This window comes from Nocardioides sp. PD653-B2 (assembly GCF_002117935.1).
Taxonomy (GTDB): domain Bacteria; phylum Actinomycetota; class Actinomycetes; order Propionibacteriales; family Nocardioidaceae; genus Nocardioides.
In genome coordinates this window covers 1-45041 of record NZ_BDJE01000053.1, presented here as the reverse complement: position 1 = coordinate 45041, position 45041 = coordinate 1, and the positions used below count along the sequence as shown (strand labels likewise).

Annotated in this window: 41 protein-coding genes; 20 read left to right on the top strand and 21 right to left on the bottom strand. The window is 72.2% G+C overall.

Annotated elements, in window-relative coordinates:
- The first annotated feature begins 232 nt into the window (after positions 1-232).
- The 4 genes from PD653B2_RS21640 (at position 233) to PD653B2_RS21625 (ending at position 5531) form a co-directional block, all read left to right on the top strand.
- The gene (locus tag PD653B2_RS21640) at positions 233-1339 is read left to right on the top strand and encodes an ATP-dependent DNA ligase (protein ID WP_085874493.1); all 1107 of its coding nucleotides are present in this window, start codon (positions 233-235) and stop codon (positions 1337-1339) included.
- Positions 1332-1901 carry a hypothetical protein gene (locus PD653B2_RS21635; protein ID WP_085874492.1) on the top strand — a complete coding sequence of 190 codons (570 nt, stop codon included), beginning with the start codon at positions 1332-1334 and terminating at the stop codon, positions 1899-1901. The genes PD653B2_RS21640 and PD653B2_RS21635 overlap by 8 nt, the downstream gene beginning before the upstream one ends.
- A gap of 67 nt (positions 1902-1968) precedes the next feature.
- Positions 1969-2835, top strand: coding sequence for a hypothetical protein (locus PD653B2_RS21630; protein WP_085874491.1), 867 nt, complete (start codon positions 1969-1971; stop codon positions 2833-2835).
- Complete coding sequence (locus PD653B2_RS21625) at positions 2832-5531, top strand: stealth conserved region 3 domain-containing protein (protein WP_085874490.1); 2700 nt, start codon at positions 2832-2834, stop codon at positions 5529-5531. Before PD653B2_RS21630 ends, PD653B2_RS21625 begins: the two co-directional genes overlap by 4 nt.
- Before the next feature lie 6 nt (positions 5532-5537).
- Here the strand turns inward: PD653B2_RS21625 and PD653B2_RS21620 are convergent, their stop codons facing one another.
- The 8 genes from PD653B2_RS21620 to glmS form a co-directional block, all read right to left on the bottom strand.
- Positions 5538-6425: a sulfotransferase gene (locus PD653B2_RS21620; protein WP_085874489.1), complete on the bottom strand. Its 888-nt coding sequence runs from the start codon at positions 6423-6425 to the stop codon at positions 5538-5540.
- Positions 6425-7537: a sulfotransferase family protein gene (locus PD653B2_RS21615; protein WP_085874488.1), complete on the bottom strand. Its 1113-nt coding sequence runs from the start codon at positions 7535-7537 to the stop codon at positions 6425-6427. The genes PD653B2_RS21620 and PD653B2_RS21615 overlap by 1 nt, the downstream gene beginning before the upstream one ends.
- Positions 7538-7612: 75 nt before the next feature.
- Positions 7613-8533: a tRNA (adenosine(37)-N6)-threonylcarbamoyltransferase complex ATPase subunit type 1 TsaE gene (gene tsaE, locus PD653B2_RS21610; RefSeq protein WP_085874487.1), complete on the bottom strand. Its 921-nt coding sequence runs from the start codon at positions 8531-8533 to the stop codon at positions 7613-7615.
- Positions 8530-9600 (bottom strand): alpha/beta fold hydrolase, encoded by a 1071-nt coding sequence (locus PD653B2_RS21605; RefSeq protein WP_085874486.1) that lies wholly within the window; start codon positions 9598-9600, stop codon positions 8530-8532. Before PD653B2_RS21605 ends, tsaE begins: the two co-directional genes overlap by 4 nt.
- Positions 9597-10721 carry an alanine racemase gene (gene alr / locus PD653B2_RS21600; RefSeq protein ID WP_085874485.1) on the bottom strand — a complete coding sequence of 375 codons (1125 nt, stop codon included), beginning with the start codon at positions 10719-10721 and terminating at the stop codon, positions 9597-9599. Before alr ends, PD653B2_RS21605 begins: the two co-directional genes overlap by 4 nt.
- A gap of 16 nt (positions 10722-10737) precedes the next feature.
- On the bottom strand, positions 10738-12138 hold the full coding sequence (locus tag PD653B2_RS21595) for an NAD(P)H-hydrate dehydratase (protein WP_085874484.1): 1401 nt from the start codon (positions 12136-12138) through the stop codon (positions 10738-10740).
- A gap of 29 nt (positions 12139-12167) precedes the next feature.
- Complete coding sequence (locus PD653B2_RS21590) at positions 12168-12518, bottom strand: holo-ACP synthase (protein WP_085874483.1); 351 nt, start codon at positions 12516-12518, stop codon at positions 12168-12170.
- A gap of 19 nt (positions 12519-12537) precedes the next feature.
- Positions 12538-14382, bottom strand: a complete 1845-nt coding sequence (glmS, locus tag PD653B2_RS21585; RefSeq protein WP_085874482.1) for a glutamine--fructose-6-phosphate transaminase (isomerizing) — start codon at positions 14380-14382, stop codon at positions 12538-12540.
- A 76-nt stretch (positions 14383-14458) separates the two neighbouring features.
- On the opposite strand from glmS, the gene coaA reads away from it, so the two are divergent.
- On the top strand, positions 14459-15448 hold the full coding sequence (gene coaA, locus PD653B2_RS21580; protein ID WP_085874481.1) for a type I pantothenate kinase: 990 nt from the start codon (positions 14459-14461) through the stop codon (positions 15446-15448).
- Here the strand turns inward: coaA and PD653B2_RS21575 are convergent.
- Genes PD653B2_RS21575 through rplM form a run of 4 tightly spaced genes read right to left on the bottom strand, consistent with a single transcriptional unit; the run spans position 15445 to position 18261 of the window.
- Complete coding sequence (locus PD653B2_RS21575) at positions 15445-15870, bottom strand: hypothetical protein (protein ID WP_085874480.1); 426 nt, start codon at positions 15868-15870, stop codon at positions 15445-15447. The genes coaA and PD653B2_RS21575 overlap by 4 nt on opposite strands.
- A 50-nt stretch (positions 15871-15920) precedes the next feature.
- Complete coding sequence (gene glmM, locus PD653B2_RS21570; protein WP_085874479.1) at positions 15921-17267, bottom strand: phosphoglucosamine mutase; 1347 nt, start codon at positions 17265-17267, stop codon at positions 15921-15923.
- Between the two features lie 10 nt (positions 17268-17277).
- Positions 17278-17775 (bottom strand): 30S ribosomal protein S9, encoded by a 498-nt coding sequence (gene rpsI, locus PD653B2_RS21565; RefSeq protein ID WP_085874478.1) that lies wholly within the window; start codon positions 17773-17775, stop codon positions 17278-17280.
- Between the two features lie 42 nt (positions 17776-17817).
- Positions 17818-18261, bottom strand: a complete 444-nt coding sequence (gene rplM, locus PD653B2_RS21560; protein ID WP_085874477.1) for a 50S ribosomal protein L13 — start codon at positions 18259-18261, stop codon at positions 17818-17820.
- A gap of 329 nt (positions 18262-18590) precedes the next feature.
- Between rplM and PD653B2_RS21555 the strand changes: the two genes are divergently transcribed.
- Both PD653B2_RS21555 and PD653B2_RS21550 read left to right on the top strand, forming a co-directional pair.
- On the top strand, positions 18591-19880 hold the full coding sequence (locus PD653B2_RS21555) for a citrate synthase (protein WP_085874476.1): 1290 nt from the start codon (positions 18591-18593) through the stop codon (positions 19878-19880).
- 97 nt (positions 19881-19977) lie between these two features.
- Positions 19978-20607: an HAD-IA family hydrolase gene (locus PD653B2_RS21550; RefSeq protein ID WP_085874475.1), complete on the top strand. Its 630-nt coding sequence runs from the start codon at positions 19978-19980 to the stop codon at positions 20605-20607.
- Here the strand turns inward: PD653B2_RS21550 and PD653B2_RS21545 are convergent, their stop codons facing one another.
- Both PD653B2_RS21545 and PD653B2_RS21540 read right to left on the bottom strand, forming a co-directional pair.
- Positions 20608-23124, bottom strand: coding sequence for a choice-of-anchor A family protein (locus PD653B2_RS21545; protein ID WP_085874474.1), 2517 nt, complete (start codon positions 23122-23124; stop codon positions 20608-20610).
- Between the two features lie 102 nt (positions 23125-23226).
- Positions 23227-24798 carry a long-chain-fatty-acid--CoA ligase gene (locus tag PD653B2_RS21540; protein ID WP_089504038.1) on the bottom strand — a complete coding sequence of 524 codons (1572 nt, stop codon included), beginning with the start codon at positions 24796-24798 and terminating at the stop codon, positions 23227-23229.
- 116 nt (positions 24799-24914) lie between these two features.
- Between PD653B2_RS21540 and PD653B2_RS21535 the strand changes: the two genes are divergently transcribed.
- Positions 24915-26174, top strand: a complete 1260-nt coding sequence (locus tag PD653B2_RS21535) for a S1C family serine protease (RefSeq protein ID WP_085874473.1) — start codon at positions 24915-24917, stop codon at positions 26172-26174.
- A 272-nt stretch (positions 26175-26446) separates the two neighbouring features.
- Here PD653B2_RS21535 and PD653B2_RS21530 read toward each other — a convergent pair whose 3' ends face one another.
- The gene (locus tag PD653B2_RS21530; protein ID WP_085874472.1) at positions 26447-28141 is read right to left on the bottom strand and encodes an ABC-F family ATP-binding cassette domain-containing protein; all 1695 of its coding nucleotides are present in this window, start codon (positions 28139-28141) and stop codon (positions 26447-26449) included.
- A 70-nt stretch (positions 28142-28211) separates the two neighbouring features.
- Positions 28212-28715 carry a hypothetical protein gene (locus tag PD653B2_RS21525; protein WP_085874471.1) on the bottom strand — a complete coding sequence of 168 codons (504 nt, stop codon included), beginning with the start codon at positions 28713-28715 and terminating at the stop codon, positions 28212-28214.
- Between the two features lie 123 nt (positions 28716-28838).
- On the opposite strand from PD653B2_RS21525, the gene PD653B2_RS21520 reads away from it, so the two are divergent.
- Entirely contained in the window at positions 28839-29837 is a 999-nt protein-coding gene (locus PD653B2_RS21520) for a phosphatase PAP2 family protein (protein WP_085874470.1), read from the top strand.
- Here PD653B2_RS21520 and mgrA read toward each other — a convergent pair.
- Complete coding sequence (gene mgrA, locus PD653B2_RS21515; protein ID WP_085874469.1) at positions 29806-30849, bottom strand: L-glyceraldehyde 3-phosphate reductase; 1044 nt, start codon at positions 30847-30849, stop codon at positions 29806-29808. The genes PD653B2_RS21520 and mgrA overlap by 32 nt on opposite strands.
- A 40-nt stretch (positions 30850-30889) precedes the next feature.
- A complete protein-coding gene (locus PD653B2_RS21510) occupies positions 30890-31486 on the bottom strand; it encodes a TetR/AcrR family transcriptional regulator (RefSeq protein ID WP_242665390.1) in 597 nt (198 codons plus the stop codon).
- Positions 31487-31544: 58 nt separating this feature from the next.
- Here PD653B2_RS21510 and PD653B2_RS21505 point away from each other — a divergent pair, with 58 nt between their 5' ends.
- Genes PD653B2_RS21505 through PD653B2_RS21470 form a run of 8 tightly spaced genes read left to right on the top strand, consistent with a single transcriptional unit; the run spans position 31545 to position 39747 of the window.
- Positions 31545-32297: an SDR family oxidoreductase gene (locus PD653B2_RS21505; protein ID WP_242665389.1), complete on the top strand. Its 753-nt coding sequence runs from the start codon at positions 31545-31547 to the stop codon at positions 32295-32297.
- Positions 32297-33106 carry an SDR family oxidoreductase gene (locus PD653B2_RS21500; RefSeq protein ID WP_085874467.1) on the top strand — a complete coding sequence of 270 codons (810 nt, stop codon included), beginning with the start codon at positions 32297-32299 and terminating at the stop codon, positions 33104-33106. The genes PD653B2_RS21505 and PD653B2_RS21500 overlap by 1 nt, the downstream gene beginning before the upstream one ends.
- Positions 33106-34146 (top strand): phosphotransferase family protein, encoded by a 1041-nt coding sequence (locus tag PD653B2_RS21495; RefSeq protein WP_085874466.1) that lies wholly within the window; start codon positions 33106-33108, stop codon positions 34144-34146. The genes PD653B2_RS21500 and PD653B2_RS21495 overlap by 1 nt, the downstream gene beginning before the upstream one ends.
- A gap of 15 nt (positions 34147-34161) precedes the next feature.
- Positions 34162-35403 (top strand): acyl-CoA dehydrogenase family protein, encoded by a 1242-nt coding sequence (locus tag PD653B2_RS21490; protein ID WP_085874465.1) that lies wholly within the window; start codon positions 34162-34164, stop codon positions 35401-35403.
- Positions 35396-36601 carry an acyl-CoA dehydrogenase family protein gene (locus PD653B2_RS21485; RefSeq protein WP_085874464.1) on the top strand — a complete coding sequence of 402 codons (1206 nt, stop codon included), beginning with the start codon at positions 35396-35398 and terminating at the stop codon, positions 36599-36601. The genes PD653B2_RS21490 and PD653B2_RS21485 overlap by 8 nt, the downstream gene beginning before the upstream one ends.
- Positions 36598-37626, top strand: coding sequence for an acyl-CoA dehydrogenase family protein (locus tag PD653B2_RS21480; protein WP_085874463.1), 1029 nt, complete (start codon positions 36598-36600; stop codon positions 37624-37626). Before PD653B2_RS21485 ends, PD653B2_RS21480 begins: the two co-directional genes overlap by 4 nt.
- A gap of 12 nt (positions 37627-37638) precedes the next feature.
- Positions 37639-38790 carry an acyl-CoA dehydrogenase family protein gene (locus PD653B2_RS21475; protein ID WP_085874462.1) on the top strand — a complete coding sequence of 384 codons (1152 nt, stop codon included), beginning with the start codon at positions 37639-37641 and terminating at the stop codon, positions 38788-38790.
- Between the two features lie 18 nt (positions 38791-38808).
- Positions 38809-39747 carry an alpha/beta hydrolase gene (locus PD653B2_RS21470; RefSeq protein ID WP_085874461.1) on the top strand — a complete coding sequence of 313 codons (939 nt, stop codon included), beginning with the start codon at positions 38809-38811 and terminating at the stop codon, positions 39745-39747.
- Positions 39748-39778: 31 nt separating this feature from the next.
- Here PD653B2_RS21470 and PD653B2_RS21465 read toward each other — a convergent pair whose 3' ends face one another.
- On the bottom strand, positions 39779-40378 hold the full coding sequence (locus PD653B2_RS21465; RefSeq protein WP_085874460.1) for a class I SAM-dependent methyltransferase: 600 nt from the start codon (positions 40376-40378) through the stop codon (positions 39779-39781).
- The gene (gene truA, locus PD653B2_RS21460; RefSeq protein ID WP_085874459.1) at positions 40371-41204 is read right to left on the bottom strand and encodes a tRNA pseudouridine(38-40) synthase TruA; all 834 of its coding nucleotides are present in this window, start codon (positions 41202-41204) and stop codon (positions 40371-40373) included. Before truA ends, PD653B2_RS21465 begins: the two co-directional genes overlap by 8 nt.
- 41 nt (positions 41205-41245) lie before the next feature.
- On the opposite strand from truA, the gene PD653B2_RS21455 reads away from it, so the two are divergent.
- Both PD653B2_RS21455 and PD653B2_RS21450 read left to right on the top strand, forming a co-directional pair.
- Positions 41246-42916, top strand: a complete 1671-nt coding sequence (locus PD653B2_RS21455; RefSeq protein ID WP_242665388.1) for an FAD-dependent oxidoreductase — start codon at positions 41246-41248, stop codon at positions 42914-42916.
- A complete protein-coding gene (locus tag PD653B2_RS21450) occupies positions 42913-43698 on the top strand; it encodes an alpha/beta fold hydrolase (RefSeq protein ID WP_165763576.1) in 786 nt (261 codons plus the stop codon). Before PD653B2_RS21455 ends, PD653B2_RS21450 begins: the two co-directional genes overlap by 4 nt.
- On the opposite strand, the gene PD653B2_RS21445 is transcribed toward PD653B2_RS21450, so the two are convergent.
- Positions 43695-44588 (bottom strand): PfkB family carbohydrate kinase, encoded by an 894-nt coding sequence (locus PD653B2_RS21445; protein ID WP_085874457.1) that lies wholly within the window; start codon positions 44586-44588, stop codon positions 43695-43697. The two genes, PD653B2_RS21450 and PD653B2_RS21445, sit on opposite strands and share 4 nt — an antisense overlap.
- A 22-nt stretch (positions 44589-44610) precedes the next feature.
- Between PD653B2_RS21445 and PD653B2_RS21440 the strand changes: the two genes are divergently transcribed.
- Entirely contained in the window at positions 44611-44970 is a 360-nt protein-coding gene (locus PD653B2_RS21440) for a GntR family transcriptional regulator (RefSeq protein ID WP_085874456.1), read from the top strand.
- Positions 44971-45041: the final 71 nt, after the last annotated feature.

The following is a 45041-nucleotide window of genomic DNA, read 5'->3' as shown; positions in this document are numbered from 1 at the left end:
CCGGGGATAGGCGGACAACGATAGGGCCCGCCCGGCGCGGCGGCACCCACCAGCCCGGCAGACCAACCGGGGACAGGCGGACAACGACAGGGCCCGCCCGGCGCGGCGGCACCCACCAGCCCGGCAGACCAACCGGGGACAGGCGGACAACGACAGGGCCCGCCCGGCGAGACGGCACCCACCAGCCCGGCAGACCAACCGGGGACAGATCCCGAAGACTAATGTCATGAGCATGCAGCTGCCGGTCATGCCTCCTATCCGGCCCATGCTCGCGAAGTCGGTGACCGGCATCCCCGACCCGGCGAAGCACGGCGGGCTGAGCTTCGAGCCCAAGTGGGACGGCTTCCGCTGCCTGGTCTTCCGCGACGGTGACGAGATCGAGCTGACCAGCCGCAACACCAAGCCGCTGACCCGCTACTTCCCCGAGGTGGTGGCCGCGATCCGCGAGCAGCTCCCCGAGCGGTGCGTGCTCGACGGCGAGCTGTTCGTGAGCATCGGCGAGAAGCTCGAGTTCGAGGTGCTCCAGGAGCGGATCCACCCGGCCGGCTCCCGCGTCGACATGCTCAGCGAGAAGACGCCCGCGTCGTACGTCGCGTTCGACCTGCTCGCCCTGGGCGACGAGTCGTACCTCGACCGTCCGTTCGCCGAGCGGCGCGCCGCGCTGGAGAAGGCGCTCGGCGAGCTGAGCGGCCCGTGCTACCTGACCCGCACCACCACCGACCCGGCGCAGGCCGAGGAGTGGTTCACGCAGTTCGAGGGCGCCGGGCTCGACGGCGTGGTGGCGAAGCCGCTGCGCGCGACCTACCAGGAGAACGCCCGCACGATGCTCAAGATCAAGCACGAGCGGACCGCCGACGTCGTGGTCGCGGGCTACCGCGAGCACAAGACCAGCACCCCCGAGCGACCGTTGCTCGGCAGCCTGCTGCTCGGCCTCTACGCGGACGGCGAGCTCCAGCACGTCGGGGTGAGCGCGAGCTTCACCGAGGCCCGCCGAGCCGAGCTGATCGAGGAGCTCCAGCCGCTGGTCGTCGACATCGCCGACCACCCGTGGGGTCGCTGGCAGGAGTTCCTGACCGCCAACCCCGACCGCGTGCCGGGCACGCAGAGCCGCTGGAGCGCCGGCAAGGACCTGTCGTTCACCCCGCTGCGACCGGAGCGGGTGCTCGAGGTGAAGTACGACCACATGGAGGGCCGGCGCTTCCGCCACACCGCCCAGTTCAAGCGCTGGCGGCCCGATCGCTCCCCCGAGTCGTGCGGCTACGAGCAACTGGAGGAACCGGTCTCCTACGACCTCGCTAGGATCCTCGGCGTCGACCAGGAAGGCACCACTGATGTCTGAGAACAGCTCAGAGAACAGCACCACGGACTACGACGTCGTACTCCTCGTCGAACAAGCGCTCACCCCGGTGGACGCCGCCCAGGTGCACTCGCTGCACGAGGGGCTCGACGTGCCGGTGACCTACCACGTCCTGCTGCCGCTGGAGGACGCCGCCGCCCGGATCGAGTCCGCGATGGGCTCGCTGACCGCCGGCGACATGATGTCGTCGCCGACGACCCCGATGAGCGAGGTCGACCTCGAGGCCGTCCGCAAGGACTGCGAGGAGCGCTCGAGCTCCGAGCTCGCCGCCACCCTCGACGCGCTGCGGCGCAGCGGCGCGACCGCGGTGGGCGAGGTCGTCACCGACCCGCCGATCGACGCGCTGGCCGCCAAGGTCGCCGCGGTCGACGGCCGCGAGGCCATCATCCTGACCCGCCCGCACGTGGTGTCGGAGTTCTTCCACCTCGACTGGACCTCCAAGGCGCGACGCCGGCTCGGCGTGCCGATCCTGCACCTGCTCGAGCACGAGAGCTTCGACGAGCAGGCCGAGGGATACGGGGACGAGGGCATCACCGGTCTCTGACCCGGGTACCCGGCTGCGAGACCCGCCGTGGCTACCATCATGCGGTCGTCCGCGAAAGGTTCATCCGGTGAAGATCACCCAACGTCTCGAGGGGCGCGCACGCACCGTCGCCCGCGCTGCCCGTGACCTCGGACGCGGCCCTGCGAACGGGCCGAGGGCGGCCTACGCGCGGGTCCTCGACGGCGAGCGACTGTGGCTCGCCCTCGACGCCGGAGTCGGCGAGCCCGCCCTGCGGCGCGCCGACACCGGGGAGATCCTGCAGCCGGTCGACGACCTGCCGCCGGGCCAGGCCGACCACGAGCCCGGCTTCCGCTCGGTGCGCTGGCTGCTGACGACGGTCGTCCCCGAGACGGACGGTGCCGAGCTCGAGGTCGTCGTCCTCCCCAGCGGCGGCGGGTCCCCCCAGCGGCTGCTCGGGCCCGGAGGACACCCGGAGAGCCCGGCACGCACGGACACGACCCCGGACGGCCGCTGGCGGTTCGTCCTCGACGCCGATCCCGGGCTGGTCCTGCGGGTACGCCGTCTCGCCGTCCCGCCTGCGGCCCGACTGCTGAGCGTCTCGGCCGCCCACGGCGCCGTCACCCTCGAGTGCGAGGTGCCCGGGCACGAGCGGCCCGACCTGCTGTTCGTGGACAACGACGGACAGGTCGCCGCACGCCTGGAGACGACGCCCACCAAGCGTGGTTTCGTGCGGACCCTCGGCGACGCCGACCTCCCGGCGTCCGGTGGCTACCGGGTCGCGCTCGGCACCCCCGACGACTTCGTCCCGGTCTTCCGGTGGCACACCGACCTCCACCTCCCCGACCCGACCAACGTCCTGCTCCCGATGTTCACCGACGAGGACGGCGACCGGGTCACCGCGCGGCTGCGGTTCGCCCCGGGTGGGGCCCTCCGGCTCCAGCGCGTCGACCTCGAGGCGGCGGACGACGCATGAGGATCGCGTTCCTCGTCTTCGGCATCGACGGGTTGGGCGGCACCGAGCGCTCGGTCGTCACCCAGGCCAACGCCCTCGTCGACGCGGGCCACCAGGTCACTGTGGTGAGCGCCGTACGACGCTCGCCCGTGCCGCACTACGCGATCGACCCGGGCGTCGAGGTCGAGTACCTCGTCGACCTCTCCGACCCGGAGGCACCGCGGGCCCCCGGCATCGTCGACGACGATCTCGCGTCCCGGCTGGCCACCAGCCCGTCGATCCTGGTCCCGGACCGGTGGGACCCCCAGTTCACCGCCCTGACCGATGCCGGCTTCCAGAGCCGGCTGCCGTCGCTGGACGTCGACGTGGTCGTCTCCGTGACCCCCGGGCTCCTCGCGACCGCGATCCAGCTGCTGCCCGAACGGCCCGTGGTCGTGCACCAGGAGCACCGGGCGTCGTCCGACCGCACGTCCGGCCTCGAGCCGCTCCTCAGCTTCGGCCCCCGGGCCGACGTGGTGGCGCTGCTGACGCCGAGCATGGCCGACTGGCTCACCACGGCCCTCGGCCGGCGGGCACCCACGACCGTCGTCGTCCCCAACCCGCTGCCGTACGGCTACAAGCCACGGTCGACCCTGGAGACGAAGGTGATCGTCAGTGCCGGACGGCTGGTGTCCGAGAAGGGCTTCGGCAAGCTGATCCACGCCTTCGGCGAGATCGCCGACGAGATCCCCGACTGGCGGCTGCGGATCCTCGGCACCGGCCCGACCCGGCTCGATCTGATCCGCCGGATCCGCAAGCAGGGCCTCTACGACCGGGTCGAGCTGCCCGGGCAGAGCAAGGACATGCCCAGCGAGTGGGCGCGCGCGAGCGTCTCCGCGCTCAGCTCGAGGAGCGAGGGCCTGCCACTCGTGGTCCAGGAGGCGATGGCCGCCGGGGTGCCCGTCGCGGCGTTCGACACGCCGTCCGGCGCCCGCGAGCTCATCCACCACGAGGTCGACGGGCTCCTCGTCGGACCGGACTCGATCTCCGGCATGGCCAGCGCGCTGCTCCGCCTCGCGACCGACGACGAGCTGCGCCACCGCCTCGGTGACCGCGCGCTCGAGGCGTCGCAGGCGTTCGCCCCCGACGTGATCGCCGAGCGCTGGGTCGCGATCTTCCAGGCCGCCATCGACCGGCGGGCGAGCGGCCCGGGCAGCAGGCTCCTGCAGCGGGCGGTCGAGCTGACCGCCGGCGAGGACCCCCCGGTGCTGGAGGTCGAGCCCCGCGCCGACCTGACCCCCGCGGCCGTCCGGGCCCTCGCCCTGCGCTGGGCGACCGCCTGCGCCGACCGGGTGAGCGACCGGTGGTTCGTCCAGCCCGCCCACGAGGCGGCGTCGCCGATGGTCATCGTGCCGATGCCCGCCCGCGCACGGTTCCTCGAGGAGCTCGGCGCCGCGGACGCACCCCCCGAGCTGAGCCTGGTCGACACCACCGGCCACGGATGGCCGGAGCGCCGCGGTGCCATCACCGACCTCGCACCGGTCCTGGCCGGCGAGCGCGGCTCCCGGGTCAGCCTCGAGCCCTGGCCCACCTGGCAGGGACTGCCCACCCTGCTCTCGCAGGGCTGCCGCGTCGACGTGGAGTTCTGGGAGCAGGGCCCGCACGGCGAGCTCGTCGCCCACGGCCTCAACCGCTACACGAACACCGTGCCCCCCGAGACCGCCACCGTCCCCTACGAGATCGAGGGCGTGCCGGTCCGGACGCTCCCGCTGATGGCCGAGCCGACCGTGCTCGACTGCGCCTTCCCGGTCGACGTCGTCTACACCTGGGTCGACGGCGGCGACGCGGCCTGGAACGCCGCTCGCGAGCAGCGCCTCGCGACCCTCAGCGGCACCGCCACGACCCGCGAGTCCAGCGGTCAGGCCCGCTTCATCAACCGCGACGAGCTGCGCTACTCGCTGCGCAGCATCAACCTGTTCGCGCCCTGGGTGCGCAGGATCCACGTGGTCACGGCCGGCCAGGTCCCGGGCTGGCTGGTCGACCACCCGCAGGTCAACGTCGTCGACCACGCCGCGATCCTGCCGCCCGACGCGCTCCCGACGTTCAACTCGCACGCCATCGAGAGCAGCCTCCACAAGATCCCGGGCCTCGCCGAGCACTTCGTCTACCTCAACGACGACTTCCTCCTGGGGCGGCCGCTGACCCCGCAGATGTTCTTCACGGCGGCCGGCCAGACGAAGGTCTTCTTCTCCACCCACAGCCTCGGCCTCGACGACCTGCCCGGCGCCGCGCCCTGGCTCAAGGCCGCGTGGAACAACCGGGCCCTGCTGCGCGAGGCGTTCGGCGCGGTCTCCACCAACAGCCTCGCCCACGCGCCGTACGCCCACCGGCGCTCGGTGCTCGAGGAGATCGAGCGGCGCTTCCCCGAAGCCGTCGCCCGCACAGCCCGGTCTCCGTTCCGCCACGACACCGACATCTCGCTGCTGTCGTCCCTCGCCCAGCACTACGGCCTGATGACCGGCACCGCGGTCGTCGGTGCGGCCGAGACCGCGTACGTCGACATCAGCGCCAGCGACCTGCCGCGCCGCCTGCGCCGGCTGATGTGGCGCGAGCAGGACGTCATCTGCCTCGGCGACCACCACGACCACTCGCTGAAGCCCGAGCTGCTGCAGCAGATCCTCAGCGAGTTCTTCGAGGGCTACGTGCCGGTCGCGGCGCCGTGGGAGCGGACCGACTGAGCCCGCTCAGAGGACGAAGCGGCTGCTCGGCCAGATCGCGGTGAGGTCGGTCTCCGGGAACCGCTCGGCCACGGCGAGGTAGGTCTCCCGGAAGTGGGTGGCCACCGTGCGGACGACGTCGTCGGGCAGGGTCTCGACCGCCTTGGCGGCCGACACGTTCGCGACCTTGCCGAAGTCCGGCTCCTGGTAGTCGATGCCGACCACGCGGCAGACCCGGCGCACCTGCTCGTCGTCGAAGAGCTCCTCGTAGAACCCGAAGTGGAGGTTCTCCCGGTCGAAGACCGCGTCGAGGTTGCGCAGCGTCACCTCGTAGCGCGACCACTGCTCGTAGAGAGGGTCGGCGTACAGGCGCCCGACCATCTCGTTCGCCGGCTCGGGGAAGCGGCGCGGGCGCCGGCCCTCCTGCATCCGGATCTGCGACCAGATCCGGTCGACCGGGTCGCGCATGAGGAACATCGCGACGGTCCGGACCCGGCGCGCGGCGAACGAGTCACGGATCTCGGTGAGACGCTCGACCGGGAGCATGGCGTACTCCGGGGTCACGTCGGCGGTGAGCCGGATCCGCGCCTTGCTGCGGAGCAGCCCGGCGAAGTAGTCGTAGTAGAACCTCGAGTCCGCGATCATGCTCGCCCGGTGGAGGTGGACCGGGTCCGCCGGCGTGCCGTTGCGGAGCGCGTCGAGCTCGGCCTGCGCCATGTCCACGTTGCGCTGGCGCCACCTCTCCGCAGGCAGGTCGACACTGTCGAAGACGTGGTACTCCTTGCGGTAGCCGCGCGCACACTGCGGCGACCGCGCCAGGTAGTGGTGCAGCCAGGTGGTGCCGGCCTTCTGGGCACCCACCCCGAGCAGGAACGTCTTGTTGAACGGCTTCGCGCCGGTCGTCGGCTCCGGCATCAGCGCTTCCAGGGGAGCCTGGACCTGGTGGGAGCGGTGTCGGCGCCGCCTGCCTGGCTCAGCTGCTGCTCCAGCTTGGCGACCTGGCGCTTGCGGCGGTTGAGCCGGTCCTTGAGGTCGGCGGTCGCCTCGGCGTGGGCGGCCTTGAGCTTGGCCTGCACGGCCCGGCGCTCCTGCGCGACGCTCACGTTGGTGTGGTCGAGCGCGATCGCCTCGGCGTACTGGTGCAGCACGACGTAGCGCTCGTGCATCTCGGCCAGCGTCGCGATCGCGCCCTCGTCGTACGGCGAGTCGACCAGCACGTCGCAGGCGTCCCACGAGGCGATGGCCTGCTCCTGCAGCTCCGGGATCGTGTCGACCTCGTCCCAGGTGATCTGGGCGCGGTTGAGCTTGACGTCGATGAAGTCGTCGACCGGGTGGTGGTCGGTCGACGTGAGGTCGGCGTTGTAGGTGATCCCGGTCTGCGCGGCCGCCTGGATCATCGCGCCGCGCCAGTCGGCGAGGAGGTCGGCGTAGCGGACGAACGCGCGGGGTCGCGGACGGGTCGCGACCTCGGTCTCGTACGCCGCGTTGACCCAGCCGGCCAGGTTGGCGGTCTGGCGGGTCCGGCGGAACTCGTCGGTCTGGTTGGTCAGGTAGTGGGTCTCGCGGGACTGCACGACCTGGGCCGGGTGGCGGAGCATCGTCAGGTAGGACAGGTCGATGTCGAGCTCGTCGGCGACGTCGCTCCACAGCTCGTTGACCCAGAAGGTGCGCGGGTCCTTGATGGCGAGCTGCCCGCCGGGTCCGACCTCGGCGACCTGCTCGGACAGCCAGGTGGTCAGCTCCTCGCGGACCTCGGGCGCCGCGGCGGCCTCACGGATCTGCTCGGCGGCCCTCGGGCGGGCGTCGTTGGTGCGCGCCGGGATGGAGTTGAGCAGGCGCTTGTGGAACTCGACGACCCACTGCGGCTCGTAGAAGCCGCGCGGGTTGCTCTCGTCGGCCGGCATCTCGGGCTGCGGGACGTGCAGGCCGAGGCGCTTGAGGGTGCCGGCGACCGTGCTGGTGCCGCTGCGACCGGAGCCGGTGGCGATGATGAGGCGGACGCGGGCGTCTGGAGCGGACTCGGGCACGGGGATTCCTCAGGACTTCGGCGGCGAACAACGCCTTTACAGTAACGGTCGCGAGCGTCCGGTCGGCATCGACCGTCAGCCGAGCCCACGGAAGGACAGCGCGTGCCAGCGCGGGCCCACGGGGGTCAGCTCGACCCGGCGTGGGTCCAGCTCGTCGTGCGGCTCGTCGCCGCGCACGATGAGAACCTCGAGCCGGGACTCGGAGAGCCCCTCGGCCAGGCCCTCCCCCCACTCCACGACCGTGACCGCGTCGTCGAGGGAGGTGTCGAGGTCGAGGTCGTCGAGCTCGTCGAGACCGCCGAGCCGGTAGGCGTCGACGTGCACGAGGTCGGGGCCGCCGACCAGGGAGGGGTGCACCCGAGCGATCACGAAGGTGGGCGAGGTGATGTCGCCGCGCACCCCGAGCCCGGCGCCGAGACCCTGGGTGAACGTCGTCTTGCCGGCGCCCAGCTCGCCGCTCAGGACGATCAGGTCGCCGGCCGTCAGCTGGCCGGCCAGCGAGCGGCCGAGCCCGCGCATCGACTCGGCGTCGGGCGCCTGGAAGACGACCGTGCGCAGCGGACGTCTCAGCTCGACGCTCGGCGGGTAGCGCCGGATCTCGCGGAAGCCCTGCCGGTCCCAGAACCGGACGGTCTGCGGGAGCTCCTCGCGGGCGACGACGGTGAGGTCCTCGGCGCCGCCGGCCTCGGCCAGCTCGGCCGCCGCGTCGACCAGCGCCTTGGCCACGCCGTGGCCCTGGGCCGCCGGGGTCACCCCGAAGCGGCGCAGGTACGTCGTGCTGCCGAACGGGTCGAGGATCAGCGCACCGACCGGCGCCCCGTCGAGGCGGGCCAGCAGGCCGCGACCGCCCTCGAGCTTGCGGGCGATCGTCTCCTCGGTCTCGGAGAGCGCGTCGGCCGGGGGGTCGAGCGGTGGACGCGCCTCGAACGCCGCCCGGACGACCGCGAGCACGTCGGCCGCGGACTCCGGGCCCACGGCGTGGATCTCGACGCTCATCGCGGTCCGGCCCCCAGGCCGGCGGCCTCGAGGAGCCGGTCGAGCTCGCCGTTCACCTCGTCGTACCGCTCCAGGATCACCATGTGACCGGCCCCGTGGCACTCGAGCAGCGTCGAGCCGCCGATCCGCGCGTGCAGCTTGCGGCTGTGGCCGATCGACGTCAGCTTGTCGACGGTGCCGCAGATGACCGCGGTCGGGACCTTCGAGAGCACGCCCACCGCGTCGAACTTGTCGAGGCTGCGGAAGCCGGGGAAGAACTCGGCGACGACCTCGAAGGGCGTCGCGGCCAGCATGCTGTCGACGAAGTCGACGTAGCTGGCGGGGACCGAGTCGCCGAACGCGAGCTGGTCGGTGGCGACCAGGGCGACGTCCTTGCCGATCCGGCGCAGTCCGTCGACGGCGCGGTGGCCGCGCGCCAGCATCGCGACGCCGCGGTGGATGGTCCGGCCGCCGGCCCAGGACGGCACCATCGGGAGCAGGATCCGGCTGGGGTCGAGCCCGCCGGCCGTCGTCGAGATGAGCGCTGCCCCGGCGATCCGGTCGCCGAAGAGCTCGGGGTGCTGCTCGGCGAGCGCGACGATCGTCATCCCGCCCATGGAGTGGCCGACCAGGACGACCGGGCCCTCCGGGGCGACCTCGTCCATCACGGTGAGCAGGTCCGTGCCGAGCTGCTCGATGGTGGCGTGCTCCATCGGCGAGCGGCCCGACCGGCCGTGGGAGCGCTGGTCGTAGAACACCGTGCGCACCCGGCCGCGGTAGTGCTCGCGCTGGAAGTGCCAGCAGTCCAGCTCGAGGGCGTAGCCGTGGCAGAAGATCATCGTCAGCGCGGGCTTGCCCCGACGAGGCCGCCGGGGCTGGTCGACCTCGTCGATCTCGACGTGGAGGGGCACGCCGTCGTCGGCGACCACCGTGATCGGGTCGGACCGCAGGGACCGGAAGGCCGGCGCGTCGCCCGGACCGCGGCGCGTGATGGCCCGGCGCTGGCGGGCGACGCCGACGGTCGCGCCGGCGGCCGCGAGACCGACCGCACCGGCCGCGACACCGATGAGGTTGCGTCGAACGCTCATGCGTCGACCCCGTCGTCGACGTAGCGCCGGGTCAACCGCCCGCCGATCCGGGTGACGATCTCGTAGGAGATGGTGCCGCTCGCCTCGGCCCAGTCCTGGGCGGTGGGCTCCCCGCGGGTGCCGGGGCCGAACAGCACCACGTCGGCACCGGGCTCGGGCAGGTCGCCGCCGAGGTCGACGACGAACTGGTCCATGCAGACCCGGCCGCGGATCGCGCGCTGCTTGCCGTCGACGAGCACGTGACCGGCGTTGCTGGCCGCACGAAGCACGCCGTCGCCGTACCCGACCGGCACCAGCCCGAGCGTGGTGTCGGTGTCGGCCACCCAGGTGTGGCCGTAGGAGACGCCGGCGCCCGCGGCGACGGGCTTGGCCGACACGAGGGGGGTGCGGACCGTCATCGCCGGGACCAGCCCCAGGTCGGGGGTGTGGCCGGGCGCCGGGTCGAGGCCGTAGGACGCCAGCCCGAACCGCACCAGGTCGAAACGGCTGCTCGGTCGCAGGATGCCGGCCGCGGAGTTGGCCAGGTGGCGCACGTCGGGCCGCAGCCCCGCTGTCTCCGCCACCTCCAGGGCCTCGCGGAAGACCCGTTCCTGGGTGTCGTTGGCGGGGTGCTCGGGCTCGTCGCTGGCGGCGAGGTGCGACCAGAGGCCGGTGACCCGCCAGCTCCCGTCGCGCTCGCCCTCGAGCGCCCGGGTGACGAGGCCGGGCCAGTCGGCGATCGTCGCGCCGCCGCGGCTGAGCCCGGTGTCGACCTTGAGCTGGACGCGCGCAGCACGGCCGGTCGCCGCGATGGCGTCGAGGTCCGCGACCGAGTAGGCGGTGACCTCGACGTCCGCGTCGATGGCGGCGGCCCAGTCGTCGCCCGGGACGGTGAGCCAGCACAGCAGGGGCCCGACGTCGCCGTGCCGTCGCAGGGTGAGTGCCTCGTCGATCGTGGCGACGCCGACCCACTCCGAGCCGGCCTCGCGCGCGGCGCGGGCGACCTCGACCAGGCCGTGGCCGTAGCCGTCGGCCTTCACGACCGTCATCGACGGCACGCCCGTGAGGTCGCGCAGGGTGCGGACGTTGTGCCGGACCGCATCGAGATCGACGACGATCTCCGGGTGCGGGCGGTGACTCATGCCCCCGATTGTCCCATCACCGGACCGGGAGTCCCCGGACGGCTGCCGGAATGGACCGCGCGACGTCGCCGGCGACGATCGGACCGCCACCCGACGCGACGGTCGCGGCGGCCCCGTGCAGCCAGGAGCCGACCGAGGCGGCGTCGTACGGCGTGAGGCCGGAGGCGAGCAGCGCGCCGATCAGCCCGCCGAGCACGTCGCCCGCGCCGGCGGTGGCCAGCCAGGAGGTGCCGGTGGTGGTGGCCCGCACCCGGCCGTCGGGCGTGGCGACCAGGGTGTGGCGGCCCTTGAGCAGCACGACACAGTCGTACGTCGCGGCCGCCCGGCGGGCGTGCTCCAGCGGCTTCGCCTCGACCGTCGCCCGCTCGACCCCGAGCATGCTCGCGAGCTCGCCGGCGTGCGGGGTGAGGACGGCCGGGACCGGCAGCGGCCCGGTCAGGTGGGCGAGCGCGTCGGCGTCGACGACCACGGGCACCCCGTCGGCGAGTGCGGCCGCCAGCTCGTCGCCGGCGCTCTCGCCGCCGCCGGAGCCGACCACCCAGGCCTGCACCCGGCCCTCCCCGACGACCTCGGGGTGGGCCTCGCGGACCCGGTCGGCGACGGCCGCGTCCCCGACGTACCGCACCATCCCGCAGAGCCCCGTGGCCGCGCCGGCGACGCTGAGCAAGCCGGCACCGGGGTACTGCGCACTGCCTGCGCGCACGCCGACCACACCGCGGGTGTACTTCTGCGCGTCGGGGGCGGGGCTCGGCAGCAGCGCCGCGACGTCGTCGGGCTGGAGCGCCTCGACCGCCGGGGGCGGGAGCTCGAGGCCGATGTCGACGAGGTGGACCGCGCCGCACACCTGCGCTGCGGGGTCCACCAGGTGCGCGATCTTGTGGGTGCCGAACGTGACCGTGAGGGCCGCCGTGACGTGCGGCCCGTCGAGCTCGCCGGTGTCGACGTCGACGCCGCTCGGGGTGTCGACCGCGACCACCGGCACGCCGGAGACCGCCTCGAGCGCCGCCACGGCCTCGGGCCGCAACCCCCCGCGCCCGCCGATCCCGACGATCCCGTCGACCACCAGCTCGGGTCGTCCGCCTGAGGGGAAGGTATTGACAGCCGAGAGGCGGACGACCCGTCCTCCGGCAGCCGCGAGCGCGGCGGTCCCGGCCTGGTGCGCGCGGTCGGAGAGCAGCCACGCCTCGACCTGGACGCCCCGGCGCGCGAGCAGGGCTCCGGCGTACAGCGCGTCTCCCCCGTTGTCGCCCGACCCGACCAGCAGCAGCACGCGGCGCCCGTACGCCGACCCGAGCAGGTCGATCACGGCGTAGGCCAGCCCGGCCGCGGCCCGCTGCATCAGCGCGCCTTCCGGCAGCCGTGCCATGAGCTCGGCCTCGGCCGCCCGCACCTGCTCGACCGTGTGCGCGCTCCTCATGGGCCTCACGCTAGCGGGACGTCGGCGTCTCAGGACTCCAGGACCACGACCGCCGACGCGATGCCGGCGTCGTGCGAGAGCGAGACGTGCACCGACGCGACGCCGAGGTCGGTCGCCCGGGCGAGCACGGACCCGCGCATCTCCAGCACCGGACGACCCGACTCCTCGGAGACGACCTCGGCGTCGTGCCAGTGCATGCCCTCCGGGGCGCCGAGCGCCTTGGCGAGCGCCTCCTTGGCGGCGAACCGCGCGGCCAGCGACGCCAGCGGGCGGGTTGCTTCAGCGGGGGTGAAGAGCCGTGCGGACAGGCCGGGCGTGCGCGTGAGGGACAGCCCGAAGCGCGCGATGTCCACGACATCGATGCCGACGCCGATGATCACGGCGTCCCCGATGGGGTGATCATTCGACCGTGACCGACTTGGCGAGGTTGCGCGGCTGGTCCACGTCGTGGCCCATCACGGTCGCGAGCTCGCACGCGAAGAGCTGCAGGGGGACGACGGCGACGAGCGGCTGCAGCAGCACCGGCACCTTCGGCAGCCGGATCACCACGTCGGCGTACGGCGTGATCGCGTCGTCGCCCTCCTCGACCAGGCAGATGGTCCGCGCACCGCGCGCCCGGACCTCCTGGATGCCGCTGACCATCTTGTCGCGCAGTTGGTCGCGGCCCTGGGGCGGGACGACGCAGAAGACCGGGAGGCCGCCCTCGACCAGCGCGATCGGGCCGTGCTTGAGCTCGCCCGCGGCGAAGCCCTCGGCGTGGATGTAGGCGAGCTCCTTGAGCTTGAGCGCACCCTCCAGGGCGACCGGGTAGCCGGCGTGCCGGCCGAGGAACAGGACCGACCGGGTGTCGACGTGCTCGCGGGCCAGCTCGTAGACCGCCTGGTCGGCGGCGAGCACCTGCTCGATGTGGCGGGGCATCTCCTCGAGCTGGCCCATCACCTGGTCGATCTCGTCGCCGTACCGCGTGCCCTTGACCTGCGCCAGGTAGAGCGCCAGGAGGTAGCAGGCGACGAGCTGGGTCAGGAAGCCCTTCGTCGACGCGACGCCGATCTCGGGACCGGCGTGGGTGTAGATCACCGCGTCGGACTCGCGCGGGATCGTCGAGCCGTTGGTGTTGCAGATCGCGAGCACCTTCGACCGCTGGGTCCGCGCGTGCCGGATGGCCTGCAGGGTGTCGGCGGTCTCGCCCGACTGGCTGATCGCGACGACCAGCGTGGAGTAGTCGAGGATCGGGTCGCGGTAGCGGAACTCGGAGGCCAGCTCGACCTCGACCGGCACCCGCGTCCAGTGCTCGAGGGCGTACTTGGCCACCATGCCGGCGTAGAACGACGTGCCGCACGCGATGATGATGATCTTGTCGACGTCGCGCAGCTCCTGGTCGGAGAGGCGCATCTCGTCGAGGTGCAGGTGCCCGTCGGGCGTGCGCCGGCCCAGCAGCGAGTCGGCGACCGCGCGCGGCTGCTCGTAGATCTCCTTGCGCATGAACCAGTCGTGGCCGTCCTTCTCGGCGGCGGACAGGTCCCAGTCGACGTGGTAGCGGCGGCCCACGGCCGGCGTCCCGTCGAAACCGACGACCGACACACCGTCGCGGGTGATCGTCACGACCTGGTCCTGGCCGAGCTCGAGTGCCTCGCGGGTGTGCTCGATGAACGCCGACACGTCGGAGCCGAGGAAGTTCTCACCCTCGCCGATGCCGACGACCAGCGGCGAGTTCCGCCGGGCCGCGACGACCCGCGACGGGTCCTGGGCGTCGACCGCGACCAGGGTGAACGCACCCTCGAGACGACCTACGACGGCGAGCATCGCCTGCGTCAGGTCCGCCCCCGAGTCGACCTCGAGCTCCAGCAGGTGCGCGGCGACCTCGGTGTCGGTCTCGGAGAGCAGGTGGTGCCCGGCCGTCTCGAGCTCGGACCGCAGCTCGGCGAAGTTCTCGATGATCCCGTTGTGCACGAGCGCCACGCGGCGACCGGCGCCCGCGTGCGGGTGCGCGTTCGGGTCGTTGGGGGCGCCGTGCGTCGCCCACCGGGTGTGTCCGATCCCGGTCGTCGCCGGGGGAAGCGGCCGGTCCGCGATCGCCTTCTCGAGGTTGGCCAGCTTGCCGGCCCGCTTCTCGGTGGCGAGCGCGCCGTCGGCGACCAGCGCGACGCCGGCCGAGTCGTAACCGCGGTACTCGAGGCGCCGCAGCCCCTCGATCACCACGTCCTGGGCTTGCTTCTCCCCGACGTACCCGACGATGCCGCACATGGGCGCCACTGTATCTGCGCACGTCGGACGGACACCGCGCACAGTCCCCCGCGCACCGGCTGCAACAATTCGGCGCATGTCTTCCCACGGCGGGGTGAACGGCGCCAGCGACCACGGTGCCGACGGCCGAGAGTCCTCGCCGTACCTCGAGCTCGACCGTTCCGCCTGGGCGGCGCTGGCCCACGAGGTCGAGAACCCCCTCACCGCCGAGGAGATCCGGCGGCTGCGCGGCCTGGGCGACCAGCTCGACCTCGACGAGGTCCAGGAGGTCTACCTCCCGCTCTCCCGGCTGCTCAGCCTGTACGTCGAGTCCGCGGGCCGGCTCTACCGCCAGCAGGAGGAGTTCCTCCACCAGGACCAGCCGCCCCGCACCCCGTTCGTGATCGGTCTCGCCGGCTCGGTCGCGGTCGGCAAGTCGACGACGGCCCGCGTGCTCCAGCAGATGCTGGCCCACTGGCCCGAGCACCCCAACGTCGCCCTGGTCACCACCGACGGGTTCCTCTACCCCAACGCCGAGCTCGAGCGGCGCGGGCTGCTGCAGCGCAAGGGCTTCCCGGAGTCCTACGACCGGCGCGCGCTGCTCCGCTTCGCCGTCGACATCAAGTCCGGCAAGGACGAGGTCGAGGCGCCGATCTACTCCCACCTCACCTACGACGTGGTCCCCGGCGAGAAGGTCGTCATCAAGCGGCCCGACATCGTGATCATCGAGGGCCTCAACGTGCTCCAGCCGGCGCGGGTGCGCGACGACGGCCGCACCGGCCTGACCCTGAGCGACTTCTTCGACTTCAGCGTCTACGTCGACGCCGGCACCGCCCACATCCGCGACTGGTACGTCTCACGCTTCCTCCGCCTGCGGGAGACGGCGTTCCGCGACCCCGACTCCTACTTCTCGAAGTACGGCCGGATGACCCACGACGAGGCCGTCGCCGAGGCGCAGCGCATCTGGGACACCATCAACGGGCCCAACCTCGCGCAGAACGTGCTCCCGACCCGGTCCCGGGCCACGCTGGTGCTGCGCAAGGACCGCGACCACTCGGTGCGGTACGTGCGGCTGCGGAAGCTCTAGGCAGCGACGGCCTTCGGCTTCCGGTTCGCCGGGTCGAGCAGCAGCCCGAGCCCGATCCCCAGCATCCAGACGTCCTTGGCGACGCCGATGCCCTGCTGGCTGGGCCAGATGCTGCCCGGCTCGCGGAGCGCGGGGGTCCGCGCGTACATCGCCATCAGCCCGCCGGAGAACGCCGTCAGCGCGACGCCGGCCTTGCGGTTCGAGACGAACGGCGCGAGCAGCACCGCGCCGATCGCGACCTCGCTCGCCGACAGGACCTTCAGGAACGTCGGGGCGTCGACGGACTGGAGCGGCGGGATCGCGCCCGCGGCCATGCCGTGGACGCCGGCGGCCTGCTCGGGACCGCCCTTCCACTTGCCGAGACCCGAGTGGAGGACGAACGCGCCCGTGGCGACGCGCGTGGGCAGGTTCCGAAGCTTCATGCCTCGAGAGTACGCCGAACCGGACCGTGGTCCGGATCGGGGTGGCCGGGTCAGAGGGCGAGCTGTCGCTTCACGACGTCGGCCAGGCGGCCGGCGACCGCGTGCGCCTGCTCCTGGGTGGCCGCCTCGACCATGACCCGCACCAGCGCCTCGGTGCCGGACGGGCGGAGCAGGATCCGGCCAGTGTCACCGAGCGCGGCCTCCTCCTCGGCCACCGCGGCCGCGAGCACCGGGTCCTCGTCGGCGCGGGCCTTGTCGACGTCGGGGACGTTGACCAGGACCTGCGGCAGCCGGGTCACCACGGACGCGAGCGACTGGAGGCTCCGGCCGGTCACGGCCATCCGTTCCAGCACGTGCAGCGCGGTGAGGATGCCGTCGCCGGTGGTGGCGTACTCGCTCATGATGACGTGGCCCGACTGCTCGCCGCCGAGGGAGTAGCCGGAGACCTTCATCGCCTCGAGCACGTAGCGGTCGCCGACCTTCGTCTGGCGCACCCCGAGCCCGGCCGCCTTCATCGCGTGCACGAAGCCGAGGTTGCTCATCACGGTCGCGACCACCGTGTCCTTGACCAGGTGGCCGGACTCGGACATCGCGATCGCGAGGATCGCGAGGAGCTGGTCGCCGTCGACGTCGTTGCCCTCGTGGTCGACGGCCAGGCAGCGGTCGGCGTCGCCGTCGAGAGCGAAACCGGCGTCGGCGCCGTGCTCGAGGACGGCGGCCCGCAGCGGTTCGAGGTGCGTGGAGCCGTAGCCGTCGTTGATGTTGAGCCCGTCGGGCTCGGCCCCGATGGCGATGACCTCGGCACCGGCGGCGCGCAGCGCCATCGGTCCGGCGGCGTACGCCGCACCGTGGGCGCAGTCGAGGACGACCTTGATGCCGGTCAGCGGCTTCGCGACGGTGCCGACCAGGTGGGCGACGTACTCCTCGACCGGGGTGGCGTACGGCGTCACGGTGCCGATCTCACCTCCGAGCGGGCGGTCCCACTCCTCGTCGAGGTGCTGCTCGATGACCTTCTCGACCGCGTCGTCGAGCTTGAGCCCGCCGCGGGCCAGGAACTTGATGCCGTTGTCGGGCATCGGGTTGTGCGAGGCGCTGATGACGACGCCGAGGTCCGCGCCGAGGGCCTGGGTCATGTAGGCGACGCCGGGCGTGGGCAACACCCGCAGGCGGAGCACGTCGACGCCGGCCGACGCGAGCCCCGCCACCACGGCGTGCTCGAGGAACTGTCCAGAGATGCGCGTGTCCCGACCGACGACGGCGAGCGGGCGGTGGCCCGCGAACTCGCCCCGGTCGGCCAGGACCCGGGCGGCAGCGACGGAGAGGTCCAGGGCCAGCTCCGCGGTCAGATGACCGTTGGCCAGGCCCCGGACCCCGTCCGTGCCGAAGATGCGCGTCATGCGCGGTACGTCAGCGCTTGCTGAACTGAGGCGCCTTACGGGCCTTCTTGAGACCGGCCTTCTTGCGCTCGATGACGCGGGCGTCACGCGTGAGCAGCCCGGCCTTCTTGAGCGAGGGGCGGTTGGCCTCTTCGTCGATCGCGTTCAGGCAGCGGGCCACGCCGAGGCGCAGGGCGCCGGCCTGACCGGTGATGCCACCGCCGTGGATGCGGGCGATCACGTCGAAGCGGCCCTCCAGCTGGAGGTTCGCGAACGGCTCGTTCACGACCTGCTGGTGCAGCTTGTTCGGGAAGTAGGAGTCCAGCTCGCGACCGTTCACGGTCCACTTGCCGGTGCCGGGGACGATGCGCACGCGGGCCACGGCCTCCTTGCGCCGGCCGGTGGCCGCCGCGGGTGCGATCGTCGCGGGGCGCTCGGGGGCGTCCGCGGAGGGCGCGCTCTCGGAGCTGTAGGCAACGCCCTGCTCGTCAGTCTCGTAGGTCTCTTCGACCTCGGTGGTGTCAGCCACGATGTTCCTCACTCAGAAGTTTCTCGGTCGCGATCAGATGGATTACTGGGAGATCTGCTTGATCTCGAACGGCGTGGCCTGCTGGGCCTGGTGCGGGTGGTTCGGCCCGGAGTAGACCTTCAGCTTCTTCAGCATCTGACGGCCGAGGCGGTTCTTGGGGAGCATGCCCCAGACGGCCTTCTCGATCGCCTTGCGGGCGTCCTTCTCGAGAAGCTCGCCGATGGGCGTGGCCGAGAGGCCGCCCGGGTAACCCGAGTGGCGGTAGGCCATCTTCGTGGTCTTCTTGGTGCCCGAGAGGGACACCTTCTCCGCGTTGACGATGATGACGAAGTCACCGGTGTCGACGTGGGGGGCGAAGATCGCCTTGTGCTTGCCGCGCAGGAGGTTGGCGGTCTGGACGGCGAGCCGGCCGAGCACGATGTCGGTGGCGTCGATGACGAGCCACTCACGCGTGATGTCGCCGGGCTTGGGGCTGTACGTGCGCACGGTTGTACTACCTGTCCTCGTTCGTCGTGCCCGGGCGGACGTTTCCGACCGGGTGGTGGAGCCGCGCCTTCTGACGAACACTGCCCGGTTCGCCCTGTGGTGCGAGGGGTCCGGGTCTGCATCCGCTCCCCGTGGCACGTGGAACGAACGCGGCAGGAGGCGCGACTGACAAGAGTACGGGGCGCCTCGCACACAGGTCAAAAGCCGGGGCTGCACCCCGCCGACGCTCGTCGGCCGCCTCGACCCGAGCCACCTTCTCGCGGGCTCGGGGTGGACGGTCCTCGGACACCGAGTTCGCATGGCTTCACACCGCCGACTAAGTTGAGCGGGTGACTGATTCTCTCACCGTCCGTGACAACCGCACCGGACAGGAGTACGACGTCCCGATCCTCGACGGCGCCATCAAGGCCGCGGATCTGGGCAAGATCAAGGCCGGAGAGGACGCGCCGGGCCTGGCCGTCTACGACCCGGGCTTCGTGAACACGGCGTCCTGCCGCAGCTCCGTCACCTTCATCGACGGCGACAAGGGCATCCTCGAGTACCGCGGCTACCCGATCGAGCAGCTGGCCGAGAAGTCCAGCTTCCTCGAGGTGGCCTACCTGCTCATCAACGGCGCGCTGCCGACCAAGGACGAGTACGAGGCGTGGGTCCACGAGATCACGTACCACACGTTCGTCCACGAGAACGTCAAGTCGTTCATGCAGGGCTTCCGCTACGACGCGCACCCGATGGGGATGCTGATGGCGTCGGTGGGAGCCCTCTCGACGTTCTACCCCGACGCCCGCAACATCAGCGACGCCGACAACCGGCACATGCAGATCGTGCGGATGATCGCGAAGATGCCGACCCTGGGCGCCTGGGCGTTCCGCCACGCGCAGGGCAAGCCGTACGTCTACCCGGACAACGACCTCGGCTACACCGCGAACTTCCTCTCGATGCTCTTCAAGATGAGCGAGTCGAAGTTCGAGGCCGACGAGCGTCTGGTCAAGGCCCTCGACGTGCTGTTCATCCTGCACGCCGACCACGAGCAGAACTGCTCGACCAACGCGGTCCGCTCCGTCGGCTCCTCGCAGGTCGACCCGTACTCCGCGGTCGCGGCCGGCGTCGGCGCCCTCTACGGCCCGCTGCACGGCGGTGCCAACGAGGCGGTGCTGCGGATGCTGCGGCGCATCGGCACCAAGGAGAACATCCCCGCCTTCATCGAGGGCGTGAAGAACGGCAACGAGAAGCTGATGGGCTTCGGCCACCGGGTCTACAAGAACTTCGACCCGCGCGCGACGATCATCAAGAAGGCCTGCGACGACGTCTTCGAGGTCACCGGGGTCAACCCGCTCCTCGAGATCGCCAAGGAGCTGGAGAAGATCGCGCTCGAGGACGAGTACTTCATCAAGCGCAAGCTCTACCCGAACGTCGACTTCTACTCCGGCCTGATCTACGAGGCCTTCCAGTTCCCGCCGGAGATGTTCACGGTCCTCTTCGCGATCGGCCGCACCCCGGGCTGGCTGGCCCAGTGGTCGGAGCTGGTGCAGGACAAGGAGCAGAAGATCGCTCGCCCGAAGCAGATCTACACGGGTGCACGCACGCTGGACTTCGTGCCCGCTTCCGAGCGCTGGGCGTGAGCGGAGCTCACCCCCAACGCTCGGAAGGCCACGGGCCGGGTCGAGTAGCAGCGCGACCGAGGAACGAGGTCGCGACCTGCGTATCGAGACCGAGCACATGCCGCTGAACAGCTCGACGAGGCCCGCCGGTGTCGTCTTCGACCTCGGCAACGTCCTCATCGACTGGGATCCCTCCGCCGCGATCGCGGCGGGTGTGGGCCCGGTCGAGGCGCGCCGCTTCCTGAACGCCGACGACTTCGACTTCATGGCGTGGAACCACGGCCCGGACTCGGGTGGGTCGTGGGACGACGCCGAGGCCGCCGTACGGCGCTCGCACCCGCACTGGGTCGAGCACGCACTGGCGTACCGGGCCAACTTCGCGGCGTCGCTGCTCGGTGAGGTCCCCGGCGTGGTCGACGTCGTGCGCGACCTGCACGAGCACGACGTGCCGCTCGTGGGGCTGACCAACTGGTCCGACGAGCTCTACCCGCACGCTCCGCGGCGCTTCCCGTTCCTCGAGCTCCTCGACGACGTCGTCGTCTCCGGCACGGTCGGCGCCGCGAAGCCCGACCGTCGCGCCTATGAGATCGCCGCCGAGCGGATCGGCCTCCCGCTCGGCCGGCTGGCGTTCGTGGACGACAAGCAGCTCAACGTCGATGCCGCGGCCGCACTCGGGATGGCCGCGATCCTCTTCACCGACGCGGCCGCGCTGCGCACCGAGCTGCGCAGCCGCGGCCTCCCGGTCTGATCAGCGAACGACCCTCACCGTCCGGGTCGTCGTCCTGCCGCGGGTCGGGTCGACCTCGACGGTGACCCGGTCGAGCGAGCCGAGCCGGCGCTTGCCGGCCGCGGTGAGCCGGAGGGTCGCGGTCGTCGACCGGCCCGGCCGGAGGGTGACCGACCCCTGGGCCAGGACGGTGCCGTTCGACCGCGCGGTCAGCGCGCCCGTGCCGGGCATCGACGAGGCGACCCGCACCGAGAACGCCGAGGCCGTGGCGCGGCCGCTGCCGACCAGACCGGTCGTCGACGAGCCCGGCTGGACCGAGATCGACGCCGACGCGGAGTTGTTGGTCGAGTTGGCGTCGGTCGAGGTGGACGTGACGGTCGCGGTGTTGACCACCGTCACCGGGTCCTCGGTGCCCATCCGCTCGGTCGTGGTGCGGTCGTGCAGGCAGACGAGGTCGATGGTCGCGCTCTTCGCGGACCCGGTCTGGTTGAAGAGGCGGAAGGCCCGCTCCTTCATCCGCGGGTCGTTGCCCCAGTGCTGCACACCGGGCGGCAGGAGGAACGTCGCCGTGACGCCCTTGGCGTCGTCGGGGCAGATGACCTTGAACTCGTTGCCCTCGGCGGCCGTGTCGCCCGGCACGCTGACCGTGGTGACCACGTGGGTGAACCGGAGCTCGTGCGTGTGGCCGTACACGGAGCTGGTCGTCGTGTGCAGGCACCGAGCGCTCACGGTGGCCGTCACCGGCGAGGTCGCGTCGAAGGTGAACGTCCAGGTGCGGTGGTCGTCGTCGGTCTCGGAGCCGACCAGGACGGCACTCGCGGACGAGAGGTCGTAGCCGGGTGCGATCGGCACCGCACCGCTGGGGCAGGTGAGGGTGGTGCTGGTGCGCCCGACCGGGAGCGCGACCGTCGCGGTCAGCGCAGCGGTGTCCGCGAGCAGGTCGTGGCGGTGGCTGTCGCCGTAACCGGTCTGCCGGTCGGCGGCCTCGGTCCTGCCCGGGAGGCAGGCGATGAACGCCTTCGCCTGCACCCGACCGGTGGCGTCGTTGCGGATGACGCCCTTCCAGGTGCCGAGCCCCAGTCCGTCGATGCGCGAGCTGAGGATCTTCACGTCGGAGAAGGTGCCGGTGCCCTGGTCGACGTGGTCGACCCGGAAGTCACCGTCGCTGAGGATGTCGCCGCTGTTGCAGCTCAGGCTGACACTCCTCTGCTGCCCTGGCTCCAGGTCGACCTGCGCCTCCGGGTGGTACGGCGTCATCCAGTGGTAGGCCTGCGGCTGCGAGGACGGACCGGCGCCCGCGATCGGGGTGGCGAGCACCGTGATGGTCACCGAGGTCGACGCCCCGGCGGCCAGCGAGCCGACGTTGCAGGTGACCACGCCGGCGAGCTGGGTGCAGGGCGAGGTCGCGGAGACGAAGGTGACGCCGGCGGGCAGCTCGTCGCGGATCGCCACGCCGGTGGCCGTGCTGGCGCCGACGTTCGTGGCGGTCAGCGTGTAGGCGACCGTGTCGCCCCCGTGCGGGCTGGCGGCGGACGCCGACTTGGTGATCGTCACGTCGGAGTCGCCCGGCGGGGTCGGCGTCCCGGGCACGCAGGCCTGGCTCGGGAACAGGTTGAAGTGCGTCTCCAGGTTGGAGCTGAAGGACTTCGCGATCACCTGGCCGATGTTGTGGCCGCCACCGACGACGTTGACCGCGGCGTCGGGGGCGAGGATGTGCCCGGCCCATGCCGAGCCGTAGTTGAGGGTGAGCGTGGTGGCGTCGGGGAAGTTCCACACGATGCCGTTGTAGACGCCCTTGATGTTGCCGTCGTTGACCTGGCTCCAGCTCGAGCCGCTGCCGATCCAGGCCTGCCCGGCGATGGTCGGGGTCGTGCCGGGGACGTTGATGATCGTGGTGGCACCGGCCGGCACGTCGTACCCGACGTGCTTGCCCGCGGCCAGGTCGGCCAGCTGCGCGGTCGTCAGGTCGAAGACGTTCAGCGAGCTGCTCGAGCCGGTGAAGATCAGCGCGGCGTTGCCCCCGGTGACGCCGGCGGTCACGGTGCCGGTCGCGGCGGCGGCACCCCACTGGTCGGAGAGCGCGCGCAGCTGGGTGAAGGCGGTGGCGAAGTCGATCGGGTTGCTCGCCAGGTAGTGGCCGCCACCGTTGAAGTTCACGCCGCTCTGCGGCGTGAGGTAGGCACTGCCGCGCTGCAGGTTGAAGTACTGCCCGTGGCTGCCCGCGACCACGAGGGCCGCATCGTCGGCGTCGAAGCCGGACGGCAGGTAGGGACCGACGGTCATCGCCGTCGGCAGGTTGCCGCCGTACGCGATGGCGCCCTCGGACTCGGCGCCCCGGTTGCCGTTGCCCTCGACGAACTCGGTCCACCCGGTGGCCGCGCCGAGCGCGTTGGCGGTCGGGACGCAGGTGGACGTGGTCGCGTCGGCGCGCCCGTCGAGCGGCGCGACGAGAGCGGTCACTCCGGTCGCAGCGGCGATCGCGATGGCGACGGAGATGCGGATGGCGCGCGGCGCGCGCAGGAACCCAGACGTGCTCATGGTGTCTACCCCCCAGTAGGTCACACCGACGGTGCCACGAAAACTGGGCAGCGGGTGTCCGAACCACGAAACCGGGACGCGGCGGACTGGACCGGGCCTGCGTCACACCACCGAGCGGTCGCGGCCCTCCCAGTACGGCGCCCGCAGCTCGCGCTTGAGGATCTTGCCGGTGGGGTTGCGGGGCAGCGCGTCGACGATGTCGACCGACCGCGGGCACTTGAAGTGCGCGAGGTGCTCGCGGCAGTGGGCGATCAGCTCGACCTCGGTGGCCTCGGTGTCCGGCTTCAGGGAGACGACGGCCTTCACGGACTCGCCCCACCGGTCGTCCGGGACGCCGATGATCGCGACCTCCATGACCGCGGGGTGCTCGGCCAGGACCCGCTCGATCTCGGGCGAGTAGATGTTCTCCCCGCCGCTGATGATCATGTCCTTGAGCCGGTCCTCGACGTAGACGAAGCCGGCGGCGTCCTGCCGGCCCATGTCGCCGGTGCGGAACCAGCGGTCCGCGGTGATCACGGCCGCGGTCTCCTCCGGCTTGCCGAGGAACCCCTTCATCAGCTGCGGCGTGCGCAGCCAGATCTCGCCGTGCTCTCCCGCCGGCACGTCCTCGAGCGTGCCCGGGTCGACGACCCGGACCTCCATCTCGTCGATCGGCTGCCCGGCGGAGACCAGCCGCTCGGGGTGGTCGGGGTCGCGGTGTGCCTCGGGCAGCAGGTGGGTGGCCACACCGGCGACCTCGGTGAGCCCGTAGACCTGGATGAAGTCGGTGTCGGGCCAGGCCGCCATCGCCGCGCGCAGCAGCGGCAGGGGCATCGGGGACGCGCCGTACGTGTAGGTCTTGAGCGCCCCGAAGAGCTTCACGGCGTCCGGCCCGGACTGCAGCACCTGTGCGAGCACGGCCGGCACGAGGAAGGTCCGGGTGGCACCGCCCAGGATCGCGCCGGCGAGCGAGGCGCCGTCGGGCTCGCGGGTCATGATGCTCGGGTAGCCGTCGTGGATCCCGAAGAGGACGTACGACGAGCCGCCGACGTGGAAGAGCGGCATCGACACCATGCTCTTGTCGCCGGGCTCGAACGCCCAGCCGCCGTGGGCGTTCAGGGTGTGCTTGACCATGTTGGTGTGGGTCAGCATCACGCCCTTGGGCCGGCCCGTGGTGCCGGACGAGTACATCACCAGGCAGACGTCGTCGGGGTCGACGTCGGCCGGTCGCGAGGTCGGCGTGGCGGCCGCCAGCCAGGCCTCGTACTCGTCGCCGCCGGCACCGTCGGGCGTCACCTCGATCACCCGCTCGACCTGGGTGAGGCGGTCGCGGATCGTGTCGATCAGGGGCATCAGCTCGCTCCCGACGACCAGGACGCGGACCCCGGAGTCGTTGACGGCGTAGTCGACCTCGTCACCGGCCGAGCGCCAGTTGATGATCGCGTTCGCGGCGCCGAGGGAGCCCGCCGCGAGCGAGATCTCGACGCAGGCGGGGTGGTTCTTGTCGAGGAAGGAGACGACGTCGCCGCGCCCGATCCCCAGCTCCTGCAGGCCGCCCGCGGCCCGGCGTACCCGCTCGTCCCACTGCGCCCACGTCCAGGTGCGCCCGAGGTAGGTCATCGCCTCCGCGTCGGGAGTGGTCGCGGCCCAGTGGGCGATCCGGTCGTCGACGAAGCGGGGCTCGGGAACGGTCATGTCCAGCAGTGTGACCGAGGGCACCCGGCCTGTCAGGTGGTGCGGACCCGTACTTCTTCGTCGCCCCCCAGCGACGTCTCAGGGTCGTCACAGGCAGCCCGGCCATCGTGGAGGACATGACCGACCAGCCCACGACGCCCCCTCCCGGCCCGCAGAACCCGTACTTCTCGTACCCCGCCCCCCAGGGGCCTCCGCCGGAGGGGCCGCCGGCCGCGGGCACGACCATGACGGCGCCGCTGCCCGTCCAGCGTCGTCCCCGCCGTGCCGGTCTCGCCGCCGCGGTCCTCGCGACCGCGGTGGTGGTGGGAGGAGCCGCGGGTGTCGGCGGCGCAGCCGCCTGGAGCGCGTTCGACGACAGCTCAGCGTCGAACGCCGGCAGCCCCGGCACCCGCGCGACCTCCCAGGTCGTGGACACCCCCGACTCCCCGGCCCCCGACGGCTCGGTCGAGGCGGTCGCCGCGAAGGTGCTGCCCTCGGTCGTGAAGATCAACGTCGCCGGCGCCCAGGGTGCGGGCTCCGGCTCGGGCATCATCCTCAGCTCGGACGGCGAGATCCTCACCAACAACCACGTCGCCGAGATCGCGGGCGACGGCGGCACGATGAGCGTCTCGTTCAACGACGGCTCGACGGCCAAGGCCGAGATCCTCGGCACCGACCCGCTGACCGACACCGCGGTGATCAAGGCCCAGGGCGTCTCCGGGCTCACGCCCGCCACGATCGGCAAGTCGTCCGACCTCGAGGTCGGCGAGAGCGTCGTCGCGATCGGCTCGCCGTTCGGCCTCGACTCCACGGTCACCAGCGGCATCGTGAGCGCGCTGAACCGGCCGGTCGACGTCGGCTCCGACGGCGCGGGCAACAGCACGACGTACCCCGCGATCCAGACCGACGCCGCGATCAACCCCGGCAACAGCGGCGGTGCGCTCGTCGACCTCGACGGCAACGTCGTCGGCATCAACTCCTCGATCCGCACGGCCAGCAGCTCGGAGACGGAGGCAGGCTCGATCGGGCTCGGCTTCGCCATCCCGATGGACGAGGTGATGCCGATCGTCGACCAGATGAGCAAGGGCGAGACCCCGACCCACGCGCGGCTCGGCATCTCCGTCTCCCCCGTCGCCGACCAGTCCGGAGCCCTGGTCTCCCAGGGCGCCGAGGTCCAGGAGGTGAGCGACGGCTCCACCGCCGCCAACGCCGGGCTGGCCAAGGGCGACATCATCACGAAGGTCGACGACCAGCTGATCACGGACGCCGACTCGCTGGTCGCCACGATCCGGTCCTACCGCCCGGGCGACGAGGTCACCGTCACCTACACCCACGACGGCGACACGAAGACCGCCACCCTCGAGCTCGACTCCGACGCCGACACGTCCAACTCCTGACGCGTCGCCCGAGAGCCTCTCTCCTCCGAGAGGGATCCGGGGCCCCACCGGCAGCAGGTCCGTCTCCCGTCCGCCGGTGGGGCCCCTTCTCATCGACTGCCGAGTCGGCGCCAGTTTCCCACCAGTCCCTGCCGAGTCGGCGCCAGTTTCCGCGAGGCCGGGAAACTGGCGCCGACTCGGCCACTTCACCAGGGACATTGGCGCCGACTCGCGCTAGGACAGCCGCTTCTGAAAGTCGTCGCGGGCGTCGAGCGCCTCGATGACCAGGCCGCTCATCGGGTCCGCTGCACCCGGCCCTCGTCCCACACCGGGCCGTCGGACTCGTAGACCTCACCGTCGGCGCCGTACACGAGGAACCGGTCGAAGCCGCGGGCGAACCAGCGGTCGTGGGTCACGGCGAGGACGGTGCCGTCGAACGCCTCGAGATCCTCCTCCAGCGCCTCCGCGGACTGGACGTCGAGGTTGTCGGTCGGCTCGTCGAGGAGCAGCAGCGTCGCTCCCGACAGCTCGAGCAGCAGGATCTGGAAGCGGGCCTGCTGGCCACCGGAGAGCGACTCGAACTTCTGCTCGCCGGCGTGCGCCAGCTCGTAGCGGTCCAGCACGCGGGCCGCCTGCTCGCGGCCCATGCCGGAGCGGCCGTGGGGCGAGCCGTCACCGCGGTGCAGGATCTCGAGCAGGGTGCGGCCGAGCAGCTCGGGGTGCTCGTGGGTCTGCACGAACCAGCCCGGGCGCACGCGCGCGCCGAGCTTGGCCTTGCCCTGGTGGAGCACGGGCTTGATCGGCGCGTCACCGACCGGGCGGTGCTCGACGTCCGGGTCGCTGCCCCCGGCGGCCAGGAGCCGCAGGAAGTGGGACTTGCCGGACCCGTTGGAGCCGAGCACGGCGACCCGCTCGCCGTACCAGACCTCGAGGTCGAAGGGCTTCATCAGCCCGGTCAGCTCGAGGTCCTCGCAGACGACCGCGCGCTTGCCGGTGCGACCACCCTTGAGCCGCATCGAGACCTGCTGCTCGCGGGGTTGCTGGATCGGCGGGCCGGCCTCCTCGAACTTGCGCAGCCGGGTCTGGGCGGCGCGGTACTGCGACGCCATGCCGTCGTTGTACTCCGCCTTGATCTTGTAGTGCAGGACGAGCTGCTTGAGCTTGGCGTGCTCCTCGTCCCACCGTCGGCGCAGCTCCTCGAAGCGCGCGAACCGGTCGAGCCGGGCCTGGTGGTACGACGCGAAGCCGCCGGCGTGCGTCCACACGGTGTTGCCGGCAGCGCCCAGCTCGACGGTCACGACTCGGGTGGCCGTGTTGTCGAGCAGCTCGCGGTCGTGGCTGATCATCAGGATCGTCTTGTCCGACTCGCGCACCCGCTCCTCGAGCCAGATCTTGCCGGGGACGTCGAGGAAGTTGTCGGGCTCGTCGAGCAGCAGCACCTCGTCGGGGCCGCGGAGCAGGAACTCGAGCACCAGCCGTTTCTGCTCCCCTCCCGACAGCGTCTTCAGCGACCGGTACTTCGCCCGGTCGTAGGACAGGGCGAGGGCGGCGATCGTGCAGACGTCCCAGGTGACCTCGACGTCGTACCCACCGGCGTCGGCGAACTCCGACAGCGCGTGGGCGTAGGCCATCTGCGTCTTCTCGTCGTCGGTCTCCATCAGCGCCAGCTCGTAGCGGTCGACCTCGGCGGCTGCCTGCCGGATCCGGGGCGGGGAGACGCTGAGCAGCAGGTCGGCGACGGTCGGGTCCTCGCCGAGACCGGCGCCGACCATCTGGCGCATCACGCCGAGGCCGCCCGAGCGGGTCACCGCGCCGGCGTGCGGCGTCAGGTCGCCGGTGATGATCCGCAGCAGGGTCGTCTTGCCGGCGCCGTTCGCGCCGACCAGCGCGACCTTGGCGCCCTCGCCCACCCGGAACGACACGTCGTCCAGCAGCACCCGCCCGTCCGGCAGCTCGTACCGCACCCCTGCCACATCCACGTGTCCCACGTCGGAGCATTCTCCGCCATCACGACCAGGCATGACACCGGGTCTTGCCGCACGGGCCCCGACACGACGGCTAGTCCCAGACGACCGACTCCACGATCGGCCCGACCAGGGCGACCGCCTCGTCGTACGAGTCGGCGCGCGTCTGCACCAGCATCAGCGCGCTGGCACCGTCGCCGGCGACCGGGACCAGCACCTTGTGCACCCAGGGCTTCCGCGTCCGGTCCGGGCAGTCGAAGACCGGGCCGTCGGTGAAGTCGCTGTCGTCCAGCCGCTCACACACGATGTCGTAGGAGTCGGCCAGGGCCGCGCTGGTGGTGATCGCCTGCTGCTCGGCGCCGTCCTCGTGCTCGGCGATGCTGACGACCAGCTGGTCATCGTCGGTCGCACCACGGGCCACGAGCACGATCGGCGGCTCGGCCAGGTCGGGCGCCGAGGTCCAGCCCCGCGGCAGGTCGAGCCCGAGCACGCCGCCGCTGGCCTGCACGTCACGGTCGGCAGGCTCGGCCGACCCGCTGGGGGTCGTGCAACCGGTGAGGACGGCCAGCGTCCCGAGGAAGAGTGTCCAGTGCCTCATGCCTCCAGTGAAGTCCGATCCGCCGCCCGCCGCTGAGGTCGTCCACAGGGCACCGGCGCGATCGCGGGTGGCGCGCCGCCGGCCGCGCGACCGGACTCCTGAGAGGCCTCCTAAACTCTGCCCATGACGCGGGGAGCCGAGGAGGACGAGCACGAGCTCGTCAGCAGCAGTCTCCGGCCGCTCCCCTACCCCCGCACCCGCCACCGGGTCCGCATCGTCGCGATGGTGACGTACGCCGTCCTGCTGGTGCTGTGGTCGGAGACGCTCGGCATCCCCAACGACACCGTCCAGGTGTTCGTCTGGCTCTGGTTCGGCACCATCGCGTGGAACATCGAGGCGCGGCCGCGCTACCACCTGAACTTCGTCAAGGACTGGTGGATCCCGGTCGCCGGCCTGGTCATCTACTTCTACACGCGGGGGCTCACCGACGAGCTCGGCCTGCCCGTGCACGTCTTCATGCCCATCCACGTCGACGAGTGGATCGGCTTCGGCCAGACCCCGACCGAGCGCCTCCAGCACGCCCTGTGCGGCAACCCGTGCGTCAAGGAGAGCGAGCCGCGCTGGTACGACGTGCTCTTCACCACGACGTACGCCACGCACTTCGTCACCGGCCTGACGATCGCGGCGGTGCTGTGGGTGCGCAACCGGGCCGAGTGGATCAAGTGGATGCGCCGCTACGTGATCATCAACTTCGGCGCGCTCGTCATCTACATCGCCTACCCGATGGCGCCGCCGTGGATGGCCTCCGAGGAGGGCTGGCTGCACGCCGACGTCGTCCGGATCACCGGCCGCGGCTGGCACGACATCGGACTCGGCCGCTTCGACCTGGTGCTCCAGGGCGTCGGCAACCCGGTGGCCGCGATGCCGTCGCTGCACGCCGGGATCACGTTCCTCATCGCGATCTACGGCATCCAGCGGCTACGGACACCGTGGCGCTGGCTGCTCGCCCTCTACCCGCTGATGATGTCCACGGCGCTCGTCTACTACGCCGAGCACTACGTGGTCGACGTGCTGGCGGGCGCCCTGCTCGCGGTGGCCGTGCTGGTCGGCTGCCAGCTCTGGGAGAACAGCCGCGACCGGGCGCCGCGGGTCACTCCTCGGTCGACTTCGCCCAGAGGTTGATGCCGGCATCGACGGCGTCCTCGTCGATCGCCTGGAGCTCCTCGGCCGTGAGGTCGGGGAACGCGAGCGCGTCGAGGTTCGTGTCGAGCTGCTCGACGCTCGACGCACCGATGACCGCCGAGGTCACCCGCGGGTCGCGCACCGCCCACTGCAGCGCCAGCTGGGCGAGCTTCTGCCCGCGCGCCTGCGCGATCTCGTTGAGCCGCCGGACGTGGCCGAGGGTCTTGTCGTCGAGGTGGTCCCCGCCGATGCTGGAGCCCTCGCGCGCCGCCCGCGAGTCGTCCGGGACGCCGTCGAGGTAGCGGTCGGTCAGCAGCCCCTGCGCCAGCGGCGAGAAGACGATGCAGCCCATCCCCTGCTGCTCGAGCTCGTCGAGGAGGTCCTCCTCGATCCAGCGGTTGAGCATCGAGTACGACGGCTGGTGGATCAGCAGCGGCGTGCCCAGGTCGCGGGCGATGGACGCCGCCTCGTTCGTCTTCGCCGCGGAGTACGACGAGATGCCGGCGTACAGCGCCTTGCCCTGCCGCACCGCGTGGTCGAGCGCCATCATCGTCTCCTCGACCGGCGTGTCGGGGTCGAAGCGGTGGCTGTAGAAGATGTCGACGTACTCGAGGCCCAGCCGGCCCAGTGACTGGTCGAGCGAGGAGAGCAGGTACTTCCGCGACCCGCCGCCCTGCCCGTACGGCCCTGGCCACATGTCGTAGCCCGCCTTCGTCGAGATCACCAGCTCGTCGCGGTACGGCGCGAAGTCGTCCTTCAGGTAGCGCCCGAAGTTCTCCTCCGCCCGCCCGTACGGCGGACCGTAGTTGTTGGCGAGGTCGACGTGGGTCACCCCGCGGTCGAACGCCCGGCGCAGGATCGCGCGCTGGTTGTCCTCCGACCGGTCGTCCCCGAAGTTCTGCCACAGCCCCAGGGAGATCACCGGCAGCTGCAGCCCGCTGCGCCCGCTGTGGCGATAGCGCATCCCGGTGGCGTCGGTGTCGTATCGGTCCTCGGCGGCTTCGTAGGTCATGGCACCAGGCTGCCATGAGCGCACATCGGCGATCAGTCGATCAACCGCGGGCGTCCGCGCCGACCATCCGCAGCGCGAGCAGCCGGTAGTGCGCGGCGACCTGGTCGGGCGTCCAGCGCCCCTCGTCGCGGAACCACCGGGCGACGTCGACGCCGAGCGACAGGACGGCGAGGGCGGTCATGTGCGGGTCCGGGGTGTGGAAGACGCCGGTCGCGACGCCCCGGTCGATGACGTCGCGGACGACGACGTCGATGTCGTTGCGGATCGCCACGATCTCGGCGAGGTGGTCCTCCCGGAGCGCGGCGAGCTCGTAGTTGATGACGCGCGCCCCGGTGTGCGCCACCGCGTGGTCGCGCACGAAGTCCTCGACCAGCGTGCCCAGCTGCTCGACCGGGGCGTCCGACGAAGCCACCGACGTGCGCACCATCGCCAGCACCCGCTCGTGCCCGAGCCGGGCCAGCTCGAAGAGCAGCTCCTCCTTGGAGCGGTGGTGCACGTAGAGCGCGGCGGGGCTCATGCCGGCGGCGGTCGAGATGTCCCGGGTGGTGGTGCCGTGGAAGCCCTTGACCGCGAACGCGTCGACCGCGGCCCGGGCGAGCCGGGTCCGGGCATCGACCACGGGGCTGGACGGGCTCATGCCGAGCATGGTAAGCAAGCGCTTAGTCACTCGGCAAGAGCACCCAGAGGAGAGCAGTGTGAACGGACTCGCCGGCAAGGTCGCGATCGTGACCGGAGCCAGCCGAGGGATCGGCCTCGGGATCGCCCAGCGACTGGTGGAGGAGGGCGCGAAGGTCTGCATCACCGCCCGCAAGCCGGAGGCTCTCGACGAGGCGGTGGCCGCGCTCGGCGGGCCCGAGCACGCGATCGCGGTGGCCGGCAAGGCCGACGACCCCGAGCACCGCGAGGACGCCGTACGCCGCACCATCGAGGCGTTCGGCAGCCTGGACCTGCTGGTCAACAACGCCGGCATCAACCCGGTCTTCGGCCCCCTCGTCGAGCTCGACCTCGCCGCGGCCCGCAAGGTCGTCGAGGTCAACGCGCTGGGCGCGCTCGCGTGGGTGCAGGTCGCCCACCGGGCCTGGATGGGCGAGCACGGCGGCGCGGTCGTCAACATCTCGTCGGTCTCGGGCGTGAAGCCCGCGCCGATGATCGCGATGTACGGCGCGTCGAAGGCGATGATGATCAGCCTGACCGAGTCACTGGCCGTCGAGCTCGGCCCGACGATCCGCGTCAACGCGGTGGCCCCCGCGGTCGTGAAGACCGCGTTCGCCGGCCCCCTCTACGAGGGCCGTGAGGACGAGGTGGCCGCGCACTACCCGCTCCAGCGCCTCGGCGTCCCGGAGGACGTGGCCGGCGCGGTCGCCTTCCTCCTGTCCGACGACGCCGCCTGGCTCACCGGGCAGACCGTCGTCCTCGACGGCGGTGTCACGCTGACCGGCGGCGTCTGATGGGCACCTTCCAGGACCAGGGCGTCGTCGTGACCGGCGCCGGCCGCGGCATCGGCCGCGCGCTCGCGACCCGGGCCGCCGCCGAAGGCGCCCGCGTGGTCGTCAACGACCTCGACCCCGTCACCGCCCAGGCCGTCGCCGACGAGCTCGGCGGCACGGCGGTGCCGGGTGACGTCTCGTCCACGGACGGCGTGCGCGCCGTGATCGACTCGGCGACCGAGGCACTCGGCCGGATCGACGTCTTCTTCGCCAACGCCGGCATCGACGGCGCCGGCAAGGACGCCTCCGGCGGCGACAGCCTCCAGGCCCCCGATGACGTCTGGGACCGGATCATCGACGTCAACGTGATGGCCCACGTCCGCGCCGCCCGCGAGCTGGTGCCGCGCTGGCTCGAGGACGGCCAGGGCGGCCGCTTCGTCGTGACCGCCTCGGCGGCCGGGCTGCTGACGATGATCGGCAGCGCGCCGTACTCCGTCACCAAGCACGCCGCCGTCGGCTTCGCCGAGTGGCTGTCGGTCACCTACGGCGCGCGCGGCGTCGACGTGCACGCGATCTGCCCGCAGGGCGTCCAGACCCAGATGCTCGAGGACGCAGGACCCCTGCAGGCGCTGCTCTCCCGCGACAGCGCGCTCCCGCCGGAGGCCGTGGCCGACGCCGCCGTCACCGCGATCGCCGAGGGCCGCTTCCTGGTCCTCCCCCACCCGGAGGTCGCGGGCTACTACGCCGCCCGCGCCGCGGACACCGACCGGTGGCTGGCGGGGATGCGCCGGCTGCAGCAGAAGGTCGACGAGGCAGGAGCAGCACTCTGATGGCCGATCTCCAGACCCACGACGTCCCCGGCCTCGACCTCGACGCCTTCCGACGGTGGTACGACGGGCAGCGGCCCGGCGAGCTCGGCGGCGAGCTGCGCGCCCGGGTGATCGCGGGCGGCAAGTCCAACCTGACCTACGAGGTCACCGACGGCGCCGGCTGGTGGATCGTGCGCCGCCCGCCGCTCGGCCACGTGCAGGCGACCGCCCACGACATGGGCCGCGAGTACACCGCGATGACCGCGCTGGTCGACACCGACGTCCCGGTGCCCACGACGTACGCCCACTGCGCCGACCCCGACGTGCTGGGAGCGCCGTTCTACGTGATGGAGCGGGTCCCCGGCACGGCGTACCGCTCCGCGAAGCAGCTGGAGCCGCTCGGCCCCGAGCGCACCGCGACCATCGCGGGCCGGATGGTCGACGCGCTGGCGGCGCTGCACGCGGTGGACCCGGCCGAGGTCGGGCTCACGGAGTTCGGTCGCCCGCAGGGCTTCCTCGAGCGCCAGGTCCGGCGGTGGGGCAAGCAGCTCGAGGGCTCGAAGACCCGCGAGCGCCCGAACGCCGAGGAGCTGCACCGCCTGCTCACGGCCCAGGTGCCCGCGGAGGACCCGGCGGTGGTCGGCATCGTGCACGGCGACTACCGCCTCGACAACCTGCTCACCGGCGACGACGACCAGGTCAAGGCCGTCGTCGACTGGGAGATGGCGACGCTCGGCGACACCCGCACCGATGTCGCCCTGCTGCTCGTCTACGACCAGGTGGCGCTGCTCGCCGGCGGCGACCTGGTCGCCGACGTCAGCCGTGCGCCCGGCTATCCCGACGCCGCCGGCCACCTCGCGCGGTACGCGCAGGCCAGCGGGCGCGAGCTCGGAGACATGGGATTCCACCTCGCCCTCGCCTACTTCAAGCTCGCGGTGATCCTCGAGGGCATCCACTTCCGCTACCTGCAAGGCCAGACCGTCGGCGAGGGCTTCGACCAGATCGGCGCCGGTTTCGACCCGCTGATCGCCGCCGGCCTCGACGCACTCGACACGAACTGAGGACACCGAAACCCCATGGACTTCGACTTCGACGACACGACCACCGAGCTGCGCGACCGGCTGCTCACCTTCATGGCCGACCGGATCGTGCCGAGCGAGCCGGTCTTCCACGACCAGCTCGGCCGGCTGGAGAACCCCTGGGCGTGGTCGACGGTGCCGGTCCTCCAGGAGCTGCGGGCCGAGGCGCGCGAGCTCGGGCTGTGGAACCTCTTCCTCCCGGCCGAGCACGCCGACAGCCCCGGCCTGACCAACCTCCAGTACGCCCCGCTCGCCGAGATCACCGGCCACAGCGGCCACCTCGCTCCGGCCGTGCTCAACTGCGCGGCGCCCGACACCGGCAACATGGAGGTGCTCTCGCTCTTCGGCACCCCCGAGCAGAAGGAGCGCTGGCTCCGGCCACTGCTGGCCGCCGAGATCCGCTCGTCGTTCGCGATGACCGAGCCGGACGTCGCCTCCTCCGACGCCACCAACATCGAGACGAGGATCGAGCGGGACGGCGACGAGTACGTGCTCAACGGTCGCAAGTGGTGGATCACCGGGGCGATGAACCCCGAGGCCGAGATCTTCATCGTGATGGGCAAGACCGACCCGAGCGCGTCACGGCACCGCCAGCAGAGCCAGGTGCTGGTCCCCCGCGACACCCCCGGCCTGGAGATCATCCGGGGCATGGAGGTCTTCGGGTACGACGACCACGAGCACGGCGGCCACGCCGAGCTGGCGTTCCACGACGTGCGCGTGCCGGTCACGAACCTGATCGGCGAGGAGGGCGCCGGCTTCGCGATCGCCCAGGCCCGCCTGGGTCCTGGCCGCATCCACCACTGCATGCGCGCCATCGGCGTCGCCGAGGCCGCGATCGAGCTGATGTGCCGGCGCGCGTCGTCACGCGTCGCCTTCGGGCGACCGCTCGCGAACCAGGGCGTGATCCGCGACTGGATCGCCGAGTCCCGCGTGCGGGTCGAGCAGCTGCGGCTGCTGGTGCTCAAGACCGCGTGGCTGATGGACACCGTCGGCAACCGCGGCGCCCACACCGAGATCCAGGCGATCAAGATCGCCACCCCCCAGACCGTCCAGTGGATCCTCGACAAGGCCATCCAGGTGCACGGCGCCGGCGGGCTCTCGCAGGACTTCCCGCTCGCCTCGGCGTACGCCGGGATCCGCACGCTGCGCTTCGCCGACGGGCCGGACGAGGTGCACAAGAACTCCCTGGCCAAGACCGAGATCGCCCGGCACCTCGAAGCGCCCACCAGCAGTGACTGACGCCGACGACCTGCGCGAGCGCGTCGACGCGCTGCTCGCGGAGCACCCGCCCGAGACCACCGAACGGCTCGACTTCCTGCGCGCCCGCTTCGACGCGGGCCTCGCCTGGGTGCACTTCCCGGAGGGCCTCGGCGGGCTCGGCCTGGCCCGCGGCCTCCAGGCCGCCGTCGACGAGCAGCTCGTCGCCGCCGGCGCCCCGGACAACAACCCGGGGCGGATCGGCATCGGCCTCGGCATGGCCGCGCCGACGATCTTGATGTTCGGCACCGAGGAGCAGCAGCAGCGCTACCTCCGGCCGCTGTGGTGCGGCGAGGAGGTGTGGTGCCAGCTCTTCTCCGAGCCGGGCGCCGGGTCCGACCTGGCCGGGCTCGCGACCCGGGCGGTGCTGGACCCTTCGACCGGCTCAGGACACCGCGACGACACGTGGATCGTCAACGGCCAGAAGGTCTGGACGTCGTCCGCGCACATCGCCGACCGCGCGATCCTGGTCGCGCGCACCGACCCCGACCAGCCCAAACACGCCGGGCTGTCGTACTTCCTGGTCGACATGCACGACCCGGGCGTCGAGGTCCGGCCGCTGCGGCAGATCACCGGCGAGGCGGAGTTCAACGAGGTCTTCCTGACCGACGTGCGGATCCCCGACTCCAACCGGGTCGGCGACGTCGGCGCCGGCTGGCAGGTCGCCAACGGCACCTTGATGAACGAGCGGGTCGCGATCGGCGGCGGCGCCTTCCCACGCGAGTCCGGGATGATCGGCAAGGTCGCCGAGACCTGGCGCACCCGGCCCGAGCTCCGCACCCCCGGGACCCACGAGCGGCTGCTCGGGCTCTGGGTCGAGTCCGAGGTCGCCCGGCTGACGGGCACCCGCCTGCGCCAGAAGCTCGCGGCCGGCACCCCCGGGCCCGAGGGCTCGGCGATGAAGCTGACCTTCGCCCGGCTCAACCAGGAGCTCTCGGCGCTCGAGGTCGAGCTGCTCGGCGACGACGGCCTGCGCTACGGCGACTGGGCGATGACCCGGCCCGAGATCGTCGACTTCACCGGCAAGGACGCCGGCTACCGCTACCTCCGCTCCAAGGGCAACTCCATCGAGGGCGGCACGTCGGAGATCCTCCGCAACGTGGTCTCCGAGCGGATCCTCGGGCTGCCGAGCGAGCACCGCGTCGACAAGGACATCCCGTGGAAGGATCTCCCCCGATGACCGAGCTCACGCTGCTGCCCGACGACGTCGAGCAGGACCTGCGGGCCTCGGTGCGCAAGGCGCTCGAGAAGCACTCGCCCACCGAGCGCCTGAACGCGATCTACGACGGCACCGACGAGGTCTCCGGCCCGCTGTGGTCCGCGTTCGTCGAGCTCGGCCTGCCCGGGCTGCTGGTGCCCGAGTCGCTGGGCGGCGCCGGCGCGACCGCCGTCGAGGCCGCGGCCGTGCTCGAGGAGGTGGGCCGGGCCGCCGCGCCCTCGCCCTACCTGACCTCGAGCGTCGTCGCGACGACAGCCCTGGTGGCGCTGGGCGACACGACGATCCTGCCGCTGCTCGCCTCCGGCGAGCAGACGGCGGCGTTGCTGGTCCGGCCGACGGCGCTGCGACACGGACCTGCTGCGCTCACCACCGTCGGGCTGCCCGCAGACGTGCTGCTGCTGCCCGAGGGCAACGCGCTGTACGCCGTGCGCGGCGCGACGACCACGCCGATCTCCTCGCTCGACATGACCCGCCCGCTCGGTGAGGTCGACCTCGCCGGGTCCGAGCGGACGCTGGTGTCCGACGACGCGGCGGCCGCGATCGACCGCGCGCTCCTGACGGGTGCGGGACTGCTCGCCGCCGAGCAGGTCGGCCTCGCCCGGTGGTCGCTGGAGACGACGATCGAGTACCTCCAGGAGCGCCGCCAGTTCGGCCGGGTCGTCGGCGGGTTCCAGGCGCTCAAGCACCGGCTCGCCGACCTGTACGCCGCGGTCGAGCAGGCCGACGCCGCCGCCCGCTACGCCGCCGCCACCCTCGCGGCCGACGACCCCGACGCCCCGGTCGCGGTCGCGGTGGCGGCCTCGTTCTGCTCCGAGGCGGCCGTGCACGCGGCCGAGGAGGCGGTCCAGCTGCACGGCGGCCTCGGCATGACCTGGGAGCACCCGGCCCACCTGCACCTCAAGCGGGCCAAGGCCGACCAGCTGCTCCTCGGCACCCCCGAGTCCCACCGGCAGGCTCTCGCCGGCCTCGTCGACCTCCCCGCTTGAGAAGGTGACCCCATGGACCTCAGCCTGAACCCCGAGCAGCAGGCCTTCCGCGACCTCGCGCGCGACTTCCTCGAGAAGGAGGCGATCCCGCACCGCACCCGGTGGGACCGCGACGAGTCCGTCGACCTCGACATCATCCCCCAGATGGCGGAGATCGGCTTCTTCGGGCTCACCATCCCCGAGGAGTACGGCGGCCTCGGCGGCGACTACCTGACCTACGTGCTCGGCATGGAGGAGCTCGGCCGCGCCGACTCCGCGCTGCGCGGGATCGTGTCGGTGTCCAACGGCCTGGTCGGCAAGTCGATCCTCGGCTTCGGCACCGAGGAGCAGAAGCAGGAGTGGCTGCCGGGCATCGCCACCGGCACCAAGCTCGGCTGCTTCGGCCTCACCGAGCCCGACACCGGCTCCGACGCGGGCAACCTGACGTCGCGGGCGAGGAAGGACGGCTCCGACTACGTCATCAGCGGCCAGAAGCTCTTCATCACCAACGGCACCTGGGCCGACGTGGCGCTGGTCTTCGCGCGCACCGGCGGCGACGGGCCCCGGGGCGTCACCGCGTTCCTCGTCCCCACCGACACCCCGGGCTTCGAGGCCCGCGAGATCAAGGGCAAGCTCGGCCTGCGCGGCCAGGCCACCGCCGAGCTGTTCCTGACCGACGTACGCGTGCCCGAGTCGGCGCGCCTCGGCGACGAGGGCCAGGGCTTCCGGATCGCGATGACCACGCTCGACAAGGGCCGGGTCTCGGTCGCCGCGGGCTGCGTCGGCATCGTCCAAGGCTGCCTGGAGACCGCGGTCGAGTACGCGACGACCCGCACCCAGTTCGGGAAGAAGATCGGCGCCTTCCAGCTGGTCCAGGAGTTGATCTCCGACATGTCCGTCGACGCCGACGCCGCGCGGCTCCTGGTGTGGCGCTGCGCCGACCTGATCGACCGCGGCGAACCGTTCGGCACCGCGGCGTCGAAGGCCAAGCTCTTCGCGTCGGAGGCCGCCGTCCGCGCCGCCAACAACGCGATCCAGGTCTACGGCGGCGCCGGGTACGTCGACGAGTACCCCGCCGCGAAGTACCTTCGCGACGCTCGGGTGATGACCCTCTACGAAGGAACCAGCCAGATCCAGAAGCTGCTCATCGGGCGTGCCGAGACCGGCATCAACGCCTTCCTCTGACCTCACTCAGGAGTTCCCGTGCCGCTCGACCCCCACCTCGAGGCCCTGCTCGACTTCATCGCGTCCGCGGGCCTCCCGCCGACGTCGCAGGGCACTCCCGAGACCGCGCGCGCCGACTTCCGCGACCTGGCCGTCAACAGCCGCCCCGTCGACGCGCTCCCGCCCGTCGCCTCGGTGGAGGACATCGCCGTGCCGGGCGGGGCCGGTCCGCGCCCGGCCCGCGTCTACCGGCCGTCGACACCGGGCCCGCTGCCCACGATCGTGCTGCTGCACGGCGGTGGTTTCGTGATCGGCGACCTCGACACCCACGACCTCACCGCGCGCACGCTCGCCAACGGCTGCGACGCGGTGGTCGTCTCCGTCGACTACCGGCTCGCCCCGGAGGACCCGTGGCCGGCCGGCGTCGAGGACGTGGTCGCCGCGACCCGGTGGGCCGCGTCCGCGCTGCCCACGCTGGGCGGCAACGATCGCCTCGCCGTCGCCGGTGACAGCGCCGGTGGCAACCTCTCGGCGGTCGTCGCGCAGGCGATGCGTGACGAGGGCATCCCCCTGGCCGGGCAGCTGCTCATCTATCCGGTCACCGACCGCCGCGGCAGCTACCCCTCCCACCAGGAGAACGGGACCGGCTACCTCCTCGACCTCGACACGATGCGGTGGTTCGACGAGCATTACGTCGGCCACCTCACCGATGTCGACGACACCGACCCCCGACTCGCGCCCCTGCACGGCGACCTGACCGGCCTCGCCCCCGCCGTGCTCGTGGTCGCCGAGTTCGACCCGCTCCGCGACGACGGGCTGGCGTACGCCGCCGCGCTGGAGGCCGCGGGGGTGCCCGTCGAGGTCCGGACGTTCCCCGGCATGATCCACGGCTTCATCGACATGGGCCGCCACTCTCCGGGCGCCCAGGCCGCCGTCGACGAGACCTGCGCGCTGTTCCGCACCGTCCTCCACGGCTGAGCGGGGCCTCGTCCCGGCCGGCAGAGGGCGGTCAGCCGCGACGCGTCACCAGGATCCGGAATCCCTTCGCGCTGGCGACCCGCTCGGTCGGGTACCCCTGCTCGCCCAGCCAGCGCTGGAGCGAGTCGGCGCCGAGGTTCTTGCCGACCACCATCACCGCACGGCCACCCGGCGCGAGCCGCGGCAGCCAGGTGAGCAGCAGGTCGTGCAGCGCAGCCTTGCCGATCCGGATGGGCGGGTTCGACCAGATCTCGTCGTACGTCGAGTCCGCGGCCACGCCGTCCGGGGTCGACGCGGTGTAGCGGTCGGACACCCCCAGCGCCGCGGCGTTCTCGTTGGCGAGCAGCACCGCGCGCTCGTTGACGTCGACGGCGGTGACGACGGCGTCGGGCACCGCGACCGCCACCGCGAGCCCGATCACGCCGTACCCGCAGCCGAGATCGAGGACCCGGCCCGGCGCCGGGGGCTGGGTCTCGCGGAAGAGGATGGCCGTCCCGATGTCGACACGACCCTGGGCGAAGACCCCCGAGCCGCTGGTCAGCTCGAGCTCGTGGCCCCACACCGACGCGCTGACGGGCGCCCGCTTGAACGCGACGGCCGGGTCGGCGCTGAAGTAGTGGTCGTCATCCATCGACGGACCTCCGGCGCCGGGTCTCCTCGGCGCGGCCGCGCAGCTCGGCGTCCGGCGGGTAGGCGACCTCCTCGAGCGTGAGCCCGTGGGCGTGGATGACCACCACGGCAGGGTCGCGGGCACCCGCGCGCAGCATCTCGCCGGCCCACGACGCCGGACGGCGCCCCTCACCGATCGCCATCAGGCAGCCGACGAGCGACCGCACCATGCTGTGGCAGAAGGCATCGGCGCGCACGGCTCCGACCACCAGGCCGTGGTCGTCGCGGGTCCAGTGCAGGTCGAGCAGGGTGCGGATCGTGGTGGCACCCTCGCGCTGCTTGCAGAACGACGCGAAGTCGTGGCGGCCGACCAGGACGGCCGACGCCTCGTTCATCAGGTCCAGGTCGAGCACCCGGGGCCAGGCCAGCACGTGCTTGCGCGTGAGCGGGTCCACGGTGTCCGGGTTGTCGGCGATCCGGTAGGTGTAGCGGCGCCACAGCGCACTGAACCGGGCGTCGAAACCGTCCGGCGCCTCGGCCACCCTGCGCACCCGGACGTCGCCGCTGAGGATGCCGTTGAGCCGGCGGACCAGCGCCTCCGGCGGCAGCTCGCGTGAGCGACCGGCGGCCCGCAGGAGCGCGTCCTCGTCCACGTCGACATGGACCACCTGGCCGCGCGCATGGACACCCGTGTCGGTGCGGCCGGCGCAGGTCACCCCGACGTAGGGCACCCGCAGCGCTCGCGCCAGTGCGGCGGACAGCTCGCCCTGCACGGTCCGCAGCCCCGGCTGGACGGCCCAGCCGTGGAAGTCGGTGCCGTCGTAGGCGAGGTCGATCCGGAGGCGCACGATGGGAAAGCCTATTGCGTCGGGCTTCTAGGCTTTCCATCGTGAGCATCCCGATGCCGGCCATCGTGCTGATCTCCGGGGAACATCCCGACGAGATGGCTGCGGGCTTCGCCCGCTACGAGCGCGAGTACGACGTACGCCTCGCCTCCTCCCTGCACGACGCACTGCAGACCACGCACGACGTGGTCGCCGAGGGCGGGACCGTCGCCCTGTTCGTCAGCGAGTCCGTGCTCCCCGACGCCGAGGTCCTCGTCGCCTTCCACAAGCTCCGCGAGAAGGTGCCCACCGCCCGCCGGGTGATCGCGGCGCACTGGGAGCACTTCATCGTCGACGCCGAGGGCCTGCGAGCCGCGATGGCCAAGGGCAAGTACGACGCCTACCTGCTGATGCCGCGCGGCGCCCGCGACGAGGAGTTCCACAACGCGATCATCGACCTGCTCTCGGACTGGGGATCGACGGTTCCCGATCCCGAGGTCGTCGCGGTCAAGATCATCTCGCCGGTGCGCGACGCCCTGACCCTCGCGATCCGCGACTTCTTCGACCGGATGGGCATGCCGAGCCGGGTCTGGCCTCCCGACAGCGACGCGGGCCGCTACGTCCTCGAGCGATGGGACGGCGAGCCCGGTTTCCCGCTGGTGCACGCGCTCAACCGGCCGACCATCCGTCCCACCTCGGTCCGCGACGTGGCGATCAGCGTCTACGGGTCCCCGACCGAGATCGACGTCGACCACGTGGTCGACGTCGCGGTCGTCGGCGGCGGCCCGGCCGGTCTCGCCGCGGCCGTCTACGCGTCGTCCGAGGGCCTCACCACCGTCGTGCTCGAAGCGGAGGCCATCGGCGGGCAGGCCGGCACCAGCTCGATGATCCGCAACTACCTCGGTTTCCCTCGCGGCATCTCCGGTATGCGACTCGCCCAGCGTGCGCGCAACCAGGCGCTGCGCTTCGGCACCCGCTTCTACACCGGCCAGGTGGTCGACGAGCTGCGTCCGGGCTACGACGGCGCCCCCCACGTGCTGTGCACCGACAGCGGCGAGGTCCGGGCCCGCTGCGTGGTGATCACCAGCGGGGTCGCCTACCGCAAGCTGCGCGTCGACCCGATCGAGGAGCTGGTCGGGATGGGCGTCTACTACGGCGCCGCGATGACGGCCGCCCGCGAGATGGAGGGCCAGGACGTCTTCGTGGTCGGCGGCGGCAACTCCGCCGGCCAGGCGGCGATCCACCTCTCCCGGTTCGCCCGCACGGTCACCATCCTGGTCCGGCGTCCCGACCTGGCCGAGACCATGTCGGCCTACCTGATCGGCGAGATCGAGTACAACTCGCGGATCGCGGTGCGCACCTGCACGGTGGTGGTCGACGGCGGTGGTGACGGCCGTCTCGAGTGGCTGTGCCTCGAGGACGTCCGCACCGGCGACCGGGAGCGGGTGCCGGCGTACGGGCTCTTCCTGCTGCTCGGCGCCGAGCCGCGCTGCGACTGGCTTCCCGGCGCCGTCGCGCGCGACCCGCGGGGTTTCGTGCTCACCGGCCGCGACGTCCCCCAGGAGACCTGGGCGGACGGCCTGCCGCCGGAGCCCCTGGCGACCACCGTGCCCGGGATCTTCGCCGCGGGCGACGTCCGCGCGGGATCCATGAAGCGGGTGGCCTCGGCGAGCGGCGAAGGGGCGTCCGTCGTACCGCTGGTGCACGCCTGGTTGGCGCCCGAGCCGACCGCGTGACCGCGGTCGACACCGGCGCGGTCGCCGGCTGGGTGCGCGAGGGCGGCCCCCGGCACGCCCTGCTGCTGCACGGCGGACCGGGCCTGGGCTACGAGTACCTCGACGCCCTCGCCGACGAGATCGGGCCGGCCTGGTCGGTCGCGTCGTTCCAGCAGCGCGGCCTGGCTCCGTCGACTCTCGACGGTCCGTTCGACATCGCGACGGCGGTCGCCGACATCGCGGCCTTCCTCGACGCGCTCGGCTGGGACCGGGCGGTGCTGGTCGGTCACTCGTGGGGCGGCCACCTCGCCCTGCACGCCGCCGTGGCGATCCCGGACCGGTTCGTCGGCGTGCTCGGGGTCGACCCGCTCGGCGCCGTGGGCGACGGTGGCCAGCAGGAGTTCGCCGAGGCCCTGACCGCGCGGATCCCCGCCGACGACCTGGCCCGGCTCGCGGACGCCGCCGACAGCGTCGAGGCGCTGCGGATCCTCTGGCCCGGTTACGCCGCGAACCCTGCGGACCCGCCGCCGTTCCCCGGGGTCCGGATCTCCGACGAGGTCAGCGACGCACTGTGGGTCGACATCCGGGCGCGGATGGGCGCCCTCGCGGCGGCGCTGGCCGACCTCGCCGTACCCGTCGGCATCGTCACCGGCGGCGCCGGCCCGATGCCCGCGACGGCGGCCTCCGACATCGTGGAGGTGGTCCCGGACGCCTGGCTCGAGGTCGTCGACGGGGCCGGCCACTTCCCGTGGCTGGAGCGCCCCGGGTGCGTGGGTGCGGCGCTCGACCGGCTGATGGCCTAGATCTCGCCGCGGTACGGCGGGTCCGCGCCGGGCCGGGACACGGTGATGGCGGCCGCCCGCGCTGCGTGGGCCAGGATCTCGGCGATCTCCTCGGCCGTCAGGTCCCGGAGCGGGCCGCGGTCCCACAGCGCGTCGATCACGGCCGCCCCGAAGGTGTCACCGGCGCCGATGGTGTCGGCCACGACGACGGGCTCCGAGGCGACCTCGACGGTGTGCTCGGCACCCCACCAGGTGGCGCCCTCACCGCCCTGGGTCACCACGACCGCCGCCGGACCCAGCCTCAGCAGGTGCGCGGCCGCCTCGGCGAGCTCGAGGTCCGGGTAGAGATGGGCCAGGTCCTCGTCGGAGGCTTTCACCAGGTCGGCCACCGCGGCCGTCCGCTCGACCCTGGTCACCAGAGCGGGACCGGTGCCGGTGATCGCGGGTCGGGCGTTGATGTCGTAGGTGATCGTCGCGATCCCCCGCAGCCCGCTCACCAGCTCGAGGACCTGGTCGGCCCCCGGTTCGAGCACCGCGCCGAGTGAGCAGAGGTGCACGAAGTCCGGGGCGCCCGCCGCGACCTCCGCGATCCGCCACTCCAGGTCGAACTCGTACGACGCCGCCCCGTCGGCACCGATCGTCGCCGCCGCCGTGGCGGTCCTCGCCAGCGCGTGCGGGTCGCTCGCCAGCTCCACCCCGGCCCGCGCAAGGTGCTCGGCGAGGACGCCGCCCCGCTCGTCGTCGGCCCATGCGGTCACGAACCGCACCGCGCGACCGAGCCGGGCGAGCGCGACGGCCACGTTGGCCGCGCTGCCCCCGGCGTACTCCCGCGTGCTGCCGTCGGCGGCGTGCACGATGTCGACGAGAGACTCACCGACCACGAGGACGGTCGACGCGGTGCTCGATTGCATGGGACGTCTCTACCATGCCCCCATGGATGTCCACCCGCTCGACGCGACCTCGGCGGTCCCGCCGTACGAACAGCTCCGGGTCCAGGTCGCGACCCGCGCGGCCTCGGGCGACCTGCCGGCCGGCACCCGGCTGCCGACGGTCCGCGCGCTGGCCGCGGAGCTGCACCTCGCGGTCAACACCGTGGCCCGCGCCTACCGGGAGCTCGAGATCGACGGCGTGACCACCAGCGAGGGCCGTCGCGGCACGTTCATCGCCTCTTCCGCCGCCGGCTCGTCGCCCGACGCCACGCGTGCTGCCGCGGACTACGTGGCCACCGCCCGCGGCCTCGGGCTCACCCTCCCCGAGGCCGTGCGCCTCGTCGAGCAGTCCTGGACCCGGTGACGCGGGTCGGTGGTTGAGTCCTGTCGCCCCCGGTGGTTGAGGAAGGACGAAGTCCTGTCGTCCCCGGTGGT

Coding starts and splice junctions, on each gene's coding strand:
- PD653B2_RS21640 (WP_085874493.1), top strand. CDS start 233: ATGCAGCTGCCGGTCATGCCTCCTATCCGGCCCATGCTCGCGAAGTCG.
- PD653B2_RS21635 (WP_085874492.1), top strand. CDS start 1,332: ATGTCTGAGAACAGCTCAGAGAACAGCACCACGGACTACGACGTCGTA.
- PD653B2_RS21625 (WP_085874490.1), top strand. CDS start 2,832: ATGAGGATCGCGTTCCTCGTCTTCGGCATCGACGGGTTGGGCGGCACC.
- PD653B2_RS21620 (WP_085874489.1), bottom strand. CDS start 6,425: ATGCCGGAGCCGACGACCGGCGCGAAGCCGTTCAACAAGACGTTCCTG.
- tsaE (WP_085874487.1), bottom strand. CDS start 8,533: ATGAGCGTCGAGATCCACGCCGTGGGCCCGGAGTCCGCGGCCGACGTG.
- PD653B2_RS21605 (WP_085874486.1), bottom strand. CDS start 9,600: ATGAGCGTTCGACGCAACCTCATCGGTGTCGCGGCCGGTGCGGTCGGT.
- alr (WP_085874485.1), bottom strand. CDS start 10,721: ATGAGTCACCGCCCGCACCCGGAGATCGTCGTCGATCTCGATGCGGTC.
- PD653B2_RS21595 (WP_085874484.1), bottom strand. CDS start 12,138: ATGAGGAGCGCGCACACGGTCGAGCAGGTGCGGGCGGCCGAGGCCGAG.
- glmS (WP_085874482.1), bottom strand. CDS start 14,382: ATGTGCGGCATCGTCGGGTACGTCGGGGAGAAGCAAGCCCAGGACGTG.
- coaA (WP_085874481.1), top strand. CDS start 14,459: ATGTCTTCCCACGGCGGGGTGAACGGCGCCAGCGACCACGGTGCCGAC.
- PD653B2_RS21575 (WP_085874480.1), bottom strand. CDS start 15,870: ATGAAGCTTCGGAACCTGCCCACGCGCGTCGCCACGGGCGCGTTCGTC.
- glmM (WP_085874479.1), bottom strand. CDS start 17,267: ATGACGCGCATCTTCGGCACGGACGGGGTCCGGGGCCTGGCCAACGGT.
- PD653B2_RS21550 (WP_085874475.1), top strand. CDS start 19,978: ATGCCGCTGAACAGCTCGACGAGGCCCGCCGGTGTCGTCTTCGACCTC.
- PD653B2_RS21545 (WP_085874474.1), bottom strand. CDS start 23,124: ATGAGCACGTCTGGGTTCCTGCGCGCGCCGCGCGCCATCCGCATCTCC.
- PD653B2_RS21540 (WP_089504038.1), bottom strand. CDS start 24,798: ATGACCGTTCCCGAGCCCCGCTTCGTCGACGACCGGATCGCCCACTGG.
- PD653B2_RS21535 (WP_085874473.1), top strand. CDS start 24,915: ATGACCGACCAGCCCACGACGCCCCCTCCCGGCCCGCAGAACCCGTAC.
- PD653B2_RS21525 (WP_085874471.1), bottom strand. CDS start 28,715: ATGAGGCACTGGACACTCTTCCTCGGGACGCTGGCCGTCCTCACCGGT.
- PD653B2_RS21520 (WP_085874470.1), top strand. CDS start 28,839: ATGACGCGGGGAGCCGAGGAGGACGAGCACGAGCTCGTCAGCAGCAGT.
- mgrA (WP_085874469.1), bottom strand. CDS start 30,849: ATGACCTACGAAGCCGCCGAGGACCGATACGACACCGACGCCACCGGG.
- PD653B2_RS21510 (WP_242665390.1), bottom strand. CDS start 31,486: ATGAGCCCGTCCAGCCCCGTGGTCGATGCCCGGACCCGGCTCGCCCGG.
- PD653B2_RS21500 (WP_085874467.1), top strand. CDS start 32,297: ATGGGCACCTTCCAGGACCAGGGCGTCGTCGTGACCGGCGCCGGCCGC.
- PD653B2_RS21495 (WP_085874466.1), top strand. CDS start 33,106: ATGGCCGATCTCCAGACCCACGACGTCCCCGGCCTCGACCTCGACGCC.
- PD653B2_RS21490 (WP_085874465.1), top strand. CDS start 34,162: ATGGACTTCGACTTCGACGACACGACCACCGAGCTGCGCGACCGGCTG.
- PD653B2_RS21480 (WP_085874463.1), top strand. CDS start 36,598: ATGACCGAGCTCACGCTGCTGCCCGACGACGTCGAGCAGGACCTGCGG.
- PD653B2_RS21475 (WP_085874462.1), top strand. CDS start 37,639: ATGGACCTCAGCCTGAACCCCGAGCAGCAGGCCTTCCGCGACCTCGCG.
- PD653B2_RS21465 (WP_085874460.1), bottom strand. CDS start 40,378: ATGGATGACGACCACTACTTCAGCGCCGACCCGGCCGTCGCGTTCAAG.
- PD653B2_RS21445 (WP_085874457.1), bottom strand. CDS start 44,588: ATGCAATCGAGCACCGCGTCGACCGTCCTCGTGGTCGGTGAGTCTCTC.
- PD653B2_RS21440 (WP_085874456.1), top strand. CDS start 44,611: ATGGATGTCCACCCGCTCGACGCGACCTCGGCGGTCCCGCCGTACGAA.